Here is a 57671-nt window from a genome sequence, read left to right as displayed (position 1 = left end):
CCGGCGCCGACGACGGCCACCGGCGCGCCGTGGGGCAGTTCGCCGAGCGCGGTGGCCAGGCGCTTGGCTTCTTCGAGATCGGCGATGGGATAAGCGAATTCGTCGGCTCCGGGCACCGCCGGTCCGCCCGATCCGCTGCCCACGGCGTAGATCAGGTAGTCGTAGGGCAGTGCCTCCCCGGTGAACAGCTCGACGTGGCGTGCGCGGGTGTCGATCCGGGTGGCGGCATCGACGACCAGTTCGACACCGGGTGCGAGGATGTCGGCGAAGTCGACGACAGCGTCGTCGGATCCGGCCGCCAACTGGTGCAGGCGGATGCGTTCGACGAATTCCGCCCGCGGGTTGACCAGGGTGACTCGGACGCCGGGGCGCTGCCGCAGCCGGTTGGCTGCGATCACGCCGGCGTAGCCGCCGCCGATGACGACGACGCGAGTGGTGTGTTGAGCACCGTGTTGAGCGTTGTGTTCAGTCATGCCCTCGAGACACCGTGAAGGTCCTGACTGTGACTCTACGTGACCTAGATCACTCCGCTTGGTAGCGGGGGAACACTCCGGCCGGGGCGGGCAATGCCGTCCCCGGTGCGATCCGCACCCCCACGGCGGTGAAGTCGCGCTGCGATTCGGGCTGGCCGAGCAGGTCCAGCAGGGTGGCCGCCGACTCGGGTACCACCGGCTGCACCAGCAGTGCGGCGATCCGCACCACTTCCAGCGTCACGTACAGCACGGTGCGGAACCGCTCCTGGTCGGCCGCTGACTCCGACTTGCGCAACACCCACGGTTCCTGCGCCGAGAAGTACCGGTTGGCGGCGCCGAGCATCAGCCAGATGCTCTCCAGTGCGATGTGCATGGCCTGCTCGTCGAAGGCGGCCCGCACCTTGTCCAGCAGACCGTCGGCGATCGCCAGCAACTCGGCGTCCTCGGCGCTGAACTCGCCGGGAGTGGGCACCTGCGCGTCGAGGTTCTTGTTGACCATCGACAGCGAGCGCTGGGCCAGGTTGCCGAATTCGTTGGCCAGGTCGGCGTTGATCCGGCCGATGATGGCGTCCTCGCTGTAGCTGCCGTCCTGGCCGAACGGGATCTCGCGCAGGAAGAAGTAGCGCACCTGGTCCACGCCGAACTCGTCGGCCAGCGCGATCGGGTCGATCACGTTGCCCACCGACTTGCTCATCTTCTCGCCTTTGACGTTGATGAAGCCGTGGGCGTACACCCGCTTGGGCAATTCGATGCCGGCCGACATCAGGAATGCCGGCCAGTACACCGTGTGGAACCGGACGATGTCCTTGCCGATCACGTGCACGTCGGCTGGCCAGTAGCGCCGGAAGGCGGGGGAGTCGGTGTCGGGGAAGCCGACGCCGGTGAGGTAGTTGGTCAACGCGTCGACCCACACGTACATGACGTGTTCGGGATGTTCGGGCACCGGCACGCCCCAGTCGAAGGTGGTGCGCGAGATGGACAGGTCCCGCAGGCCGCCGGAGACGAAGCTGACCACCTCGTTGCGCCGGACGTCGGGCCCGATGAAATCGGGGTTGGCGTCGTAGTGGGCCAGTAGCCGCTCGGCGTAGGCCGACAGCTTGAAGAAGTAGGTCTGCTCCTCGGTCCAGGTGACCGGGGTTCCGGTCTCGACGGCGTAGCGCAGTCCGTCGTCGCGCACCTCGGTCTCGTCCTCGGTGAAGAAGCGTTCGTCGCGCACCGAGTACCAACCCTGGTAACTGCCCAGGTAGATGTCGCCGGCGTCGTTCATCCGCTGCCAGATGGCCTTGGAGGCCTCGTAGTGGTCGGCGTCGCTGGTCCGGATGAACCGGTCGAACGAGATGTTGAGCCGCTCCTGCATCTGCTGGAACACATCGGAGTTGCGCCGGGCCAGCTCCGCGGTCGGGATGCCCTGGGCGGCCGCTGTCTCGGCCATCTTCAGGCCGTGGACGTCGGTCCCGGTCAGGAAGCGGACGTCGAACCCGTCGAGGCGCTTGAAGCGCGCCAGGGCGTCGGTCGCGATCTTCTCGTAGGCATGCCCGATGTGGGGCGCACCGTTGGGGTAGTCGATCGCCGTGGTGATGTAGAACGGGGTCTGCTGGCTCATCTCGACATTCACCTTATTGTGTTGCGGTGGGTTCGAAGCGTCCGGCACCGCCGCTACCAGAGCCGTTGGCACCCCTGATCGACGCCCACACTCACCTGGATGCCTGCGGCGCCCGTGACGCGCAGGACGTGCACGCCGTCCTGGACCGTGCCGAGGCCGTCGGCGTGGAGGCTGTGGTGACGATCGCCGACGACCTCGACGCCGCCCGCTGGGCGGCACAGGCCGCCACCTGGGACCCGCGGGTCTATGCCGCGGTGGCGCTGCACCCGACCCGGGCCGGCGCGCTGACCGAGGCCGCCCGGGCCGAACTCGAGGAACTGGCCGCCCTGCCACGAGTGGTGGCGATCGGTGAGACCGGCATGGACCTCTACTGGCCGGGCAAGCTGGACGGCTGTGCCGAGCCCGCCGTCCAGCGCGAGGCGTTCGCCTGGCACATCGACCTGGCCAAGCGGACCGGCAAGCCGCTGATGATCCACAACCGGGACGCCGACGCCGAGGTGCTCGACGTGCTGCGTGCCGAGGGCGCCCCGGAGACGGTGATCTTCCACTGCTTCTCCTCGGGGCCGCAGATGGCGCGCACCTGCGTCGACGCCGGGTGGGTGCTCAGCCTGTCCGGCACGGTCAGCTTCAAGAACGCCCGTGAGTTGCGGGAGGCCGCGACGCTGATCCCGCCGGATCAGCTGCTGGTCGAGACCGACGCGCCGTTTCTGACCCCGCACCCCTACCGCGGGGCGCCCAACGAGCCGTACTGCCTGCCTTACACGGTGCGTGCGCTGGCCGACGTCGTCGACCGTCCCGCCGAGCTGCTCGCCGAGCAGTCCTGCGCCACCGCGCGGCGTGTCTACGGCTTTTAGGTGCGGGTCTCTAAGGGGTTGTTGAGACACCGGTGACCAAGTTGCCCGTTGCTCGCCCGATTCGTTACCGTCTTGTGATCGAAGGGGCTGCTTGTTAGGGCCCCTGTTTGTTTTGTAGCCGAGGCGGGATCGAAGACTTGTGAATGCGTTGACCAAGCTGCACCAGTCGCCGTCGCCCACGCTGCGTCTGGTCGTGGCAGCTCTGCTGCTGACGCTGGCCGGAGCCGGCATCTTCGCGGTGACCGCGCACAAGACCGTGACCCTCGAGGTCGACGGCACCCAGATGAAGGTCACCACGATGAAGTCGCGGGTGATCGACGTCGTCGAAGAGAACGGCTACTCGGTGGCCGATCGCGACGACCTCTTCCCGGCCGCCGGCCAGAGCGTGCACGACGCCGAAACCATCGTGCTGCGCCGCAGCCGCCCGCTGCAGATCTCCCTCGACGGCCAGAACGCCCAGCAGGTGTGGACCACCGCCTCGACCGTCGACGAGGCGCTGCATCAGCTGCAGATGACCGACACCGCGCCGGCTGCGGCCTCGCGCGGCAGCCGCCTGCCCCTGGAAGGTATGGCGCTGCCGGTGGTCAGCGCGAAGACCGTGCAGATCAACGATGGCGGGCAGGTCAGCACGGTGCACCTGGCGGCTCCGAACGTCGGTGCGCTGCTGGTGGCCGCCGGTGTCCCGCTGGAGCAGGCCGATACGGTCGTGCCCACGGCGTCCTCCCCGGTGATCGCCGGGATGCAGATCCAGGTCACCCGGATCCGGATCGAGAAGGTCACCCAGCAAGTACCGCTGGTGCCGCCGGCTACCCGCATCGAGGACCCGACGATGAATATGAGCCGTCAGGTTGTCGAAGACCCGGGAACGCCGGGTGTGCAAGACGTAACTTTTGCTGTCGCGACGGTCAATGGTGTGGAAACCGGACGGCTCCCCGTTGCCAACACGGTTATCGTGCCGGCCCGTGAATCCGTTGTCCGCGTTGGAGCAAAACCGGGAACAGAAGTTCCCCCGGTAACTAATGGCGCCATTTGGGATGCGATTTCTCGGTGCGAAGCCGGCGGCAACTGGGCGATCAACACTGGCAACGGGTACTACGGCGGTGTCCAGTTTGATCAAAACACCTGGGAAAGAAACGGTGGCCTGAGGTATGCTAGCCGAGCTGATCTGGCAACCAGAGAAGAACAAATAGCAATTGCTGAAGTTACTCGGGCACGACAAGGATGGGGAGCGTGGCCGGTGTGCGGTAGGGGAGCATCGTGACAATTCGTCTTCTGGGACGTACCGAGATCCGAAACTTGGCCAAAGAACTCGACTTTCGGCCACGTAAATCGCTCGGTCAGAATTTCGTCCATGACGCCAACACCGTGCGTCGGATCGTCTCCGCGTCGGGCATCAACAAGCACGACCATGTGCTCGAGGTCGGCCCCGGACTCGGCTCGCTGACCCTTGCCCTGCTCGACCGGGGTGCCACGGTGTCGGCCATCGAGATCGACCCGCTGCTGGCGGCGCGCCTGCCCAAGACGGTCGCCGAGCATTCGCACAGTGAGATCCACCGGTTGACCGTGCTTAACCAGGACATTCTCACGCTGGAGCGCTCTGATATGGCCGAGCTGCCCACCGCCGTGGTGGCCAACCTGCCGTACAACATCGCGGTTCCCGCGCTGCTGCACCTGCTGGCCGAGTTCCCGTCGATCCGCACCGTGATGGTGATGGTCCAGGCCGAGGTCGCCGAGCGGCTGGCCGCCGAGCCTGGTGGCAAGGATTACGGCGTGCCCAGCGTGAAGGTGCGGTTCTTCGGCAAGGTGCGCCGCTACGGCATGGTGTCGCCGACGGTGTTCTGGCCGATCCCGCGGGTGTACTCCGGTCTGGTCCGCATCGACCGGCACGAGGTGTCGCCCTGGCCCACCGAGGACGGTTTCCGCGAGAAGGTGTTCGAGCTGATCGACATCGCTTTCGCGCAGCGGCGCAAGACGGTCCGCAACGCCTTCCTGGAATGGGCCGGTTCGGGCAACGAATCCGCCGAGCGCCTGCTGGCCGCCAGCATCGACCCCGCACGCCGGGGCGAGACGTTGGGGGTGGCCGACTTCGTGCGGCTCTACCAGCGCTCCGCGAACTTCACCCCGAGTACCGAGACCCTCGACGAGGGCACCTCGCGGCCGGCCGAGGTCTACTGACCGCTGCGGCGCACAGCGTCACCGAGGTGGTCCATCATCTCGGCGCACGATTCGTAACGGCGGTCCGGGTCCTTGGCGATCGCCCGGGCCAGCACCAGATCGAACGAGCGGGACAGCCACGGCACTCGTCGGGACATCTCCGGTGGGGCGGTGTGCAGATGCTCATCGACGAGCGCCATCGCGTTGCCGCCGGCGAATGGGGTGAATCCGGTCAGGATCTCCAGTGCCGTGCACGCCAGGGCGTACTCGTCGGTGGCGGCCTGTGGTAACCGTCCCTGCAACAGTTCGGGTGCGGCGTAGGGCAATGAGGCAAGCACCTGTGGTGCCCGGTGCCAGACATCCTCGGCAAGCACATGTGCAACGCCGAAGTCGATGAGCATCGCTCCTCTTTGTGAAAAATCTTGGTGCACAAGGATATTCGTCGGCTTGACGTCGGTGTGGACGATGCCGTTGCGGTGCGCGTGGTCGAGCGCCGCGGCGATCTGGTCCAGTGCCCGCAACTTGCTCTGCAGGGTCGGCAGCCCGGCGGCGCTGCCGCCGTCGACGTAGTGCATCGTGATCCAGATCGGGCCGTGATCGAAGACCGGCACGATGTGCGGGTGCTGCAGGCTGGCGGCAATGCGGAACTCGCGGGCCAGCCGGGCGGTGCTCGCCGGGTCGCGGTGGAGTTCGTCGAGAACCTTCAGGGCGACGATCCGGTTGTGCTGGCGGGCCCGGTACACGTCCGCCTGACCGCCGTGGCCGATCACGGACTCGACGACGTAGCCCTCGAATCGCTGTCCGGGGTGCGTCACACCATCGACCCTAGATTCGGCTCTGTTCGGCGTCGGGCGATTGGGCTGGGCGCGATAGTCTCGTGCGGTGTCTCGGTCCAATGGCTCGATCGCTCCGGAATGGGTGCCGACCGGGTCGGTGACGGTGCGGGTACCGGGCAAGGTGAACCTCTACCTCGGCGTCGGTGACCGTCGCGACGACGGCTTCCACGAGCTCACCACCGTCTTCCATGCGGTGTCGCTGGTCGACGAGGTCACTGTGCGCAACGCCGACGTGCTCTCGTTGCAGACCGTCGGCGAGGGCGCCGATGAGCTACCCGCCGACGAACGCAATATCGCCTGGCAGGCCGCCGAGCTGATGGCCGACCACGTCGGACGCGCCCCGGATGTCGAGATCACCATCGAAAAGTCGATCCCGGTGGCCGGCGGGATGGCCGGCGGCAGCGCCGATGCCGCCGCGGTCCTGGTGGCCATGAACACGCTGTGGGAGCTGGGCGTACCGCGCCGGGACCTGCACGCGCTGGCCGCCGAACTGGGCAGTGACGTGCCGTTCGCCCTGCACGGTGGCACCGCGCTGGGCACCGGCCGCGGCGAGGAGCTGGCCACCGTGCTGGCCCGCAGCACCTTCCACTGGGTGCTGGCGTTCGGCGTCGGCGGACTGTCGACGGCTGCGGTCTACCACGAGATCGACCGGCTGCGCGAGACCGGGGCGCCGCCGCGCTTGGACGACCCCGAGCCGCTGCTGGGGGCGTTGGCCTCCGGTGATCCCCGTGAGCTGGCTCCGCTGCTGGGCAACGATCTGCAACCGGCCGCGCTGAGCTTGAATCCGGACCTGCGCCGTACCTTGCGGGCCGGTACCGATGCGGGCGCCCTGGCGGGCATCGTGTCCGGTTCCGGGCCGACGTGCGCGTTCCTGTGCGCGTCGTCGGCGGCGGCCGTCGACGTGGGGACCGAACTGGCCGGCGCGGGGGTGTGTCGCACCGTTCGGGTGGCCAGTGGCCCGGTGCACGGCGCTCGGGTGGTGGCAGGTCTGTCGCCGTAGTCACCCGGGCGTGGTTACCGGCTGTTGTGTGACTCAGCCCTCAATTGCTACGAAAACTTGGCGGTAACTTAAGGGAAGTTTAAGATGATCGGCGGTGATGACTAGCGGCCTGGCACTGGATGAGTGCGGATCGCCCACCCCGATCAGGGGCGGGCGGTGGCCTGGCGACGCCGACCCATCACCGTTTCGAGACCGAAAAGCTCCCGACTCGTACTGGCGTGCCTCCTATACGGCACGTTCTGGCAGGTGGAGCATGAAATTCCGGGCTTTTGCGCCGTGCACAGCGACGCAGGACGGCCAGCTCCGGATGCCGAGGAGGTCATCGTGAGCCGTTTCACCGACAAGATGTTCCACAGCGCCATGACCAGTTCCAAGGGGATGGTCACCGGTGAGCCCGCCGAACCGGTGCGGCACACCTGGCGTGAGGTGCACGAACGGGCCCGCCGCATCGCCGGCGGCCTGGCCGCCGCCGACATCGGTCTCGGTGACGCCATCGGCGTGCTCGCCGGTGCGCCGGTCGAGATCGCCCCGGTGGCCCAGGGTCTGTGGATGCGTGGCGCCAGCCTGACCATGCTGCACCAGCCCACCCCGCGCACCGATCTCGAGCAATGGGCCAAGGACACCGCGACCGTCATCGACATGATCGAGGCCAGGGCCGTCATCATCTCCGACCCGTTCCTGGTCGCGATCCCGGTTCTCCAGGAGGCCGGTGTCACCGTCCTCACGGTCGAGGACCTGCTGGCCGCCGAGCCGATCGACCCCATCGAGACCTCCGAAGACGACGTCGCCCTGATGCAGCTGACGTCCGGATCGACTGGTTCTCCGAAGGCCGTCGTCATCACCCATCGCAACATCCACTCCAATGCCGAGGCGATGTTCATCGGGGCCAAGTACGACATCGAGACCGACGTCATGGTCAGCTGGCTGCCCTGCTTCCACGACATGGGCATGGTGGGCTTCCTGACCATCCCGATGTACTTCGGGGCCGAGCTGGTCAAGGTCACCCCGATGGACTTCCTGCGCGACACCCTGCTGTGGGCCAAGCTCATCGACAAGTACAAGGGCACCATGACCGCCGCCCCGAACTTCGCCTATGCGCTGTTCGCCAAGCGGTTGCGCCGTCAGGCCAAGCCCGGCGAGTACGACCTGTCGACACTGCGGTTCGCGCTGTCCGGTGCCGAGCCGGTGGATCCCGCCGACGTCGAGGACCTGCTGGACGCCGGCAAGCCGTTCGGGCTGCGACCGGAAGCCATCCTGCCGGCGTACGGCATGGCCGAGACCACCCTGGCGGTGTCGTTCTCGGAGTGCGGCGCCGGCCTGGTGGTCGACGAGGTCGACGCCGACCTGCTGGCCGCGCTGCGCCGGGCCGTGCCCGCGAGCAAGGGCAACACCCGCCGGCTGGCCACGCTCGGCCCGCTGCTGAAGGACCTGGAAGCCCGCATCGTCGACGAGGACGGCAATGTGCTGCCCGCCCGCGGTGTCGGCATCATCGAGCTGCGCGGCGAGTCGCTGACCCCGGGCTACATCACGATGGGCGGCTTCGTGCCGGGCCAGGACGAGCACGGTTGGCTGGACACCGGCGACCTCGGCTACCTGACCGACGACGGCCACGTCGTGGTGTGCGGCCGCGTCAAGGACGTCATCATCATGGCCGGGCGCAACATCTACCCGACCGACATCGAGCGGGCCGCGGGCCGCGTCGAGGGCGTGCGCCCCGGCTGCGCAGTCGCGGTGCGCCTCGATGCCGGGCACTCGCGGGAGACTTTTGCGGTGGCCGTCGAATCCAACGCCTGGCAGGACCCGGCCGAGGTGCGTCGCATCGAGCACCAGGTGGCCCACGAGGTGGTCGCCGAGGTCGACGTCCGGCCGCGCAACGTCGTGGTGCTGGGCCCGGGCACGATCCCGAAGACGCCGTCGGGCAAGCTGCGCCGCGCCAACTCGGTCGCGCTGGTCACCTAAGTTCATCCTTGTCGACTGGCCACCTGCGTACGCAGGTGGCCAGTTTTCCGTGCCGTCGTTGGCCACTGGGGGTACTGAGCTGAGTATTATGTACCATACTCAGCATGGTGCAGCGACGACTCGATGACCACCCGACCGTGCAGGCGGTCCGCAACCGGGCCCGGCATGCTCCGCCGACGGTCATCGACGCCGCCTGGCTACGCGAGCTCTGCCTGGCCGCCGGAGCAGACGACGTGGCCTTCGCCAGCGTCGAGAACCCGGCACTGACCTCCGAACGCGAACACGTCGAGGCGGCCCTGCCGGGCGCGAGGAGCTTCATCTCGCTGGTGGTCAGGATGAACCGCGACAACGTGCGATCGGTCGCCCGTAGTGTGGCCAACCAGGAGTTCCACCGCAGCGGCGAGATCATCAACGAGGCCGCTCACCGCATCACCCGCGCTCTCGAGGACGCCGGCCACCGCGCGCTCAACCCGTCGGCCACCTTCCCGATGGAGATGGACCGCTACCCCGGGCGGATCTGGGTGGTGGCCCACAAACCCGTCGCGGTCGCCGCGGGCCTGGGCGTGATGGGCATCCACCGTAATGTCATCCACCCCAGATTCGGCAACTTCGTCCTGCTGGCCACTGTTCTCGTCGACGCCCAGATCAGCAGTTACGGTGCGCCGCTGGACTATTCGCCGTGCCTGGAGTGCAAGCTGTGTGTCGCCGCGTGCCCGGTCGGGGCGATCAAGAAGGACGGCGGGTTCGACTTCGTCGCCTGTTCGGTGCACAACTACCGGGAGTTCATGGGTGGCTTCACCGATTGGGCGCAGACGATCGCCGACAGCGACGATGCCGCCGACTTCCGTTCGCGGGTCACCGATTCGGAGAATGCGTCGATGTGGCAGAGCCTGTCGTTCAAGGCCAACTACAAGGCTGCCTACTGCCTGGCGGTGTGCCCGGCCGGTGAGGACGTGATCGAGCCCTACCTGGACGACCGCAAGGGTTTCATGGACCTGGTGTTGCGGCCGTTGCAGGAGAAGGTGGAAACCCTCTACGTGCTACCGAATTCCGAGGCCAAGGCGCACGCCGAGAAGCGCTACCCGCACAAGCCGGTCAAGGTCGTCGACTCGGGCGTGGACAGGCGCTGATCGAGGGCGTCGTACACCTGCCACCACCGGGCCTCGTGTTCGGCGGCCGAGATACGGCCCTCGTCCAGGGCCAGGTCGGCCAGGTCAAGGGCGTGCGCCATCGCCTTGAGTGTGCGGTAGCGCTGGTCCAGTTCATGGTGGCCATACCCGGCCATCGACGTCGCCCACAGGCTGCGGACCTGCCAGCGCACATCACCGGCAAGCGCGAAGGTCATTGCCCCGCAGGCGATCACGAACATGGTGCCACCGAAGAGCGCGGTCTCCGGCATCCCGATCATCGAGCCGCCGATCTGCAGGACCACCCAGAGGGCGGCTCCCCACAGCGGCCAGCCACGCCACAGCCGAAGAGCCCGCCGCTGGGGCTGGCTGATCCCGGGCGGGAACACCACCAACCGGTAGCGGGTCACGCCGAAGCGCGCCGGGTAGACGGTGAACGAGCCCCAGATGCCGGAAATATCCACCCCATGAGGTCTACGCCTGCCCGTCGGCCACCAGGGTGATCTATACGGAATCCTGACACCGGCAGCCGGGTTTTTGACGGCTCCCTGTCACCAGGCGTGCACCTGGTTCTGGGCGGCTTCCAGGCCCACGTCGATCAGCAGCTCACAGGCGTCGGCGGCCAGCTCGCACAGCGTGGGGACCTCGGTGCGTTCGGTCGCCGAGAAGTTCTCCAGCACGAACGCCGCCGGGTCCTTACGTCCGGGCGGGCGGCCGATGCCCACCCGGACGCGCTGGAAGTTCTTGGTACCCAGCGCGTTCGCGATGGAGCGCAACCCGTTGTGGCCACCCTCGCCACCGCCGAGCTTGAGCCGGATCTGACTGAACTCGATATCGAGCTCGTCGTGGATGACGATCAGGTCGGTGGGCAGCACCGAATAAAACTTGGCCAACGGGCCGACCTGGCGCCCGGATTCGTTCATGAACGTCCGCGGCTTGGCCAGCACAACGGGCCGGTGGCCGAGCCGTCCGGTGACGATCTCAGCACCGGAGCGCTTGTGCACCTTGAACGTCGCGCCCATCCGGGCGGCCAGTACATCGGCCACCATGAACCCAACGTTGTGCCGGGTCTTGGCGTACTGCGGTCCGGGGTTGCCCAGGCCGACGACCAGAAGAGGCTCGGCCATGCCCCGGGCTTACTCGGCCTCGGCCGACTCGCCCTCGGCGGCGGCCGGAGCCTCGGCGGCGGCCTCTTCACCGCTGCCCTCGGCCTCGAGGTCCTCGGCGGTCGGGGCGGACACGATGTTGACGACCAGCAGTTCAGGATCGCTGACCAGGGTCACACCGCTGGGCAGTTCGACCTGGCCGGCGGTGATCTGGGTGCCTTCTTCGGCGCCCTCGATCGACAGGGTGAGCTGCTGCGGGATCGACAGCGCGTCGGCCTCGATCTCGATGGTGGTGGCGTCCTGGGTCACCAGGGTGCCCGAATCGGCGTCGCCCTCGAGGACCACCGGGACCTCGACGGTGACCTTCTCGCCGCGGCGCACGACCAGCAGGTCGGCGTGCTGCAGGCTGCGGCGGATCGGGTGGATGGTGATGGACTTGGTCAGCGCCAGCTGCTCCTTGCCCTCGATGTCGAGGGTGAGCACCGCGTTGGTGCCGGCGTGGCGCAGCACGGCGGCGAAGTCGCGGGCGTTGAGCTCCAGGTGCTGCGGGTCGGTGCCGTGGCCGTAGAGCACGACGGGCACCAGGCCCTCGCGGCGGGCGCGCCGCGACGCGCCCTTACCGGTGGCGCTGCGCACGGTGACGGTGAGCTTGTTGACGGGGTTCTTGGCCATGATGGTGCTCCTGTGTTGCCTGTCGTGGGTCATCCGCACGGCAAAGGCAGGCACCAGATCGCTTCCGCGAAGCCTCGTCGATAACGGTGGCCGGACCACCCTCGCCGTGACGCGCTCCAAAGACTAGCCGACCGGGGCCTCAGAGCGGAAATTCGGTGCCCGTGAGCTGCTCGGACAGCTGCCAGAGACCCCGGGCCGTCGTGGCGTCCTTGGCCAGCGGGGTGCGCCACGTGGGGCCGGTGGGCCCGCGCATGACGAACCGCGGCCCGACGTAGGTGTTGCCGGGCAGCTGCTGGGATGCCGCGTAGAGCGTTTGGCGGGCGCCGAAGTCCGCGCTGGTGGCGAAGATGCTGTTGCCGGCGTCCCAGACCTGGGTGCCCAGCCGGTTGCCGGTGTTGCCCTGCAGGTTGGTCGCCGAGTAGCCGGGGTGGGCGGCATAGGACTGCACTGCGGAACCGGCCGCATCCAGGCGCTTCTGCAGCTCGCTGGTGAACAACAGGTTGGCCAGCTTGGACTGGCCGTAGGCCAGCCACGCCGAGTAGGGCCTGGCCTTCCAGTTCAGGTCCTTCAGGCTGATCTTGCCGAGGGTGTGCATGAACGACGAGACCGTCACCACCCGGTCGGTGACCTTGGGCAACAGCAGGTTCGTGAGCGCGAAGTGGCCGAGGTGGTTGGTGCCGATCTGGCTTTCGAAGCCGTCCTTGGTCAGCGCGTAGGGCACGGCCATGATGCCGGCGTTGTTGATCAGCACGTCGACCTGCTCGACGCCGTCGGCGAACTCGCGCACCGAGGCCAGGTTCTGCAGATCCAGGGCGCGGACCTCGACATTGCCGGTCATGGTGGCGGCGGCCTCGTCGCCTTTGGAGGTGGTGCGGCAGGCCAGGATGGTGTGGGCGCCGGCGCGGGCCAGTTCGCGGGCCGTCACCAGGCCCAGGCCGCTGTTGGCGCCGGTGACGATGACGGTGCGGCCGGCGAAGGAGGGCAGGTCTGCTGCGGTCCAACTCATGGCGACCACTCTAGGGGGGTGACTACTTCAGCGTGACCGAGAAGCCCTTGATGATGGCCTCGACGTCGTCGGCCTGCGCGGCGGCCTGGTTGGCCAGCGTCGTCACGGTGAACTGCACCAGGTAGCGCTGGAACTTCGGTGCGGGCGTCACCGGGATCACCACCCGGTTGTAGGAGTGCAGCCGAACGTTGTTCAGGTCGTAGCTGCCCTCGATCATGGCCGACGGGAACCCGTCGAAGTTGTCGGTCGAGGAGTTCAGCTTGGTGAAGTTCTTCGACATCTCGGCATCCACCGGGGCGTGCTTGAGCGCCTCGGCCACGTCGAAGTTGCCGGTCAGCTTGAGCACCACCACCATTGCCGTCGGGTAGGTGTTGTTCTTGGCGATGACGGCGGTGCCGGGGGAGAAGTTCGGGTTGTCGTACTTGGTCCAGCCCGGCGGGCGCGGCAGCGTGACCGAGATGTCGGTGAGCTTGTCCAGCGGGACCTGCTCGCCGGTTACGCCGAGTCCGTAGAGGTATTCCGAAAGTGCTTGCGGCTTATCGGAACTCGTCGTGGTAGTGGTGGTCGGGGATGAGGTCCACACCGAGGAGTAGTCCGGCGGGTCCGCCCCGCAGGCCGTCAGCATGGTGGCCAGTGCGAGCGAGGCAGCCGCCGCGCGTGCTCTCACAGAATCTCGTGGACCGCGTCGATCGGCCTGGCCAACCGGGTGCCTTTGGGGGTCACCACGAACGGGCGCTCGATGAGGATCGGGTTGGCGGCCATGGCATCGAGCAGTGCGGCGTCCTCAGCGTCGGCCAGGTTCAGTTCGCTGTACAGGGATTCGCGTTTGCGCACCGCCGTGCGCACGTCGATACCGGCGTCGGCGATCAGGGCGGCGATCTGTGCCCGCGACGGCGGAGTCTTCAGGTATTCGACGATCGTCGGCTCGATACCGTTGTCGCGCAACAACTCCAGCGTCTTACGCGAGGTGCTGCAGCGGGGGTTGTGATAGATGACGGCTTCGGTCATGCGTCGCCGTCGAAAAGTCCGGTGACCGAGCCGTTTTCGAACACCGCCCGGATGGTGCTGCCCAGCAGCGGGGCGATGGACAGCACGGTCAGCTGCGGGAAGCGCTTGGACTCTTCGATGGGCAGGGTGTTGGTGACGATCACCTCGCGGGCCCCGCTGTCGGCCAGCCGCTCGGCGGCAGGCTCGGACAGCACGCCGTGGGTGGCGGCGATGATGACGTCCTTGGCGCCGTCGTTGCGCAGCAGTTTGACCGCGCCGGCGATGGTGCCGCCGGTGTCGATCATGTCGTCGGTCAGAACGCAGGTCTTGCCTTCGACCTCACCGACCACGCGGTTGGACACCACCTGGTTGGGCACCCGCGGGTCGCGGGTCTTGTGGATGAAGGCCAGCGGTGTGCCGCCCAGCGCGTCGGCCCACTTCTCGGCGACCCGCACCCGGCCGGAGTCCGGCGAGACCACGACCACGTTCTCGCAGTTGTAGTTGTCCCGGATGTAGCCGGTCAGCAGCGGCTGGGCCCGCATGTGGTCCACCGGACCGTCGAAGAAGCCCTGGATCTGGTCGGTGTGCAGGTCCACCGAGACGATGCGGTCAGCGCCGGCGGTCTTGAGCAGGTCGGCGACCAGGCGGGCCGAGATGGGCTCGCGGCCGCGGTGCTTCTTGTCCTGGCGGGCGTAAGGGTAGAACGGCAGGATCGCGGTGATCCGCTTGGCGCTGCCGCGCTTGAGGGCGTCGATCATCAGCAGCTGTTCCATCAGCCACTTGTTCAGCGGCGCCGGATGGGACTGCAGGACGAACGCGTCACAGCCGCGCACCGATTCGTCGAAACGGACGAAGATCTCCCCGTTGGCGAAGTCTCGTGCGGTCTGCGCGGTGACCTGGATGTTGAGCTCTTTGGCTACCTGCTCGGCGAGTTCGGGGTGCGCCCGGCCCGAGAAAAGCATCAGGTTCTTGCGGTTGTCGGTCCAGTCCGTGCCCACTGTGTGCTGCCCTTGCCGGTCGGGGATCGATACGGGCCAATCGTACGGTGCCGGTGCGCCGGGTTACCAAAAAGGCAACATCTGGCGACGTGGATCACCCTTCGGCGGTGTCCTCGGCGGCGTGTTTGGCCTTGCGGGCGGCCTCGGCCGAGGCGCTGTTCGGCCGCTTGACCAGTACCCAGTCCGCGATGGTCCGCTGGGGCCCGGCCGACACGGCCAGGGCGCCGGGCGGGACGTCCTCGCGCAGGACGGTGCCCGCACCCGTGTACGCGCCGTCGCCGACGCTGACCGGGGCGACGAACATGGTGTCCGAGCCGGTCCGCACGTGCGAACCGATGGTGGTGCGGCTCTTGTTCTCGCCGTCGTAGTTGACGAAGACGCTGGAGGCGCCGATGTTGCTGTGCTCGCCGATGTCGGCGTCACCGACATACGTCAGGTGCGGCACCTTGGTGCCCCGCCCGATCACGGCGTTCTTGGTCTCGACGAAGGCGCCGAGCTTGCCGCCTGCGCCCAGCTCGGTGCCGGGGCGCAGGTAGCTGAACGGACCGACGGTCGCGCGCTCGCCGATCACCGAGAGCTCGCCGTGGGTGCGGATCACCGAGGCGCCGTCGCCGACTTCCATGGCGGTCAGCGTGGTGTCGGGCCCGATGGTGCACCCGGAGCCGATGGACGTCACGCCCAGCAGCTGGGTCCCGGGCGCGATGACGGTGTCCCGCCCGATCTCGACGTCGACGTCGATCCAGGTGGTGGCCGGATCGATGACGGTGACCCCGGCGCGCTGGTGGCGTTCGACGATCCGGCGGTTCAGCTCGCGGGCGAGATTGGCCAGCTGCACCCGGTCGTTCACCCCGGCCACCAGGGCGTGGTCGTCGACGTGGTTGGCGTGCACCACCTGGCCGTCGGCCCGCACGATCGAGATGAGGTCGGTCAGGTACAGCTCGTGCTGGGCGTTGTCGGACGACAGCCGGCTCAGCCCGGAGCGCAGCGCGGCGATGTCGAAGGCGTAGATGCCGGCGTTGACCTCGCGGATGGCGCGCTGCTGCGGGGTGGCGTCGGTCTCTTCGACGATGGCGATCACCTCGCCGTCCTGGGTGCGCAGGATGCGGCCGTAGCCGGTGGCGTCGGGAACGGTGGTGGTCAGCACGGTCACGGCCGCGCCTTCGCCGCGGTGGCTGTCGATCAGGGCTGCCAGGGTTTCGGCGTCGAGCAGCGGCACGTCACCGGCGGTGACGACCACGACGCCGTCGAAGTCGTCGGGGAGCGCGGACAGCCCGCACATGGCGGCGTGCCCGGTGCCCAGTTGCTGATCCTGGACGGCCACCTCGACCGCGCGGCCCAGGGCGGTGGCCAGGTCGCCGACCACCGGGGCGATCCGCTCGCGGTCCTTGCCCAGGACGACCACGACCTGTTCGGGGGCCAGCTTGGCGACCGCGTGCAACGCGTGGGCCAGCATGCTGCGCCCACCGAGGGTGTGCAGAACCTTGGGGGTGTCCGACCGCATCCGGGTGCCTGCGCCGGCCGCGAGGACCAGGACAGCTGCGCGGTGGTGTGTGGTCACCCAGACCTCCCAGTGTGCGGTTTCATACGCGCCACGCCGTCCACGCCGTATGAAACCGCACAGTCGCGCTCTAGTTGCACTCGGCCAAGGGTCGCTCGCCGAGAGCTCGCTCCGTCGCCAGGACTCGAACCTGAACTATCTGAACCAAAATCAGAGGTGCTGCCGATTACACCACGACGGACTGGCTGCAATGTTCGCCTGAGACTCTAGTGCAAACCGATAGGCTCACCCCTTGTGGCAGCACCCGAGAAGGAGCCGCGCGCACCTCGGGCGCGGATGACAGGCACCGAACGGCGTCGGCAGCTCATCGACATCGCCAGGACGCTGTTTGCCGAGCGCGGCTACGAGGGCACCTCGATCGAGGAGATCGCGCTGCGGGCCAATGTCTCCAAGCCGGTGGTCTACGAGCACTTCGGCGGCAAGGAGGGCCTGTATGCGGTGGTCGTCGACCGCGAGATGTCGGCGCTGCTGGACGGCATCACCTCCTCGCTGACCAACAACCGATCCCGGGTGCGGTTGGAGCGGGTGGCGCTGGCGCTGCTGACCTACGTCGAGGAGCGCACCGACGGCTTCCGGATCCTGATCCGCGACTCCCCGGCCGCGATCAGTACGGGGACCTACTCCAGCCTGCTCAACGACGCCGTCAACCAGGTGTCCTCGATCCTGGCCGGTGACTTCTCCCGCCGCGGCCTGGACCCCGAACTGGCACCGCTGTACGCCCAGGCCCTGGTCGGGTCGGTGTCGATGACCGCCCAGTGGTGGCTGGACACCCGCGAGCCGAAGAAGGAAGTGGTGGCCGCCCATCTGGTGAACCTGATGTGGAACGGCCTGACCCATCTCGAGCCCGATCCGCAGCTGGAAGCCGACTAGCGAATCAAGGCCCGCCGCAACGGCTTCGGTCCAAGCTGCCTAGAATGGTCACATCATGACCGCACCGGGGCACCAGTATGTCCAGACCCCGATCGCGGGTCTGGTCGAATTGGCGTTGCGCGCGCCCACGTTCGCCGAACTGGCGGACCGCGCGGCGCAGCGCCCCGCCGAGCTGGCTGTGGTCGGACCGTCGGCCGCCAAGCTCTACACCGCCTGTGCGCTGGCCCGCGGGGGGCCGCTTCTGGTGGTCACCGCAACGGGCCGGGAAGCCGACGACCTCACGGCCGAGCTGCGCGGGGTGTTCGGTCCCGCGGTCGCGCTGTTCCCGTCCTGGGAGACCCTGCCGCACGAACGGCTGTCGCCCGGTGTCGACACCGTCGGTGCTCGGCTGATGCTGCTGCGCCGGCTGGCCCACCCCGACGACGCCCGGCTGGGCCCGCCGCTGCGCGTGGTCGTGACCACGGTGCGGTCCCTGCTGCAGCCGATGGCGCCCGACGTCGCCGATATCGAGCCGGTGATCCTCGCGGCCGGAGCCGCCGGGCCGGCGACATCAGGCACAGCAGCCGAGCTGGACTTCGACGACCTGGTGGCCCGGCTGGTCGAGCTGGCCTACACCCGGGTCGACATGGTCGCCAAGCGCGGTGAGTTCGCGGTGCGCGGCGGCATCCTTGACCTGTTCCCGCCGACTGCCGAGCACCCGGTGCGCGTCGAGTTCTGGGGCGACGAGGTCAGCGAGATCCGGATGTTCTCGGTGGCCGATCAGCGCTCGATCCCGGAGATCGAGGTCGACACGGTGGTCGCCGTGCCGTGCCGCGAACTGCTGCTCACCGAGCAGGTGCGGGCGCGGGCGGCCCGGCTGGTCGCCGACCGTCCCAGCGGTGACGACAACCGGGTGACCGGCAGCGTCGGGGAGATGCTGGCCAAGCTGGCCGACGGTATCGCCGTCGACGGCATGGAGGCGCTGGCCCCGGTGCTGCGGCCCGACGAGCTCACCCTGCTCACCGATCACCTGCCGGCCGGCACGCCGGTGCTGGTGTGCGATCCGGAGAAGGTGCGCACCCGCGGGGCCGACCTGATCAAGACCGGGCGGGAGTTCCTGGAGGCGTCGTGGTCGGTGGCGGCCATCGGCGGTGACGCCCCGATCGATCTCGAGCAGCTGGGCGGTTCGGGCTTCCGTGAGCTCGCCGAGGTGCGCCAGGCCGCCGCGGCCGGCGGGCATCCGTGGTGGACGCTGAGCCAGCTCGCCGACGAGCAGGCGATCGAACTCGAGGTGCGCGCGTCGCCGACCGCTCGTGGCCAGCAGAGCAACGTCGACGAGATCTTCGCGATGTTGCGTGCCCACGTGCTGACCGGAGGTTTCGCCGCCGTCGTCGCCCCGGGCACCGGCACCGCGCACCGCGTCGTCGAACAACTCGCCGAGCGGGACACCCCGGCGGCCATGATCGAGGCGGGCGAGCCGCCCAACGCCGGCGTGGTGGGCGTGCTCAAGGGCCCGCTGCACGACGGCATCGTGGTTCCCGGCGCCAATCTGGTGGTGATCACCGAGACCGACCTGACCGGCAACCGGGTCACCGCGACCGACGGCAAGCGGCTGGCGGCCAAGCGCCGCAACACCGTTGACCCGCTGGCGCTGACCGCCGGTGACCTGGTGGTGCACGATCAGCACGGCATCGGCCGGTTCGTGGAGATGGTCGAACGCACCGTCGGCGGGGCCCGCCGCGAATACCTGGTGCTGGAGTACGCGTCGTCCAAGCGCGGCCAGGCCGCCGACCGGCTCTACGTGCCGATGGACTCACTGGATCAGCTGTCCCGCTACGTCGGCGGCCAGGAGCCCAGCCTGAGCAAGCTCGGCGGCAGCGACTGGACGAACACGAAAACCAAGGCGCGCAAGGCCGTTCGCGAGATCGCCAGCGAACTCGTGGCGCTCTACGCCAAGCGGCAGGCCGCCCCGGGGCATGCGTTCGGCCCGGACACCCCGTGGCAGGCCGAGATGGAGGATGCGTTCGGCTTCACCGAGACGATGGACCAGCTCACCGCTATCCAGGAGGTCAAGAGCGACATGGAGAAGCCGGTCCCGATGGACCGGGTGATCTGTGGTGACGTGGGCTACGGCAAGACCGAGATCGCGGTGCGGGCGGCCTTCAAGGCGGTGCAGGACGGTAAGCAGGTGGCGGTGCTGGTGCCCACCACGCTGCTGGCCGACCAGCACCTGCAGACGTTCACCGCGCGGATGGCGGGCTTTCCCGTGACGGTGAAAGGACTTTCGCGGTTCACCGATCCGGCCGAGTCGCGTGCCGTCATCGAGGGGATGGCCGACGGCAGTGTCGACATCGTGATCGGCACCCACCGGCTGCTGCAGACCGCGGTGCGCTGGAAGGACCTCGGTCTGGTGATCGTCGACGAGGAACAGCGTTTCGGTGTGGAGCACAAGGAACACATCAAGAGCCTGCGCACCCACGTCGACGTGCTGACCATGAGCGCCACGCCGATACCGCGCACCCTGGAGATGAGCCTGGCCGGGATCCGGGAGATGTCGACCATCCTCACCCCGCCCGAGGAGCGCTACCCGGTGCTCACCTACGTCGGCCCGCACGACGACAAGCAGGTGGCTGCCGCACTACGCCGTGAACTGCTGCGCGACGGGCAGGCCTTCTACATCCACAACCGGGTCAGCAGCATCGACGCCGCCGCCGCACGGGTCAAGGATCTGGTGCCCGAGGCGCGGGTGGTGGTGGCGCACGGCCAGATGCCCGAAGATCAGCTGGAGCGCACCGTCGAAGGGTTCTGGAACCGGGAGTTCGACATTCTGGTGTGTACCACCATCGTCGAGACCGGGCTGGACATCTCGAACGCCAACACCCTGATCGTCGAGCGCGCCGATACCTTCGGCCTGTCCCAGCTGCACCAGTTGCGGGGCCGGGTTGGCCGCAGCCGGGAGCGCGGCTACGCCTACTTCCTGTACCCCAAGGAGATGCCGCTCACCGAGACCGCCTTTGACCGGCTGGCCACTATCGCGCAGAACAACGAACTGGGTGCGGGTATGGCAGTTGCGTTGAAGGACTTGGAGATTCGCGGGGCGGGCAACGTGCTGGGCGTTGAACAGTCCGGCCACGTCGCCGGTGTGGGCTTCGACTTGTATGTGCGACTGGTTGGTGAGGCGGTCGAGGCCTACCGGGCGGCGGCCGACGGCAAGACGGTCACCACCGCCGAGGAGCCCAAGGACGTCCGTATCGACTTGCCGGTGGACGCCAACCTGCCGCCGGAGTACATCGCCAGTGACAGGCTGCGGCTGGAGGCCTACCGCAGGCTCGCCGCGGCCGGCGACGACGCCAGGGTGGCCGCGGTGGTCGAGGAACTGATCGACCGCTACGGCCCGCTGCCCGAGCCGGCCCAGCGACTGGTTGCCGTGGCGCGGTTGCGGCTGCTGTGCCGCCAGTACGGTGTCACCGAGGTTGCGGCCACCGGAACCGGTTCTCCGACAACGCTTCGGCTGTCGCCGCTGACCCTGCTGGACTCCGCGCAGCTGCGGCTGAAGCGGGTGTATCCGGGCGCGAGCTACCGGGCCACGACGTCGACGGTGCAGGTGCCGATCCCGCGCGCCGGTAGCGGCGTGGGTGCGCCGCGGATCCGGGACCTGGAGTTGGTGCAGATGATCGCCGACCTGCTGCTGGCCCTCGACGGGCGGCCGCAGGGCGAGGTCGACATCACGACGTTCGCTCCGGTGGCTGCGCCGTGACCGTCATCCTCGTCGACCCGCGCCGGCCCGCGCTCGTGCCGGTCGAAGCGGTCGAATTGCTCAGCGGGGACGTGCAATACACCGAGGAGATGCCGGTCCGGGTGCCGTGGTCGTTGCCGTCGGCGCGGCCGGTGCTCACCGGGCAGGACGCGGCGGTGCTGCTGTCCTCGGACCGCGAGCATCCCGCGGTGAAGGCCCGGCTGGCCGCCGGTGAGCGGCTGATCGCCGTACCCGATCCGCAGCCCGGCGAGCGTCTGCTCGACGCGGTGGCGGTGATGGACCGGCTGCGTACGGCGGGTCCGTGGGAGAGCGAGCAGACCCACGACTCGCTGCGCCGCTACCTGCTGGAGGAGACCTACGAGTTGTTCGACGCGGTGCGCGGCGGCAATCTGGAGGAACTGCGCGACGAGCTGGGCGACGTCCTGCTGCAGGTGCTGTTCCACGCCAGGATCGCCGAAGAGGCGTCGCAGCAAGCTTTTTCGATCGACGATGTGGCCGATGCGCTGGTCCGTAAGCTCGGCAATCGGGTGCCTGCGGTGCTGGCCGGTGAGTCGATCAGCCTGGAGGACCAGCTGGCCCAGTGGGAGCAACGCAAGGCGCTGGAGAAGGCTGCCCGTTCCTCCTGTGTCGATGACATCGCGACCGCGCAGCCTGCGCTGCTGCTGGCGCAGAAGGTGATCGCCCGGGTGGTCAATGCCGGCGTGCCCGCCGATCTGATCCCGAGTTCGATCACCACCGTCACGGTCAGCGCCGATTGCGATGCCGAGAATGAGCTGCGCACAAGGGTTCTGGAGTTCATGGACACCGTGCGCGCTGTCGAGAAGGCGATCGCGTCGGCCCGCGGCGAGATCGGCGGCCCAGCCGGTGCGCCCACCGAGCAGGACTGGCGGGCGCACTGGCCGTCGGCTCAACCCAGCAGCGTGGAGCCCCAGTAGTCGCTGTCGCCCAGTCCGGGCGGGCAGGCGAAGATCGCGCTGCCGGTGTGGGTGATGTACTCGTTGAGGGCGTCGTGGCGGGCCAGTTCGGTCTGCATCGGGATGAACTGCTTGGCCGGGTTGCGCATGAACGCGATGAAGAACAGTCCTGCGTCCAGATGCCCGTACCCGTCGCTGCCGTCGGTGAAGTTGTAGCCGCGCCGCAGAATCCGGATGCCACCGAGGTGCTGGTGTGAGGCCAGCCGGACGTGCGCGCCCATGTCGATCAGCGGGTTGCTCTTGTTGTCGACGAGGTCGAGGTTGAGTTCCTCGAACTCCTGGGTCAGCCCGTTGGGCGCCCCGCTGCCCTTCTGCCTGCCGATCACCCGCTCCTGCTCCAGCAGCGTGGTGCGGTCCCAGTTCTCGATGCGCATCCGGATCCGCCGGCTGATCAGATACGTGCCGCCCGTCATCCAGGCCGGCCCGTCACCGCCTGCCACCCACACCTGGTCGTCGAGGGTCGAGGTGTCCTCAGCCTTGATGTTGTTGGTTCCGTCCTTGAACCCGAACAGGTTTCGCGGGGTGGACTGTTCCCGGGTGGTCGACGAGGTGCGCCCGAACCCGAGCTGGGAGTAGCGCACCGCGACAGTGCCGAACCCGACCCTGGCCAGGTTGCGGATCGCGTGCACGGCGACCTGCGGGTCGTTGGCGCAGGCCTGCACCACGATGTCGCCGCCGCAGCGTGCCGGGTCCAGGGTCTCGTTGGGGAACTTCGGCAGGTTCTCCAGCAGCGCCGGCTTCTGGCCGCCGATCCCGAAGCGGTCCTTGCCGTCCTTGAGGAAGAAGCTCGGACCGAAGCCGATGGTCAGCGTCAGCTGCGAGGCGGGCAGCCCGAGCGCCTCGCCGGTATCGGCGGGCGGCGCATAGGGATTGAGTCCGATCGCACCGTCGTGCACGGCTTCGTGACCGGCGGTCATCCGCTCGGCCATGCCGGTCCATTCCTTGAGCATCGCCACGACGTCGGCCTTGGAGTCGGTGGTGATGTCGAAGGTGGCGAAATGCATCCGGTCCTGCGCCGGTGTCACGATGCCGGCCTGATGGGTGCCGCGGAACGGCACCGGCTTGTCCAGCCCGTGATCCATCGTGCTGGCCGCCGAGGCCCGTCCGGCCAGTGCGCCGGCGCCCGCGGCGCCGACGACGGCCGCGGTGACGCCGGCGGCGCCGAACAGCTTGCGCCGGGACAGCCCCGGGCGCGCCGGCTCGGCCGGCGTCACGTCAGTGTTATTGGGGAGCGATGACACCTTGGACCTGACTCACTTCCTTGCTCAGCGCGTCGATGGCGCGGGACAGTTCCTGACGCTGCGGTTCGGTAACGCTGTCGTAGGAGACGAAGCCGTCGCCCTTGCGGTACTTGGCCAGCAGCGCCTCGACGTCGGCGAAGCGCTTGTCGACCCGCTTGCCCAGGTCGGGGTCACGCTCGTCGAGGATCGGGCGGACCGAGGCGACGGCGGTCTGCGAGCCTTCGACGTTGGCTTCGAAGTCCCAGAGGTCGGTGTGGCTGAAGATGTCCTCTTCGCCGGTGATCTTGCTGCTGGCCACCTCGTCGAGCAGACCTTGTGCGCCGCCGGCGATCTGGGTCGAGTCGATGGTCCAGCCGGGTGCCTTGACGCCGTTGTCGAGTTCCTTGACGTCGGCGACCAGCTGGTCGGCGACGGCGTTGGTGTCGGGCTGCAGGCCGCTGACCCACAGGTCCTTCTCCAGGCGGTGGAACCCGGTCCACTTCTGGCCCGGCTCCAGGTCGGCCTCGCGCAGGTCGATGCGCGGGTCGAGGTTGTCCGGGAACGACTCGGCGACCGGCTCGATGCGCTCGTAGTAGGTGCGGGTGGTCGGGTACAGCGACTTGGCCTTGGCGATGTCGCCGGCCTTGATCGCCGCGGTGAAGGCCTCGGTGGCCGGGATGAGGGCGTCGGTCTGGCTGTTGACGTAGCGCTTGTAGCTGTCGGAGGCTTCCTTGAACTTGCCCTCGGTGTCGACGGCGATCGCATCACCGGTGACCACGAAGTCGCCGCGGATGCCGTCGCCGATCATCCCGGGCTTGCAGGCGGTCTGGTAGGTGCCGGGCTGGCCCAGCTGCACGATCAGCTTGCGCTGCAGGCCGGGGGAGATGTTCTCCACCTCGCCCATCACCCGCTCGCCCTCGCCGTAGACGTAGAACTCGGTGACTTTGGTGCCGTTGTTGGTGATCACGAACGTGCTCGGGCCGGTCTTGGCCGTGGTGCCCGACAGGGTGCAGGCGGTGTCGGAGGCGTCGACGGTGATCTGCTCGGCTTTGCTGCCCGGGTCGGCGGACTTGGTTTCCTTGGCCGTACATCCGGCCAGGGACACCCCGGCGAGGATCGCGGCCGCGGCGGCGGCACCGGATTTGAGGGAGGCGGGCAGGATCACGAAGCGGACCTTTCGGGTTGAGGGGTTTGCTCCGTGGTGGCGGAGCTGGTGGGGGTCTGGGCGGCTGGTGTGGCGGTCACCGGTCGCAGGAAGACGGTCAGGACGATCGCGAGATAGCCGAGCCAGGCGATCAGCTGCAGCACCGTCGGGGTGGGGGTGATGTTGAAGACGCCCTGGATGATCTCGCCGTACCAGGACGACCAGTTGAATCCCGCGCTGGCGTCGAAGGCCTTGGCGCCGAGGCCGGGCAGCCAGCCGACGGTCTGCAGGGCGCCGACGCCATAGGCCAGGATTCCGGCGGCGACCACGATCAGGAACGCCCCGGTGTATTTGAAGAACGTGGCCAGATTGATCCGGACCGCCCCGGCGTACATGCCCCAGGCGATCGCCGCGGCCGCTGCCACGCCGACGAGCAGACCGAGCAGCGGCCAGGCGGTCTCGGCCTCGGCGTAGCCGACCATGAACAGCGCGGTTTCGAAACCTTCGCGGCCCACCGCCAGGAAGGCCAGCATGAACACCGCGGTGGCGCCGGTTTCCAGGGCGCGGGACATCCCGGCGCGCAACTCGCCGGACAGTCCGGCCGAGGCCTTGCGCATCCACAGCACCATCGAGGTGACGATCGCGACGGCCACCAGGGAGGCCACGCCGGCGATCGCCTCGGCGGCCAGATCCTTGATCGTGTAGGTGCCGTACTGGATCACCAGGAACACGGTGACGGTCATCGCGACGGCGGCGGCCACCCCCAGCCACACCCATTTCAGGGCATCCCGGCGCTGCGCTTTGACCAGGAAGGCGACCAGGACCATGACGACGATGCCGGCCTCGAGGCCCTCGCGCAGACCGATGAGGCCGCTGCCGAAGAGCTGGGCGGGAACCGTTGGTCCCGCAGCGGCGAAAGACGTGGTCATCGGCAGTTCCTCACAGGCTTCTGGTTGGGCAGCTAAGGCTTACCAAATATAGGGTGGGCTTACCTTAGCAGGGGTGCGGTACGGAAGTTACCGGCCCGATCTTCGGCTTTGCTAGGGACTAACGGCCCTGAACCCGTGGGACGATGTAGAGACCGCAAGTTGGGTTCGAGGAGTTCCGTGTCGTCATCGCGTTGGGTGCGGGCCGGCGCCGTCATCGCGACAGCAGCGCTGCTGCTGGCCGCGAGTTGTTCGTGGCAGCTGGGCACGCCGATCCCCGAAGGCGTGCCACCGCCTGCGGGTGACCCGGTGCCCGCCGTGGACACCCACGCCAAGGGCCGGCCCGCCGACCAACTGCACCAGTGGGCGGCCGAACGCGCCGCGGCACTCGACATCCCGGTGACGGCGCTGGAGGCCTACGCCTACGCGGCACGGGTGGCCGAGGTGGAGAATCCCAACTGCCATCTGGCGTGGACGACGCTGGCCGGCATCGGGATGGTGGAAAGCCACCACGGCACGTACCGCGGGGCGATCGTCGCGCCCAACGGAGATGTCAGGCCGCCGATCCGCGGCGTCCACCTCGACGGCACCAACGGCAACCTCGAGATCATCGACTCCGATGCCTCCGACGACGGTGATCCGGTGTATGCCAGGGCGATGGGACCGATGCAGTTCATCCCCGAGACGTGGCGGCTCTACGGCGTCGACGCCAACAACGACGGCCAGATCAGTCCCGACAACATCGACGACGCTGCTCTGTCGGCCGCCGGGTACCTGTGCTTCCGCGGCAAAGACCTGGCCACCCCGCGTGGCTGGATGAACGCCCTGCACGCCTACAACCACTCTGACCAGTACGCCCGCACCGTGCGGGACTGGGCGACGGCCTACGCCCAGGGACACCCGCTCTAACAGCACTACCGCGCTGCCGACCATCTAGGCTATGACCCGTCAGCGGGCCCCGCGCCCGGAGCCGGACGAGGACGTTCGTCGCACACCACGACGCAAGGAGAAAGCCAGTGCCCATCATCGAGCAGGTTGCGGCCCGCGAGATTCTCGACTCACGCGGTAATCCGACCGTCGAGGTCGAGGTGGCCCTGATCGACGGCACCTTCGCGCGTGCCGCCGTCCCCTCGGGTGCTTCCACCGGCGAGCACGAGGCCGTCGAGCTGCGCGACGGCGCCGCCCGCTACGGCGGCAAGGGCGTCGAGAAGGCCGTCGAGGCCGTGCTCGACGAGATCGCCCCGGTCGTCATCGGCCTCAACGCCGACGACCAGCGACTGGTGGACCAGGCGTTGCTGGACCTCGACGGCACCCCGGACAAGTCCCGGCTGGGCGCCAACGCCATCCTCGGCGTCTCGCTGGCGGTGGCCAAGGCCGCAGCGGACAGCGCCGCGCTGCCGTTGTTCCGCTACCTCGGTGGCCCCAACGCCCACATCCTGCCGGTGCCGATGATGAACATCATCAACGGCGGCGCGCACGCCGACACCGGGGTGGACGTCCAGGAGTTCATGATCGCCCCGATCGGCGCGCCGAGCTTCAAGGAGGCGCTGCGCTGGGGTGCGGAGGTCTACCACTCGCTGAAGTCGGTGCTCAAGAAGCAGGGCCTGTCGACCGGTCTGGGCGACGAGGGCGGCTTCGCACCCGATCTCCCCGGCACCAAGGCCGCACTGGACCTCATCGGCTCGGCCATCGAGGGAGCCGGCCTCAAGCTGGGCACCGACGTGGCGCTGGCCCTCGATGTCGCGGCCACCGAGTTCTACACCGCCGGAACGGGATACAGCTTCGAGAAGGAGATCCGGACCGCCGAGCAGATGGGCCAGTTCTACGCCGAGCTGCTCGACTCCTACCCGCTGGTGTCCATCGAGGACCCGCTCTCCGAGGACGACTGGGAGGGTTGGGTACAGGTGACGACCGCGATCGGTGACCGCGTGCAGATCGTCGGCGACGACCTGTTCGTCACCAACCCCGAGCGTCTCGAAGAGGGCATCGAGCGTGGCGCGGCCAACGCGCTGCTGGTGAAGGTGAACCAGATCGGCACGCTCACCGAGACCCTCGACGCGGTGTCGCTGGCGCACAACAGCGGCTACCGCACGATGATGAGCCATCGCAGCGGTGAGACCGAGGACACCACGATCGCCGACCTCGCGGTGGCGGTCGGCAGCGGTCAGATCAAGACCGGTGCTCCGGCCCGTAGCGAGCGGGTGGCCAAGTACAACCAGCTGCTGCGCATCGAAGAAGCCCTCGGCGATGCCGCCCGCTACGCGGGCGACCTGGCCTTCCCGCGGTTCGTGGCAGGCGAGTAGCGCCCACTCAGGGACGTCATTGTGGCGGAAAGCAAGCGGCCTGACCCGAAGCGGCGCTCCCCGGCCTCCCGGCCGGGGGCGTCGAGTCGGAACCGCCCTCGCCCCACCCCCGCCGCCAAGCGTGAGTCGCGGCCGCAGGCCGAGCCGGCCGGGCACAGCGTCACCGAGCCCATCCGGCGGGCGATCGTCGCGTCGACCGAGCAGCGCAACGAACAGCGACTGGGCTTCACCGCCCGGCGGGCCGCCATCCTGGCCGCGGTGGTGTGCGTGCTGACGCTGACCATCGCCGGACCGGTGCGCACCTACTTCGCCCAGCGCACCGAGATGAAGCAACTCGCCGCCACCGAAGCCATGCTGCGCCAGCAGATCTCGGAGCTGGAATCCCAGAAACAGAAGCTGGCCGATCCGGTGTACATCGCAGCCCAGGCCCGGGAGCGACTCGGCTTCGTCATGCCCGGCGACATCCCGTATCAGGTGCAGTTGCCGGCCGGGGCGGTGCCCGCGCCGGGGGCGAGCCCGCAGACCGAGACCGCTCGCAGCAGCGATCCCTGGTACACCTCGTTGTGGCACACCATCGCCGATACGCCGCACGGTCCACCGCCGGCTCCGCAGCCCGTTGATCCCAACGCGCCGCAGCCGGTCGATCCCAACGCGCCGCCGCCTCCACCGGAGCCGGCGCCGGTGCAGCCCGGTGGTTGATCCGGCCGATCTCGCCGCGGTGGCCCAGCAGTTGGGGCGGGAGCCACGCGGTGTGCTCGAGATCGCCTACCGATGCCCCAATGGTGAACCGGCCGTGGTGAAGACGGCGCCGCGGCTGCCCGACGGCACCCCGTTCCCTACCCTGTTCTATCTGACCCATCCGGCGCTGACGGCGGCGGCGAGCCGGCTGGAGTCCGAGGGCCTGATGCGCTCGATGAGCGAGCGGTTGGCGGCCGACCCCGAGGTCGCCGACGCCTACCGGCGGGCGCACGAGTCCTATCTGGCCGAGCGGGATGCGATCGAATCGCTGGGCACCACGTTCTCCGGTGGCGGGATGCCGGACCGGGTGAAGTGCCTGCATGTGCTGATCGCACATTCGTTGGCAAAAGGCCGCGGCGTCAATCCTTTTGGTGATCAGGCGCTGGCGGTGCTGGCCGCCGAACCGGCGATGGCCGGAATTCTGGCGAAGGGGGAGTGGACGTGAACCGGGTGGCGGCGATCGACTGCGGCACCAACTCGATCCGGTTGCTGATCGCCGACCGCCTCGAAGGCCGGCTGCGCGATGTGCACCGGGAGATGCGGATCGTGCGCCTGGGTCAGGGCGTCGACGCCACTGGGCAATTCGCTCCCGACGCCCTGGAGCGGACCCGTGCGGCGCTCGTCGACTACGCCGCCCTGTTGGACCGGTTCGAGGTTCCCACAGTGCGGATGGTGGCGACGTCGGCCACCCGGGACGCCGCCAACCGCGACGTGTTCTTCGCGATGACGGCCGAGGTGCTGGGCCGCGTGGTGCCGGGTGCCGTGGCCGAGGTGATTACCGGGGCCGAGGAGGCCGAGCTGTCGTTCAACGGCGCGGTAGGTGAATTGAATTCTGATGCAGCACCTTTCGTCGTGGTCGACCTCGGTGGTGGGTCGACGGAGGTGGTGTTGGGCGGGCACGGTGGCGTGCAGGCGTCGTACTCGGCCGATATCGGATGTGTGCGGCTGACCGAACGCTGTCTGCATTCCGATCCGCCGACGGCTGTCGAGATCGCCGCGGCCCGCGAGGTGGTACGTGAGCGCCTCGGTGAGGCGCTGCGGGTGGTTCCGGTGGAGAAGGCCAAGACCTGGGTGGGGGTGGCCGGCACCTTCACCACCCTGGCGGCGTTGGCGCAGAACATGACGACCTATGACTCCGACGCGATCCACCTGTCGCAGGTGTCGTTCGGTCAGCTGCTGCCGGTATGCGATCAGCTGATCGGGATGACCCGTGCGCAGCGGGCGGCGCTGGGGCCGATGCACGAAGGCCGGGTGGACGTGATCGGCGGCGGTTCGATCGTCGTCGAGGAACTGGCCGATGCCCTGGGACAACGGGCCGGGATCGACCGGTTGATCGTCAGCGAGCACGACATCCTCGACGGTATCGCGCTGTCGATCAGCTGAGGCCGTCGTCCTCGGGAAGCAGGGGTTCTCCGCCGGCGCCGGTGGGCACCCTGGCGCCGGCCAGTGTGACGCCCAGCAGAACCATCACCACACCGATCGAGAAGTGCAGCCAGTTGTCGGCATCGCCGAGCGGGACGACGGCGGGGTCACCCAGCAGCCCGTAGAGCCACAGGCCCAGGAACATCAGCCCCCCGATGATCAGGTAGGCCCGGGCTCGGGCGTAGCTGGTGGCCAGTAGCAGCCCGGCCATTCCGGCCAGCAGGTGCACCAGGTTGTGCAGTACCGAGGTGTCGAACACCCCGAACAGTTGCGCGCGCGATTCCGGCCCCCACCACTGCAACTGGTCCAGCCGGGTGGTCAGGCCGGGGGTGAACCCGGCGATCGCGACAGCCAGGAAGGCCGCGGCGACGAGCACCGCGGCCCCCTGCACGGCGAGCAGCCCGACCTGGGGTCGTTGCAGCCTGCCGGATTTGGCGGTCCGCATGGGGCACGGGTACCCCTGCGGCACCGGCGTCAACCGCCGGTTACCCGGCGGCGGTCAGATCCCGGTGGGTGGCGGTGTGCAGTTGGTAGGGAACGCTGGTCACCATCACGTCCGGCTCGAAGAGCAAGCGGGCCTTGAGCCGCAGCGAGCTCTGGTTGTGCAGTAGGTTCTGCCACGACCGGCCGACGACGGTTTCGGGGATGTAGACGCACACCACGTCGCGGGGGCCCTGCCTGGCGCGCTTGAGGTACTGCAGCACCGGTCGGGTGATTTCGCGGTACGGCGACTCGACCACCTTCAGCGGCACGTCGACGTCCAGGTTCTCCCACTCGCGATGCAAGGCGCGGGTGTCGCTGTCGCTGATGTTCACCGTCAAGGCGGTCAAGGTGTGCGGTTTCGTGGCGCGGGCGAACAGGACAGCACGCTGGGTGGCCTTGTTCCATCCGGAGACCAGTACCACGGCGTGCACCCGGCTGGGCAGTGTGCCTTCGTCGTCGGCGTCGACCTGGAGTTCCTCGCGTACCGAGGCGTAGTGCCGATAAATGGATTGCATGACCACACACAGCACGGGTATCGCGATGACCACCAGGTAGGCGCCGTGGGTGAACTTCGTGATCATCACGACCACCAGGACCAGGCCGGTCAGGACCGCCCCGAATGCGTTGACAGCCCTGGCGCCCTTGATCTTTCGACGGTCAGCCGCGGTGTCGGCGTGGCGCAGCGCGGTATTCCAATGCCGCACCATGCCGGCCTGGCACAGCGTGAACGAGGTGAACACGCCCATGATGTAGAGCTGGATCAGCCGGGTCACCGAACCGTCGAAGGCGTAGATGAGGCCGCCGGCGACCACGGCCAGCAGGATGATGCCGTTGGAGTAGGCCAGCCGGTCGCCGCGGTTCTGCAGCTGCCGGGGCAGATATCTGTCCTGGGCCAGGATCGATGCCAGCAGCGGGAATCCGTTGTAGGCGGTGTTGGCTGCCAGGATCAGGATCAGCGCGGTGGCGGCCTGGATGAAGAAGAACAAGATGCTGTTGTTGCCGAACACCGCCGCGGCCAGTTGGGCGATGACGGTGCGTTGCGGCTCGGTAGTGCAGTCGCCCTGAAATCCGACCAGGTCGCAGGTGTTCTCCACCACGCGGGTCTTGGCGATCAGTGCCAGTGCGGTCACTCCGGCGAACATCGTGGTAGCCAGGATGCCCATCGCGGTCATCGTGCGAGCGGCATTGAGCGCCTTGGGCTTCCGGAAGGCGGGTACGCCGTTGGAGATGGCTTCGACACCGGTCAGTGCGGTGCATCCCGAGGAGAAGGCCCGGAGGATGAGCAGGACGAGCGCGAGTGTGGTGAGTCCGACCTGCTCGGCGCGCACACCGTAGTGGGCGCTTTCGGCCACCGGCGGATGCCCCAGGACGGCCCGGAACAGTCCCAGCGCCACCATGAGGTAGACACCGGCGATGAAGGCGTAGGTGGGAATGGCGAAGGCGCGTCCGGACTCCCGGACCCCGCGCAGGTTCATTGCGGTGAGTACGACGATGAACCCGACGTTGATGGCCACCCGGTAGGCGTTGAGTTCGGGAATTGCCGAGATGATGTTGTCCACTCCGGCGGCCACCGACACCGCGACGGTCATCACATAGTCGACCATCAGCGCCGCGGCCACCACCAGGCCCGCAAACGGGCCGAGGTTCTTGGACACCACTTCGTAGGAGCCGCCGCCGCTGGGGTAGGCCTTGACCACCTGCCGGTAGGACAGCACGACGACGGCCAGCAGCACCACCACGCCTGCGGCGATGTAGGGCGTCAGGTGCATGTAGGCCAGCCCGCCCAGGGTCAGGATGAGCAGGATCTCCTGGGTGGCATAGGCCACCGACGACAGCGGGTCGCTGGCGAACACGGGCAGCGCGATGCGCTTGGACAGCAGGGTGTGGCCGAGGCTGTCACTGCGAAACGGCCGACCGACGACGAGGCGTTTCATCAGTGAAGTCGGTGAAGACACGAGAGGCCAGCCTAGTTTTGCCGCAGGGCTGCCCGCGTTGCCTGACCCGTAGAGATTCCGTTAAGAATTCCCCCCGGCGCGCGGCGCTGGGTGAAAAACGATCAGAGCGCCGTCACGTGCCCGGCGCTCTGATCGCAGTAGTGCAGAAGATTACGGCTTGACGCGGCAGCCGCTGCCGATGTTGTGGCAGTGATGGCCACCGTCGCAGGCGTTACAGCGACAGGTGCAACCACCGGTGTGCTTGGTCTCGGAAACATTCATGTCGGATCATCTCCTTCGCGGCCCGTGGGGGCGGGCACTGCGGGTACGTATCAACATATGACGATGTCACGATAGTTGCCTGCGGACAGATGTGTCATCCGAACACGCGCGTGTGTCTGTGTGCCCGTCGCTCAGGCCTCGAAGCGGTACCCCATGCCGGCTTCGGTCAGCAGATGACGCGGATGCGACGGGTCGACCTCGAGCTTGCGGCGCAGCTGAGCCAGGTATACCCGCAGGTAGTGCGTCTCCTTGGCGTAGGCCGGCCCCCAGACCTCCCGCAGCAACTCCTCGCGCCCGACCAGCTTGCCGCGGTTGCGCACCAGCATCTCAAGCATGCCCCACTCGGTCGGGGTCAGGTGCACCTCGGCGCCGTTCTTGACGACCTTCTTGGCCGCCAGATCGACTGTGAACGAGGATGTTTCGATCACCGGCTCGTCGGTCTCGGATGCCACCGCGCCGCGGCGCACGGCGGCGCGCAGCCGGGCCAGGAATTCGTCCATCCCGAACGGCTTGGTCACGTAGTCGTCCGCGCCGGCGTCGAGCGCCTCGACCTTCTCGGTGGAGTCGGTGCGCGCCGACAGCACGATCACCGGTGCGGACAGCCACCCGCGCAGACCGCCGAGTACCTCGATCCCGTCCATATCGGGCAGACCGAGGTCGAGCACCACCACGTCCGGCCGGTGTTCGGCGGCGGCCTTCAACGCCGCCGCACCGGTCGCGGCGGTGATCACCTCGTAGCCGCGCACGCTGAGGTTGATCCGCAGGGCGCGCAGGATCTGTGGTTCGTCGTCGATCACCAGCACCTTGACCTTGGTCATGGCGCCCCCAGGTCGACGATGACGGTCAGGCCGCCGCCCGGCGTATCGGTGGCCGAGATGGTGCCACCCATCGCCTCGACGAACCCCTTGGCCACCGAAAGGCCAAGTCCGACACCGTGCTTGTTGTTGCGGTCACCAAGCCGCTGGAAGGCCTCGAACATCTGGTCCTCGGTGCCGCGCGGCACGCCCGGACCTTCGTCGACCACGTTGATCAGGATACGATCGCCGACCTGTCCGGCGTTGACCCGCACGATGCTGTCCGGGGCGTAGCGCAGCGAGTTGTCCAGCAGGTTGGCCAGCACCCGCTCCAGCAGACCGGCGTCGGCCATCGCCACCGCGTCGCCTACCTCGACCTTGATCCGGTCCAGCCCGCTGCGCCCGAATCCGGTGGCCCCGCGCCCGATCGACAGCAGGGCGCGCTGCACCACCTCTTCGAGGTACACCCGCTTGAGTTCGGGCCGTACCACCCCGGTCGCCAGCCTGGAGGAGTCCAGCAGGTTGTCGACGAGCGCGGTGAGCTGGTCCACCGACTCCTCGATGGTGGCCAGCAGTTCGGCGGTGTCCTCGGCGGAGAAGTCGATATCGTCGGACCGCAGGCTCGACACCGCGGCCTTGGCCCCGGCCAGCGGCGTGCGCAGGTCGTGGCTGACCGCCGAGAGCAGCGAGCGGCGCAGTTCGTCGGCCTTCTCGATGGCCGCGGCCTTACCGGCCTCCTCGGCGAGTTCGCGCTGGCGCACCAGCCCGGCGGCCTGTTTGGCCACCGAGGTCAACACCCGCCGATCGCGCGCGGGCAGTTGGCGTCCGGCCATCAGCATCCAGAACTCGTCGTCGCCGACCTCGATGGCGGTATCGGCGGAATCCACCGTCACGCAGGGACTCTCGCCCACACAGGCGACGATCTGTTCGTCCTCGCCCTGAACGCGCAGCACGCTCACGGCGCGCTGGGAGTAGGTCTCCCGGACCCGCTCCAGCAGGGCGCTCAGGTCGGCGCCGCGCAGCACCGAGCCGGAGAACAACGTCAGCAGTTCGGCCTCGCGGGAGGCCTGGCGGGCCTCACGCTGGCGGCTGGCGGCGCTGTCGACCAGGGCCGCCACCGCCACCGCCATGGCCAGCATGACGAACTGGGTGATGGCGGCGTCGGGCTCGGCGATGGTGAAGGTGTAGCGCGGTGCGGTCAGGAAATAGTTGAGCAACAGGCCGGACAGCACCGCCGAGACCATCGCGGGGACCACGCCACCCAGCAGTGCCACCAGCAGGATGCCGACGAAGAACAGTGCGCTCTCACCGGCGGTGTTGAGGTAGCGGTCCAGGAAGGCGACGTTGATCCCGCAGATCAGTGATGGCACCACCACCGCGGCCACCCACGACAGGGCCCGTCGTTCGCGCGGGGAGGCGGCGCGCATCGAGATCCGGCGCCTGGCCTCCTCGTGGGTGACCATGTGGACGTCGATCTTGCCGGACTCTTGCACGATCGCCGCGCCGATGCCCTCGTCGAAGATCCGCGCCCACCGCGAGCGCCGCGAGGTGCCGATCACCAACTGGGTGGCGTTCATCTCGCGGGCGAAGTCCAGCAACGCTTTTGGCACATCGTCGCCGACGACGGTGTGCACGGTGGCGCCCAGGCTGGCGGCCAGCTCACGGACCTTGCCCATCTGCGGCGCGCTCACCCCGGACAGGCCGTCGCCGCGGACCACGTGCACGATCATCAGCTCGGCGCTGGACTTGGAGGCGATCCGCGACGCCCGGCGCACCAGGGTCTCGGACTCCGGGCCGCCGGTCACCGCGACCACCAGCCGCTCGCGGGCCTCCCAGGTCGCGGTGATCTTGTTCTCCGCGCGGTATTTCGACAGCGCGGCGTCGACCTGGTCGGCCAGCCACAGCAGTGCGAGCTCGCGCAGCGCGGTGAGGTTGCCACGGCGGAAGTAGTTGGACAGCGCCGCGTCGACCTTCTCCGGCGCATACACGTTGCCGTGAGAAAGCCTGCGCCGCAACGCCTCCGGCGTGATGTCGACGAGTTCGATCTGGGCGGCGCCGCGCACGATCTCGTCGGGCACCGTCTCCTGCTGCTCGATACCGGTGATCTGGGCGACGACGTCGTTGAGGCTTTCCAGGTGCTGGACGTTGACGGTGGAGATCACCGAGATGCCGGCGTCGAGAAGTTCTTCGACGTCCATCCAGCGTTTCGGGTTCTTGCTGCCGGGGGTGTTGGTGTGAGCCAGCTCGTCGACGAGCACCACCTGCGGGTGACGGTCCAGGACCCCGGGCACGTCGAGCTCGGCGAACCGGCCGCCCCGGTAGTCGATGTAGCGCGGCGGGATCACCTCGATACCGTCGAACAGTTCGGCGGTCTTCTTGCGACCGTGCGTCTCGACCACCGCGGCCACCAGATCGGTGCCGCGCTCCAGGCGCCGGTGGGCCTCGCCGAGCATCGCGAAGGTCTTGCCCACGCCGGGGGCGGCGCCCAGGTAGATGCGCAGCTCGCCCCGCCGCGGCTTGTCGCCGGGCGAGGCGTTCTGCGCGCCGCTGCTGGTTACCCGCGGCGGCTGGACGGTATCCACATGATCATCATTCACGCGGATCAGCTCTTGAGCGGGAACTTCTGGTCCAGGGCGATATTGAGTTCCACCACATTGACCCTGGGTTCGCCAAAGATGCCCAGCGTGCGGCCGTCGGTGTACTCATCGACGAGGCTGCGCACCAGCTGTGGGCTGACTTTGCGGGTCTTGGCCACCAGGGCGATCTGCAGCTGTGCGTAGGCGGGCGAGATGTGCGGATCCAGGCCGCTGCCGCTGGCGGTGACGGCGTCGGCGGGCACCGCGGGATCGGCGGGTGCCGAGCCGCGGATCGGCACGATCTGGCCGGCCGAGTAGTCCTCGCCGGCCTTGGCGCACTGCACCCGCACACCTTCGTAGGTGTCCAGGAACGGCCGGGCCGTGCTGGCGCACGGTTCGTTGACGCTGATCACCTGGGTGGGGTTGACGACGACGCCGCGGGCGTCACGCGGGCCGATCACCGCCAGCACCGCACCCACACCGTCGCCGGTGCAGAACGGGCGGGCGCCGTCGACGCCGTCGAGCTCGCCGATGGCCTTGCTGCGGGTGCAGACCTGGCTCAGCAGGCTGGGCTTGTCGGGGCCGGCATCGACGATGTTCTCCGGGCCGAGGTTCGACGCGCCGGAGTTCAGCGGGTCGTATCCGTTGCCGGCGGCCGACGGGCGGCTCTGGAAGTACTGCGGCAGCGGGTTGCCCTTGGCGTCGGTGAAGGACTGTCCGATCAGGCTGGAGGCGACGGGCTTGCCGCCCAGCTCCACGATCGAGCCGTCGGCCTTGTCCTGCAGGCCGGGGATCTGGGCCACCAGCCAGATGAACAACGGATAGCCGATGCCGAGGATGACGGTGAGCACCAGCAGCGCGCGCAGCGCGGCCCAGTGTTGGCGGATCAGAAGGTTCATGTCACATTCCTGGGAAGAACTGGATGACGAGGTCGATGAGCTTGATCCCGATGAACGGCGCGATGATCCCGCCGAGACCGTAGATGTAGAGGTTGCGGCTCAACAGCTTTGACGCACTGCTCGGTGTGTAGCGCACACCGCGCAGCGACAGCGGGATCAGCGCGATGATGATGATCGCGTTGAAGATCACCGCCGACAGGATCGCCGACTGCGGGCTGTGCAACCGCATGATGTTCAGCAGGTCCAGGCCGGGGAACAGCGCCACGAACATCGCCGGGATGATCGCGAAGTACTTGGCGATGTCGTTGGCGATCGAGAACGTGGTGAGCGCGCCCCGGGTGATCAGCAACTGCTTGCCGATCTCGACGATCTCGATGAGCTTGGTCGGGTCGGAGTCGAGGTCCACCATGTTGCCGGCCTCTTTGGCCGCCGAGGTGCCGGTGTTCATCGCCACGCCCACGTCGGCCTGGGCCAGCGCCGGTGCGTCGTTGGTGCCGTCGCCGGTCATCGCGACCAGCTTGCCGCCGGCCTGCTCCTTCTTGATCAGCGCGAGCTTGTCTTCCGGGGTGGCTTCGGCCAGGAAGTCGTCGACACCGGCTTCGTCGGCGATCGCCTTGGCGGTCAACGGGTTGTCGCCGGTGATCATCACCGTGCGAATGCCCATCTTGCGCATCTCGTCGAACCGCTCGCGCATCCCCTGCTTGACGACGTCCTTGAGGTGGATGACGCCGAGCACCTCGGCTCTTCCGTCGGCCAGTCGCTGACCCACCACCAGTGGCGTACCGCCGCCGGCAGAGATGCCGTCGACCAGGGTGCCCAGTTCGACGGGCACGGTGCCGCCCTGATCGCGTACCCACTGGGCCACCGAATTGGCTGCGCCCTTGCGTAATTGGTGTCCGTTCTCCAGGTTCACACCCGACATCCGGGTGGTGGCCGAGAACTCCACCCACTCGGCGTTGAGCAGTTCACCGGGCGTGCGGGCGCGCAGGCCGAAGTTCTCCTTGGCGAACACCACGATGGAGCGGCCTTCGGGGGTCTCGTCGGACAGGCTGGACAGCTGCGCGGCGTCGGCGAGGTCCTCGGCGGTGACCGAGGGCAGCGGCACGAAATCGGAGGCCTGCCGATTGCCCAGCGTGATGGTGCCGGTCTTGTCCAGCAGCAGGGTGTTGACGTCACCGGCGGCCTCGACGGCGCGACCGGACATGGCCAGCACATTGCGCTGCACCAGGCGGTCCATGCCGGCGATGCCGATGGCCGAGAGCAGTGCGCCGATGGTGGTCGGGATCAGGCAGACCAGTAGTGAGACCATCACAATGCCGGTGACGCCGTTGCCGGTCAGGGCCAGCGAGTCCGGCACGCCGGGGTTGTTGGCCTTGGAGTAGATGGCCAGCGGCTGCAGGGTCGCGACGGCGAAGATGAAGATGATCGTCAGCGCGGCCAGCAGGATGTTGAGCGCGATCTCGTTGGGGGTTTTCTGCCGGTTGGCGCCCTCGACCAGTGAGATCATCCGGTCGATGAAGCTCTCGCCGGGCTTCTGGGTGATCTGCACGACGATGCGGTCCGAGAGCACGGTGGTGCCGCCGGTCACCGCCGAGCGGTCGCCGCCGGATTCCCGGATGACGGGGGCGGATTCGCCGGTGATGGCTGATTCGTCCACCGAGGCGATACCTTCGACCACGTCACCGTCACCGGGGATCACCTGTCCGGCTTCGACGACGACGATGTCGCCCTGACGCAGCAGGGGAGCGGCAACTTCTTCCTCGGTGCCGTGTGTGCCCGGCGCCCACCCGGTCAGCCGGCGGGCCATGGTGTCGGCCTTGGTCTTTCGCAGTGATTCGGCCTGTGCCTTGCCGCGGCCTTCGGCGACGGCCTCGGCCAGGTTGGCGAACACGACGGTCAGCCACAGCCAGAACACGATCAGCCAGGCGAACCAACTTGGCGTCAGGAACGCCAGGATGGTGCTCCATACCGCGCCGATCTCGACGATGAACATCACCGGATTGCGCCACAGCGTGCGGGGGTCGAGCTTACGCAGGGCGTCGGGCAGCGACGTCCAGAGCATCTTCGGGTCGAGCAGGCCGCCCTGGGCCTTCTTCTTGTCGGCGGCCTTGTGCGGCGCGTCGATGGTGGGGGTGCTCATCAGTGGATTCCTTCAGCGAGCGGCCCGAGTGCGAGTACGGGCAGGAACGTCAGGGCCACCAGGATGAGCGTCACTCCGGCGACCAGTCCGACGAATTGGGGACGGTGAGTGGGCAGGGTGCCGATCGATTCGGGGGTATGCCCCTGGCGGGCAAGCGAACCCGCCAGGCCGAGCACCACGACGATCGGCAGGAACCGGCCCAGGACCATGGCCAGCCCGAGCGCGGTGTTGTACCAGACGGTGTTGACGCTGATCCCGGCGAACGCCGAGCCGTTGTTGTTGGCCGCCGAGGTGAACGCGTAGAGCACCTCGGACAGGCCGTGTGCCCCGTCGTTGAGCATGCCGGCCCGTTGGCCGGGCATGGCCATGGCCACCGCGGTGCCGGTAAGCACCAGGATGGGGGTGACCAGGAAATAGCTTGCGGCGAGCTTGATTTCGCGCGGGGTGATCTTCTTGCCCAGGTACTCCGGGGTGCGCCCGACCATCAGGCCGGCGATGAAGACGGTGATCACCGCCAGGATCAGCATGCCGTACAGGCCCGAGCCGGTGCCGCCGGGGGCGACCTCACCGAGCTGCATGTTGAACAGCGTCATCATGCCGCCGAGACTGGTGTAGGAGTCGTGGAACGAGTCCACCGCGCCGGTCGACGTCAGTGTGGTCGCGTCGGCGAAGATCGCGGAATCGGCGACGCCGAAACGTTGTTCGACACCTTCCATCGCCGCGCCGACCGCGGTCGGCACGGTGCCGTGGTGCTGGACCTGGAACTGCAGCATCAGCGATGCGCTGATCACCGCGAGCACCCCCATCACCGCGACGATCGCGTAACCCTGCTTGACGTTGCCCACCATCCGGCCGAAGGTGCGCGGCAGCGAGAAGCTGATCACCAGCAGCAGGAAGATCTCGACCCAGTTGGTCCAGGTGGTCGGGTTCTCGAACGGGTGCGCGGAGTTGGCGTTGTAGAAGCCGCCGCCGTTGGTGCCGACCTCCTTGATGGCCTCCTGGCTGGCCACCGGACCGCCGGTGATGGTCTGCTGGGCGCCGGCCAGCGTGTTGACCACCTGGTCGTGCAGGTGGAAGTTCTGGATCACGCCACCGGCGATCAGAACGATCGCCGCCAGAACGGAGATGGGCAGCAGGATGCGCAGGCTGCCGCGCACCAGGTCCACCCAGAAGTTGCCCAGCTCCAAGGAGTTTCGGCGGGCGAAGCCGCGCACCAGGGCTACTGCCACCGCCATGCCGACCGCTGCCGAGACGAAGTTCTGTACCGACAGGCCGGCCATCTGCACCAGGTGGCCCTGGGTGGACTCACCGGAGTAGGCCTGCCAGTTGGTGTTGGTGACGAAGCTGACCGCGGTGTTCCACGCCAGCGCCGGGGTCATCGGGGTGGCCGGGTCATTGAGGTGCAGCGGCAGCTTGCCCTGCACCAGTTGGAACACGAACAGCACCACGATGCTGACCGCGGAGAAGGCCAACAGGCTGCGGGCGTAGCCGCCCCAGCTCTGCTCGGATCGCGGGTCGGCGCCGATGGCCCGGTAGACCAGGCGCTCGATCCGGGAGTCCTTCTCGGAGGTGTAGACGCGGTACATGTAGTCGCCCAGCGGCACGTGGACCGCGGCCAGGGCAGCAATGAGCAGGACGAGGAAGACGATCCCCGCCGAAGTGCTTGTCATGCGGGGTTACCTAGAACCTTTCGGGGAAGAGCAGCGCGGCGGTGACGAACAGCGCCAACAACACCGCAAGGACCAGGCCGACGACGTTCTCGTAGTTCACAGCCGCTCGACCAACCTCTGTACCAGGCCGAGCACGGCGAAGACCGCCAGCGTCAGCACCAGGAAAATGACGACTCCCATGTCTCTCCGTTCTGCGGGAACGAATGCGACGCTAGGACCCGGCTGAGGGGGCGGCGGCCGGCCTTGACGTTTTCTTAACGGCAGGGCCGCAGCGTCTTGACGAATTCCGAATGGCTAGCGGTCGACGTGCCACTGACGGGTGTCGACCGGGCCCACCGACGGATCGAGCCGGTGGATGCGCCGCACACCGTGGCGGACCTCGTCGGTCATCCAGCCCGGACGCTTGGGGCCGGGGACGCTGCTGGCATGACGGCGCTTGGCCAGCTTGCGGATCTCGCGGGCGTAGAGACGGTCCTGCAGGATCGTCCACAGCACCCGGAAGCCGTCCTTGAACGTGTTGAGGTTGGTGCTGCCGTGGTAGCGGTCGTGCTCGAAGCTGGGCACCTCGGTGATGGCCGCACCCGAGAGGGCGAACCGGCCGATGATCAGGGCTTCGATCTCGAAGCCGTCACCGCGCAGCATCTCGGGCGATTCGGTGGTGGTGTCGGGGAGATCGAGCATGTAGAGCTGGTCGGCCCAGAAGGCGTTGTAGCCGTAGCAGAGGTCGGTGAACCGGGTCTTGGTGAGCACGCTGGCCAGGATGTTGAGGCCCTTGTTGCCCAGCGAGCGGACCAGCGTGATGTCCTCGCTGCCGCCGCCGCGACAGAACCGGCTGCCCTTGGCCAGATCGGCGCCGTCGGTCAGCGCGTTGATGAATCGCGGGATCTCGTGCGGGTCGGCGGATCCGTCGATGTCGAACATCACGATGGCATCGCCGGTGACCTCGGCGAAGCCGCACGCCATGGCGTTGCCTTTGCCTTTACGGGTTTGGTACACCACCTTGGCGGTCGGCAGTGCTTCGGTCGCGGCCTGCGCCGACTCGTGGTCGCTCTCGCTGACGACGACGATGACCTCGTAGAACTCTTTGAGGTAGGGCAGGATCTCGCGGATGTTGGGCGCCTCGTTCTTGGCGGGCACCACGACGCTCACCCGCGGGTTGGCGGGGCGACGCTCGCTCTTGGGGCGACGGCGGTCGATGATCGGCTCACCGTCGGCACCGAGCATGGGCTGACCGTCGGCATCGAGGACGTATCGGACCGGGGGCTCATCGTCGAGATGGTCCCGGGCAGCGCTGACATCAGTCATCTCGACAACTCCTTCGCCACATTTCTCGGGCTTACGGATATACAGCCTCTGCATTATTTCCGCTCAGGTCGGGAAAAATAGCAGAAATATATTCATATTGTTGTGTGGTCAAGCAGTTGGATTTGCCACGCTCAGCGCCAAAGATAACGCGTGCTCGGCCGCCCTGTCCTGCCGTACTCGGTCTGCCGGATGACGGTGCCCTCGTCGGCCAATCGTTCCAGGTAGCGCCATGCGGTCACGCGAGACACCCCAACCTGTTTGGCGACGTCGTCGGAGGTGACGCCGGCGCCGGCCCGGTCACGAACGGTGCGGGCGATTTCATCATTCGTTGCTGGCGCGACACCTTTCGGTGCCACCGATTTGTCGGTGCTGCGTAATTCTGCGAGAGCGCGGTCGACTTCGGCTTGGCTGGCGGCTTCGGTGCCGGCCGGCAGAGCGTTGCGATAACGGCTATATCGTTCCAGTCGGTCACGAAATGCTGCAAAAGTGAAAGGCTTCAGCAGATACGCCAATGCGCCATGGGAAACCGCTGCACGCACCATTTCCAGGTCGCGTTCGGAAGTGATCGCGATGATGTCGGGCGCCGGACGAAGGCCCGACAGCGCCGAGGCCAGCGTGATGCCGCTGGTGTCGGGCAACCCCAGGTCCAGCAGCACCAGGTCGATCGGGATCGGGGTCGCCGAGGCGTCGGAGGCGATGCGCATGGCGTCACGAGCCGTTGCTGCCACTCCAGCCAGCGAAAAGCCCGGTAACCGCTCCAGATAGGTGCGGTGCGCCTCGGCGATCAGCGGTTCGTCCTCGACGATCAGCACGGTGATCATCGGCGCGCCCGTTCGCTCGCCTGCTCGCGCGCCTTCGTGATCGCCACGGTCACCACCGACGCGTAGGTGATGTCGGCGGTCAGGGTGCCGCCGTGGCGTGTCACGATCTGCGCGATCAACGCCAGCCCCAGGCCCTGGTGGCCGGCGGGCGTGTCGGCCCCGCTGTCGGCCCCCTTGTCGGCCTTGGTGGAGTATCCGCGCCGCATGGCTCGGTCGAAGGTGTCGGCGTCCATCCCGGGCCCGCTGTCGGCGACCGCGATCAGCAGCCGGTCTTCGTCCTGGGTGACGGTGACCTCGACCCAGGGGTCGTCGCGGTCGCAGGCGTCCATCGCGTTGTCGATCAGGTTGCCCAAGACGGTGACGAGTTCCTGCGGGCTGAGGATCAGGTCGTCGGCCCCGGCGGGCAGGTGGGTGTCCTCGGTGATGGTCAGGGCGATACCGCGCTCGTCGGCCTCGGCGGTCTTGCCGAGCAGCAGCGCCATCAGGGCGGGTTCGCCGACGGCCTGCGAGAGCCGGTCCACCAGTTGCTGGGACAGCGCAAGCTCTTTGGTGGCGAACTTGACCGCTTCTTCCGGGCGCCCCATCTCGACCAGCGTGATGACGGTGTGCAGCTTGTTGGCCGACTCGTGGGCCTGGGCGCGCAGCGAGTCGCTGAACATCTGCAGTGCGCTGAGTTCGCCCAGGGCGCCCTGCAGTTCGGTGCGGTCGCGGATCGTCACCACCTCGGAGTCCGACGCGCTGACCGCCGAGCGGTTGACCACCAGCACCCGGTCTTCGGTGACCCGGACTTCGTCACGCACACCGGGGTCGTTGCCGCGCAGGAACTCCGGCAGGTCGGCCCGCTGAATGGGTCCGGCCGGCAGGCTCAGCAGCCTGCGGGCCTCGTCGTTGACCAGGGCCACCCGGTCGTGGTCGAGCACGATCAGACCCTCGGAGACCGAGTGCAGGATCGCATCGTGGTGGTCGTACATGACCCGCAGTTCGTCGGGCGCCAGGCCATGGGTCTGGCGCAGGATACGGCGCCGGATCGCCCAGACGCCGACGAACGAAAGGGCAAGGGCGCCAACGCCCATCCCGACGATGGCCGGCCATTGGGCGCGCCAGCGGGCCGCCAGGCTCTGTTCGGTGATGCCGGCGGCGACCAGCCCGATGACCTGACCGCTGCCGTCGCGCACCGGGGCGACGGTGCGGATCGACGGGCCCAGGGTGCCGGTGTAGACCTCGGTGAACGTCGCACCGCGCATGGCGGGTTCGATGTTGCCGATGTACTTGCCGCCGATCATGGCGGGGTTGGTGTGGGTGAACCGGGTGCGGTCGGGCGCCATGATCGTGATGAAGGCGATGTTGGTGCCCTTGCGCACCGCTTCGGTCACCGGTTGCAAAACCTCTGTCGCGTTTCGGTTTTCGATGGCCTGGGCGGTGGACGGCGCGTCGGCCAGGGCAACGGCGATGGCGGTCACCTGTTCGCGGGCGGAGCGGTCGCCGTCGCGCTTGGCGTCGTAGAGGGCCAGCGCGCTGCCGGCCAGCACCACCAGCGCGATCACCGCGGCCTGCAGCGCGAAGGCTTGGCCTGCCAGCGAGCGGGGCAGTACCGCCATTGCACACCTCCGCCGCTGTACTTAATGAACTAAAGCGTGACCTGCCTCACGCGAGTTGTGACCATCCTTACAGACCACCGGATCGTGAACTGGAAGGAAACCGACTATGACGACGGTTTTGGATCGCCCCAGCGGCGACAAGCCGGCGCCCAAGAAGCGCCTTGACCGTACCCATTGGCTGTACCTGGCCGTCATCGTCGCCGTGATCGGTGGCGTGATCGTCGGCCTGGTCGCCCCGGAGTTCGGCAAGAACGTCGGCGTGCTGGGCACCATGTTCGTCAGCCTGATCAAGATGATGATCACACCGGTGATCTTCTGCACGATCGTGCTGGGCATCGGCTCGGTGCGCAAGGCCGCCACGGTCGGCAAGGTCGGCGGGCTGGCCTTCCTCTACTTCATGGCGATGTCCACCATTGCGCTGGCGATCGGACTGGTGGTCGGCAATCTGCTGCACCCCGGTGGCAGCCTGAAGCTCTCGGAGTCCGCGGCGGCCAAGGGCGCGCAGCTGGCCGAGAAGGCCCACGAGTCCGGTGGCCTGATGGACTTCATCCAGCACATCATCCCGACGTCCCTGTTCTCCTCGCTGACCGAAGGCAATGTGCTGCAGGCGTTGTTCGTGGCGCTGCTGGTCGGGTTCGCGTTGCAGGCCATGGGAGCCAAGGGTGAGCCGATCCTGCGCGGGGTGGAGCATGTGCAGCGGCTGGTGTTCAAGATCCTGGCGATGGTGTTGTGGCTGGCTCCGATCGGTGCCTTCGGTGCGATCGCCAACGTGGTGGGCCAGACCGGCTGGAGCGCGGTGACCAACCTGCTGACGCTGATGTTCGGGTTCTACCTGACCTGTGTGGTGTTCGTCTTCGGTGTGCTCGGTGCGCTGCTGCGCACGGTGTCCGGGGTGTCGATCTTCAAGCTGGTGCGCTACCTGGCCCGCGAGTACCTGCTGATCTTCGCGACATCGTCCTCGGAGTCCGCGCTGCCGCGGCTGATCGCCAAGATGGAGCACCTGGGCGTGCAGCAGAGCACCGTGGGAGTGGTTGTGCCGACCGGGTATTCGTTCAACCTCGACGGCACCGCGATCTACCTGACCATGGCCTCGCTGTTCATCGCCGACGCGCTGGGCGACCCGCTGTCGATCGGGCAGCAGATCAGCCTGCTGGTGTTCATGATCGTGGCGTCCAAGGGTGCGGCCGGCGTCAGCGGTGCCGGGCTGGCCACGCTGGCCGGCGGCCTGCAGGCGCACCGCCCGGAGTTGCTCGACGGGGTTGGCCTGATCGTCGGGATCGACCGGTTCATGTCCGAGGCGCGTGCGGTGACCAACTTCTCCGGTAATGCGGTGGCCACCCTGTTGGTCGGGTCGTGGACCAAGACGGTGGACATGAACAAGGTGAACGAGGTGCTGGCGGGCCGTGATCCGTTCGACGAGCTGACCATGCTCGATGATTCCGACGATGGTGCTGCGGTGGCGCAGAAGGAGGCGGTGGCCGCCTAGATCGCTGGCTCACGACACCCCGGGACGCTCATCCCCGGGGTGTCGTGCTGTGTGGCGCAGGTGAACAGATGGCGATTACGAAATACCGGACGGTCGGCTGTGGTTAACGTTTTCGCAGCATCACGCCGAGTGGCGTGAGCAGAATGAGGGGACGAGATGAGTGGCACCGGTTGGACCCGATTGATCACCGTCGTCGCAGGAGGTGCGACGTTGGTCGCCGTCGGTGGCGCTGCGGTGGGGTGCTCTTCGAACAAGGACAAGGAACCGGCTCCGTCGTCGACGAGCAGCTCGGCGCCGGCGGTGTCGCCCACCGAGAAGGGCGTCATCAACATGCCGCCGAAGGCGTTCAACCAGAACCAGAATGCCGCCGACGCCATGTTGGCGCTGCAGAGCCAGGGCTATCTGGTGCAGATCAACAACGGTGGCAACTACTCGGGCAACAGCGTGCTGTCGGCATGCCGGATCACCTCGGTGGACGGATACAAGGGTGCCAACCCGCCGCCCAGCACCACGGTGTTCCTGACGCTGTCCTGCCCGAACAGCAACAACTAATCGGTTTTCGGGTGGTTGGGCTGGGCCGGCGGGCTGGGGCTGAGGATGTGTGCCCGCCTCTGAGCGACTACTGGTCGATCAGGCGATGACGGCGGTGGCCTCGATCTCCACCAGGAGATCGGGTTCCGCCAAGGCGGCGACGCCGATACCGGTCAGCGGTGGAGTCGGGGCGGGGATGCCCATGGCTTCGAAAGCCCTTGTGGCGCCTTGCATGAACGGTTCCATCTTGTCCGGAGTCCAATCAACAAGGTAGACAGTCAGTTTCGCGACATCGTCGAACGTGGCGCCGGCGGCGGTCAATGCGGTGCCGAGGTTGAGGTAACACTGCTCGACCTGGGCCGCCAGATCGCCGTCGCCCACGGCGGCGCCGTCCGCGGTGCGCGCCACCTGGCCGGCGATGAACACCAGGCGCGTCCCGCTGGCCACCGCCACCTGTTGGTAGAGACCAGGCTGGGGAAGCCCATCGGGATCGATCAGTGTGACGGGCATGGTGCTCCTCGATGGGGCGGGTGATCAGTCCACGCTACCGGCGTCTGTGACGGTGTCGTCCGGGCATCGAATACCCTTTTGCCTGCGGCCCCCATAGCCCAATTGGCAGAGGCAGCGGACTTGTAATCCGCACAGTTTTGCGTTGGTCGGATTGAGAGTCGTTTGTTCGATCCGGAAATCTAGGCACTAGCTGGACATATGTGGACCTGAACGGTGGTCGGCGCATGATGGTCTTGATAGCACTGCGGTATGGACTGCGGTACAGAACGGACGTGTAGCGTGATGCGACGCCTAGAGAGGCTCGCAGCTGTGGTCTCCGGTCAACGCGACCGGCACGTATAGGACTCTGGTTCACGCCGGGCGCGGCTCAGCGGCATCGGGCCGAATTCGCTGCCGAGCAGGCACTGGTGACGGTCGGGCGGCACCTCGCCCGCCGCCTTGCTCAGCAGTCTCCGCATGAACTTGCCGTTAGTCCCCGCTCTAATCGCCAGCGAATCAGGGCCCCAATGCCGACATCTGTACTCAGTTACGAAAGCCCATTGGCACCCGACCGGCGTCGAGAACCCGCCCCTACAACGACCAAGTTACGTAGTGGGATTCGAATCGGCGCGCGGGTCAGCTTGCAGCAGCCCACACTCACAGGTTCGGGTACTGGCACGTGGCCGCGAAGATTCTGTACGCGTAAGCCTGTATCTCTTATGGTGGCACCGTCGGAGACACGCGACTTGACTTCTCTACACCCTGCTACTGGCAGCCTGGCAAGCTGACGGCCATGAGTGGCGTATCTGCTGACCATCAGAATGAATCGTCGGGCGCCCTATGGTGGCAGAATTGGAAAGGCTGGGAGGCTGGCGTGGAGATGCCGCCAGATGCGTTTGTCCATGCTGCGGAAGCGATGCTCTATTCGGATGCAAACTTCACCGGCAGCTTGATGATCGAGGACGTGGGCCCAAACAAAATCATCAATGTGATTTCCATGCGTGAGGGCGATATTGGCGAGGCGTTGGTGCTTCGCCACTCGCTGCATCTTCCGCCACAGGACTTCAACCGCCCGACACCGGCTCAATCAGAAACGGATGATTGGCTGGGTTTGACACTCGACGGCGAGTTCGCAGCTGTGTTGTCGCTATTCCTCGGCGTGCGAGTCTGGTCGGGTGGCCTCACCCGGGAGTTCAAGAATGGCGAGGACCCAGCCGGACGGCCAATTGGATGGGATCACGTTAGGCCCGCCTGGCAGCCATCAAGGCGCCCGGTACTTCCCGACAAAGCAAGGACACAGCGACTTCTTGCCACTATCGACGAGCCGATTCGGCGGCTGCCCCGACTGAGCGCTGAGGAGTCGATCGTACTGACACGTGCCGCACGCCAGTACCAACTCGCGCTGTGGGTAGCTGACACCGACCCGGAACTCGCCTGGCTGCAGTTGGTTTCTGCCGCGGAGGTAGCCGCCACCTACTGGCGGGGCCAAGAATCCGATCCTGTTGAGTCGCTACGCCGTATCTATCCAAAGATTGGGAAACTGCTCGCTGGACAACCGGACCTATTGGAGGGAATCGCGATCCAGCTCGCCAAACTCATTGGCAGCACCAGCAGGTTCGTGAACTTCATGACGACGTTCGACCCAGGACCGCCCGAGAACCGCTGCGAAGAACATTTCCAACTGGAGTGGGCCGAGCTCAAGGCACACCTGCAGCTCGTGTACAGCTACCGCTCTAGGCGCTTACACGGTGGTGAGCCATTTCCAAGCGTTATGAACCTGCCGCCGATGGTGTTGGAGACCTCAAACCGTCCGTGTGAAAAGCCGTTCGGGATAGCTTACTTTGCAAGCGGTGGAGCGTGGCCGAGTAGCGAATTGCCCATGTATCTTTGGGTTTTCGAGCACATCGTGCGAGGGGCGCTAATGCGTTGGTTTGAAGAAAGCCTCGGCGGCGAAACGTCGGACCTCCAGTCACAGGTTCAGGGTGGCGACTTATCGTGAGCCGACAGACGCACGGCCTGGCAAGTCCGCTGCCTCTGCCAATTGGGCTATGAGGGCCACAGGCAAGAGGCACACCCCAAGTCGTTGGTCGCCCTCGCCGACTGCGTGAGCCTGGTGCTGGACTCGGGTGGTTCGATCGCTACCGCGTCCGATACCGCTCCGAAGAACTTCTGCGGTCAGCTGCCCTTGATCACCGTTGTAACACGGTGCTTTTGGATAGTTCTGGGATCTAGGATAAGTCGCGTATCTTGCCCTACTTTGTCTGGTGCCGAACAGAACTCCGGGCCATAAAAGATCACGAAGTTCCTGCCGGTACTCTGGGCGCTGGGGAACACCAGACCGTCGATTCGCGCAGGAAATGCGTAACGTAGGTACTCGGTGAAGATCTGCGTGGGGACGTAATCGATATGCTCGCGCCCGTCGAGCACAACGGGCAATGTGAGATCGTCGACGAAGCTGCGTAAGAATGCGATGCGGTCGTAGCGCGTCCGAGCATCTTCTCCCGGTTCGAAGATACTTGGGAGGTCGGGAAGGTTTGATAGATCGACGACTCGGAGTTCTCGGGCTGCTCGGAACTCGCCGACTACAGCCCAGGAGTCTGTGCTGTGTGCGCCAATCTCCGCTATCGCCGTCTCGGCGTCGCTCGATCCGTAGAACATGGAAATACCCGCGGGGCTCATTCTATTCGCCCTTGAGAGCACCGCCGGGGCTGGTCCAAGCGTGGCGGCCGAATGCTCGTTAATATCGGGTTCGCTCGGGAACATTCTCCCCCGATACATTGGCCCATCGATAGAGGAAATCGCCTCCGGAAGTCCCACGAGCAGGCTTACAAGTGCCTCGAAGAACTCTAAGGGTGACATCTCGTCTGGATCGTACGGGTGACGCTTGGCCCAGCGGATGAATAGGAATCGCGTCTGATATTTGACCAGGTCTTTGAATGCATCCCAGTTATAAGAAAGCCGCTGGTCCTCTGACAGCGATTGCCAGTCTCCGCGAACCCATGCGTCGTTACACATTACAGCCTGGATGTCGTCGAGCAGTTCAGCATCGGCTTCATCGATGTAGTCGTTCAGCGCCATACCGAATATTTCTTCTGCTACCTCGTATGAATCGTAAGTCGTCGCGCCAATGTACTCGCCGTCCTCGAACGACACCGCCTCATCGTTCGCGCGTGCGAATCGATGGTGGACTCCAACCATGAAGCAATCCATGAAGTTGTCAAATATGGCCGCTATCGGGTTATCGTCTGTGCCAGTTTTATCGCAATAGCTGCACGTTGGTTCAGTCGCGTACTCGTTGACTCGTTTCTTAAGTACTGTGTCGTCGAGGTGATCTGGGCACACAGATTTAGCGGATCGTGAGTACCCGCGAAGCTGTGCTGCCTCGCCTTCTCTCGCTGCGAACCCCATAGCGACCAGACTAGTTGGCGCTGCTGTCCGAGATCCAAGAGTCGGGAATTAGCCGCACGCCCCTGAAATTATTGTCACCCACAGCTTCCTGGAACCAGTCCTCATCGAGGTTCGCGTGATCACAAACAATAACTTGGAAGTTAGGCGCAAGGTCCGAAACGACTTGCTGCATCAAGAGAAACAAGCGACGTACTGCCTGCCTATCGTCCTCTGCCTCGAACTTTCCCGCTTCCTGTTCGCGGTCAGACGGGTAATAAGCTTGTGTGGGTTGATCGAGCATCAGAAATCGTGGAACAGGCCGGGATTGTCCTACGAAATATCGATGTAGGGCCAGGTGGGCTATTAGGTGATAACCCACCCAGTTTTCAGCGCTGCCGACGCGGCTGAGAGGTACGGGCCCAGCTTCAGTGTCCGTCACCACAGTTAGCCGATTCAGATCGAGGCGTATCGGACGTGACGCATGTTCGAGGCCGAGATCGGTGGCCCATTGCGTCATATCCGAGCCGATAATGTTTAGGCGGGATATGAGCTCTTCGCGTTCGGAGTCTGGGTCCAACTGTGCTGCAAGATCGTCGACAATCCGTTGAGCTCGGCGAACGGCCATCTCCCTTTCGCTAACGGTCACTCCCGCTGGACGGAGCCTCGTCAATAAGGCGTCAATCCGGCCGCGTCGGAATGCCTGTTCCTCTGCTGAGCTTCTCAATTGCAGCGCGAGACGGTCACCAGCCGCGAGCTCGACGAGAGCCGCGTCGATCGCCCGGAGCCGCTGTCGCGCTGCGTCTGCGCGCTGGTTCAGTTCGCGAAGAGCCACTTCGCGCCGCGGGCGGGCTGATCGGACGCCGTCGAGTTGGATCTCCAACCGTGCAAGCGCGTCTCCCAGTTGCTCGACTGTTGCATCTGGTTCAGCAAGTTCGTTCCCACAGATCGGGCACTCATCGGAGTGGGCTGATCGGGTTCTTGCAGTAGGGACCAGTCGAACCGCTCGAAGGCGTGACATCTGACCTTCGACTGCATCCTCGTATCCTCGTTCGGAGCCGACCTGGTCCAAGAGAATCGCGCGCTGATCAGCTATGTCGCGCAATTCTTGCCGCAGAGGTAGTCGCGATACTTCTAAATCTCGGCGCCGGTCGGACAGGTTCTCGTCGGAACCGCTGCTGTTCAACGACTGATCGACGGCTGAACGGAGCAAGTCAATGGCTTCTTCGCGTGTGGAGACATCGCGAGTGTTAACTAGGCCGCTGGTGTAAGCCTCGTCTAGGAGAGCTTGCACCTGTGAGTCGATGGACTCTGAGTACCGACGGGCATTCGCGAGCTCTTCTTCGGCTCGACGGAGGTCACGTCTAGCATCCGCCAGTTCGACCCGGATAACCGCCTGATCGGCGGCGACCGCACCCAGGAAGTACGGCAGAGTGTCTTTAAGGGCCTGACTGACCCCCTCCTCATTCTGTCTGTGAAACAAGTAATTTGGGTTTGCAATCTCACCCTGCCCCTGGAAGCAGAGCAGGGCAGCCTGTCCAAGGCCGGCTTCTAGAGGATGCCGGAGTGACCCGGCAGCGGGCACGTGCCGATATTCATCAATTCCTATCAATCGGCCTAGCTGCTCGCGTAGCGCTCCGGTATCAGTGTTCTCGGCCAGGTCCGCTAACTCCATCGATTGCAATTCCGAACCCAATTCGAGCATCGCCCTCGATGTGCTGACGGCGCCAGCACGGAGTCTCGGACGGGCTACAAATGCGCGCGTCGAATCGAGTTGCAGGAGCACTGAATACCACTCTACAGAGTCACTTACCACTCCAGCAGGGATAGTCGGGTGATCCCGGCCGAGGCAGAACTCTACGATATGAAGTAGAGCACTCTTTCCGGAGGCTGAGATTCCAGTGACAACATTCAGCGCGCCCGGTCGAAAAGCAACTGTTCGACGCCTACCGTCAGCGTGATAGAGCACAACTTCGAGAATTTGCAATTTTCAAACCCCAACGCCAAGAAGGGCGAATACCGTTGAAGGTTCTTTGCTTTTCGCGATCCACCTGCCTACGAGCCGAGCGGCAGCGAGTAATTGAGTCAAAGTGGGATCGACGTCGTTGTTGGTTATGTTGCCGCTGAGTATGTTTCCGTCGTGTAGGCGAAACATACTGTGCCGAACTCCGAATCTCAATCCTTCAGACGTCATCTGAGCAAGTGACGCTGCCCGATAGGGAAAACCCGCGCGCAATACTGGCTCGCGACGTACCCAGGTTGACAAATGTGTTCTTGTGTTGCCGGGCAGAGCCTCGCGAGTCGGACGGTGAAGCACGAAGGGCAGCACCAGATACGACAGTGGCCAGATCATCGGCACGTGATCTCGCTGATGACCCGCTGCGGCCTCACTGATGACTGCAGCTGTGAATGCTGGATTGAGGTAGGCCGCCACAACGGGCGACCGGTCTGTCCAAGTAGTCACGACGCTCCGCGTAGGAGTAAGTCTGATATCCGATCTTCGAAGTCTGGATGCCATCCGACCTCGCCGACATCGGCCATCTCATGGTACTTCCCTCGGTGAAAGAACGGCTCGTCATAGCGTTCGCGGACTCTCACGGCGGTCTGGTTCAAGAGGGCGTGTAGCAGTTCACGGCCGAGAGACGCTCGCTGCGCCTCGTCGGCATTCCGTGGGAGGTCCGCTAAACGCCATGCCATCTCCCTTTCCCACTCGTCTTTCAATCGGAGCTCAAACTCCTCTAATTCATGCAATCCGATGAGGTCATCCTCCAGCCACAACCGAGTCTGAGTGACCGCGCGATAGTAGTCGACGATTGCCTTTTCCAGTATGCGCTGCGGCGCATTTACCCAACGCATCTGGTGAACGAATACGCGATCGGAATGAGCAGCTGTGAGCTCAGATTCTTCGTCCCCGCTTGGCGTCGGGACGAGCGTCGGCAGTCGGTCGCGGCTGAAATCATCTCTGAGGTCGCTTATTTTGGCTGTTACGTCGGTTGCCCTAACTGCTGTTCTGCGCCCTTGAAGCATGTCGAGGGCTACGGAGAACCACCAGGCCCAAAGAAGGTCAAGGAAAGTGTCTTCGTGGTCGTGTGGGAGGGCGAAAACCAGCTCTTGTCTGACGAGCAGGTCGACGTCTTCGATTCGTGGTGCGCCATCCAATACGTAGATGCTGTCAACTAAGCGATTCCGGTCCTCAGGGTCCAGAGCTATAAAGAGGTCTCGGCTTGCCTTGGTGCCCTGCGCTATTGAACCTTCCGCTGCTTGGAGCAGTCGCGTCTCGGCAATCTCGGAGTTGCGCTCAGATAGCCGTAGCGCCTCCAATCCAGAACCAACCGCAGCGGATTGTGTGGTGATCAAGTAGAGGTCCGGCACCTCCCCAGAGGCTAGATCTACCGAGTCCATCCACGCCCGCAACGTTCGCCAAACGTCGTCGCTCTTATCGCTGATCGATCCCGAAGAGGCTTCGTGGTGCTTGAGTTGTAGAAGTTCTCGGGGGAGTCCTCGCGCTTCCCAGGCGACGTCATCGAGCTTCTCAAGGCTTATCGCGTGGTCCGGCCTATCGTGAGCTCTCCGCAGCACCTCGAGTAAGGCCCACTTGACCTGGTAGAGGTAGCCGACCGCACTAGCGGCCGCTCCGTGGGGCGAGTCGGACATGCCCCTAGTCTGCCCGAGGTTAGGGCGGTGCCGAGTGGGAATTGGGACTAGTGCCACCTTGGCATCTCGTTCGCTCATCGCCCAGCTGCTAATTGGTATTGCTGAAAGGTGACACTCCGATTTCAGATCGTGGAGCGAACCCATATTCGCTCCACTCGTTGAGTTGGAAGCGTCTTCCGTGTTTGGGTGGCTGACCATGAATTGGAATTGGAAACCCTTGATCTCAATATGTCGGAGAGAGAGACGCTGATTTGCAGGAAGTGTCCACTGCCTACCCGAGTGTGGGGTCACCCCCAAGCAACGGTGCAACTTGACTTCATTGGCGAGCAATGCCTCAAGACACATCGTCTCGCACCGCTGAAAGTTATTCGAGCCTCGCGGCTCTCACGCTCATCGCGCTATCTCGGCAGGTATCGACTCCATGCGTCACTGAGGTCGTCGGCCGCGTACCCTTTAGCCGATTTGTTTTCTACCCATACATCTTTGGACCTGATACCGAAGGTCCGAAGTAGTTGATACAGATCAGTGGGATCGATTCCTCGTCCGTCGCGGTGGTACGCGGCCCATATAGACCCTTCCAACCCTGACAGCGCTGAGCAGATGTCGACGCTGCGCATCTTGGCCTTGATGCCGAACGCTGTTCGCATGTCGCGGAGGAGTTGGATACCGACACTCGCGTGCTCATCTCCAGATGTGAGCACGGTTGCCGCTGTGCGCGCGTAGGACGGCCAGCGACCCCCAGCCGCGTCGGCCACCATGACCAATGCTTCCCACACATCGGCTGCCCTATCCTCCACCGGCATGTGTGCGGGCCAGCGCATAGTCACGCTGGCCATCCAGTTCCCGAGTTCCGCGGCGATTGCTCTGGCCTCGTTCGCGTTTACCCGCTCGCGCCAAGGGGAGATTGATTCATCCGCCCTGCGCTTCTTCATTCTGATGATGACAGCGCGGTCTGCGATTGTTTCCGGCAGCGAACCCAGAACCGCAAGGGCCACAGCACAATACGCAGGGTAGTCCTGGCCCGTCAGTCCGTCCTCGCCCCACGAAACTCGCCCCGCCTATGACCAGCGTTAAGTACGGCTCGAAGGTCCTCGTTTCCTCTTGCCCTGGGCCCGTAGACGGTGTCGATCTCGTCGTAAAACAGCGTGGGCGGCGGTTCGTCGGAGATCCTCGCTAACACGTAGGCGGTTGTCGCTTGAGCGACGCGAACGCCCTGTGGCACCAGGTTTTGACTGACCTCAAGCGCGCGGGTCTTCCCACTGCCCTTCTCAGGAGACATAAAGGCCAGGCGGGGAGCGGAGTCCCACTCATCCATGCGCCAGGTATGCGCCAACCAAAGCGTATGAGCATGGCGCGCATGTTCGTTGGGGTATGCGATGAACCGTGACAGGAAGAGGTCAAGCGCATCCAGGATGGCGTCGCCCCGATAGTCCGTGAGGTCCGCGAGGGGCTCGGTGCAGTCGCCTGCGATGTCTTGTTGTGCGCTCATTCGTTAACACCGCCGCGCTGAGTGGTTACCTTTTGTGCTGCTATCCAAGAATCGAGGTCGGCGAGATCGTAGTAGCAGCGTCGACCGAGGCGGTAGCTGCACGGCCCGGTGCCGGCGTACCTCCAGTAGCGGAGAGTATCTTCGGGCACGCCTCCGAGGTACTCGGCGGCAGCTTTTGTTCTTAGGCGAGCAGGAGTAGCGGTCACGAGGTCCATCCTTTTATTTGGCTTGTCTAGCAAGCGAAGCCATACGTGGCACCTTCCTTCTGATCGTGTGTTCGTACAGTCTGCGGCATGGGCTTGAGTGTGGGACGGGCAATCGGCGCTGGGCGGTTGCTATTGCGTTCGATGAGCGTTTCATACCGACCGAAGTGACTGCAGGGAGCCGAGTCGGATCTGCTATACGGATACCTGCGGTACAGTCTCGGCCGTGACGATCAGGCATCAGAGGGCTGGGATCGACGACCGCTGGCATAAGCGCGTGAAGGGTGTAGACGGCAGAATGCGGCAGGAGCGTTCGGCGGTGTACGGCAACGTCAAGCGATGGCGTGTGCGCTGGGTGGACGAGTCCGGCAATGAGCGCACGAAGGTTTTTGAGCGCAAGCCCGACGCGCAGAACTTTCTCAATGGCTTGACTGCTGATGTGCAACGTGGTGAGTACATCGATCCGCGCAAGAGTTCAGAGTCATTTGATTCGGTTGCGGAGCAATGGTTCCTGACGAAGCAGGGGGCGCGGCGTAAGCCGAAGACGCTCGCAGGCTACCGGTCGTTGTTGGACACATTGGTGCTTCCGCGGTGGGGAGGGGTACCGCTCAAAAGTATTAATTACGAGCAATATTCGACGTGGTTGGCGAGTCTGGCGGTCGATGGATCGCAACGTGGAACGGGCTTGTCGGCAAGCCGCATCTCACAGGCGCACCAGCTTGTGGGAGCAGTGCTGAAATATGCGCAGCGAACGGGAAAGATCGCGAAGAACGTCGCGCTGGAAATCAAGCGGGACGAAGATTTGCCACAGCAGGCAGAGCGCGAACGCCGGTACCTGACCCACTTCGAGCTGCTATGTCTTGCCCGAGCGACCGACAAGTTCGAGACACTCACACTTGTGCTCGGCTACTGCGGGCTGAGATTTGGAGAAGCCGCTGCGTTACGGCGGAGGCATGTTGGCGACCGCGAACTCACAGTGAGGGCATCAGCAACTGCTGTCGCGGGCCAGGGGATAGTCGAGAGCGATACTAAAACGAAGCGATCGCGTCACGTCCCAATTCCACATCCAGTATGGGAACGGCTTCTGGCTGAGCTGCCCGACGATCCCAATGCGCTCGTCTTCCCGAGCCGTAAGGGAGGGCATCTACCGTCAGGTGAATATCGGTGGGCGTTCGACAATGCGTGCAAGACGGTCGGCATTGAGGGGTTGGTGCCGCACGGTCTCCGACATACCACCGCGTCGCTGGCCATTTCTGCAGGCGCTAACGTCAAGGTTGTGCAGAGGTTGCTTGGGCACGCCACCGCGGCGATGACACTGGATCGGTATGGGCATCTGCTCAGTGACGATCTGACTGCCGTCGCCGATGCCCTCAGCAAGGCGATCCAGAACACTGCGGTACCACTGCGGTATGAGAGGGCAGGTTCAGTGGGAGATGTCGTCCGATACGGGCCCTGAACTGCAAGAGCCCCCATAGCCCAATTGGCAGAGGCAGCGGACTTAAAATCCGCCAAGTGTCGGTTCGAGTCCGACTGGGGGCACTGTTCCTCTCGCCTCATCCCCCAACCACCTGCCAGCTGGCTCCCAGCTTGAGACGGGGCGTCCCGGTCACAATGAGGCGTGGCAGGCGGGGATCGGGTCGGCATCAGGCCCACAAAAGCGCGCGCGGCGGCCGGCAAGGTTCGCCGCAGCAAGCCCCACCACCGGATTACTCCCTTCGCCTGGCTCGGTGCCGGCGCCGTCACCCTGGGGCTGGGCGCCGCCATGGCCAGCGGAACGGGAGTCGCCCACGCTGACAGCGCGGGATCGACGGGCCACACCGGCAAGCCCGCGTCGTCGGCAGGAAGCGACTCAGCCAAGCGGTCGAGCAAGCCAACGAAAGCAGCGGAAGCCGCCGTCGCCCTCGGCGGGCAAACCGCATCTTCCGTGCACCCGGCCGCCAGCACCGGCGGCACCCGCAGCCCTGTCTCGGTACCCATCACCACCGAGGCGGCAACCCCTACGACATCGACGCCCAAGACTGCGACCGGAGGCTTCGGCCCCAGCTCCGCCGAGCTCATTCGGCCGACGCTGCCGGCGAGACCCGCCGCCACCCCCAACTCTCTCTTCGATGTGGTCACCGGTGTGCTCTCGGTGTTCGGGTTGAACGGCCCCACCGCACCCACCAATCCGCTGAGCGCGATCGCGTGGGTAGTGCTGCGCACCGTCGAGACCAGTGCCGGCCTGACCCCCGTCGCGGGAACACCGGTTGTCGGCACACCCAATCCCA

The 57671-nt window shown here is 66.2% G+C and carries 52 protein-coding genes and 2 tRNA genes (2 of these 54 running past the window's edge); 20 read left to right on the top strand and 34 right to left on the bottom strand.

Annotated features, from left to right (window positions below; genetic code table 11):
- Nucleotides 1-473: the beginning of an NAD(P)/FAD-dependent oxidoreductase gene (locus G6N35_RS14130; protein WP_163804823.1), read on the bottom strand. Its footprint begins 721 nt before the window's first position; only the first 473 of its 1194 coding nucleotides appear in the window; it begins with the start codon at nucleotides 471-473; its stop codon lies off the left edge, out of view.
- 49 nt (nucleotides 474-522) lie between these two features.
- A complete protein-coding gene (gene metG, locus G6N35_RS14125; protein ID WP_163804822.1) occupies nucleotides 523-2076 on the bottom strand; it encodes a methionine--tRNA ligase in 1554 nt (517 codons plus the stop codon).
- A 26-nt stretch (nucleotides 2077-2102) separates the two neighbouring features.
- On the opposite strand from metG, the gene G6N35_RS14120 reads away from it, so the two are divergent.
- The 3 genes from G6N35_RS14120 (at nucleotide 2103) to rsmA (ending at nucleotide 5105) form a co-directional block, all read left to right on the top strand.
- Nucleotides 2103-2930, top strand: coding sequence for a TatD family hydrolase (locus G6N35_RS14120; RefSeq protein ID WP_163804821.1), 828 nt, complete (start codon nucleotides 2103-2105; stop codon nucleotides 2928-2930).
- Between the two features lie 139 nt (nucleotides 2931-3069).
- Nucleotides 3070-4191 (top strand): resuscitation-promoting factor, encoded by a 1122-nt coding sequence (locus G6N35_RS14115; RefSeq protein ID WP_163804820.1) that lies wholly within the window; start codon nucleotides 3070-3072, stop codon nucleotides 4189-4191.
- Entirely contained in the window at nucleotides 4188-5105 is a 918-nt protein-coding gene (gene rsmA, locus G6N35_RS14110; protein ID WP_163804819.1) for a 16S rRNA (adenine(1518)-N(6)/adenine(1519)-N(6))-dimethyltransferase RsmA, read from the top strand. Before G6N35_RS14115 ends, rsmA begins: the two co-directional genes overlap by 4 nt.
- On the opposite strand, the gene G6N35_RS14105 is transcribed toward rsmA, so the two are convergent.
- A complete protein-coding gene (locus G6N35_RS14105; RefSeq protein ID WP_163804818.1) occupies nucleotides 5099-5899 on the bottom strand; it encodes a serine/threonine-protein kinase in 801 nt (266 codons plus the stop codon). The two genes, rsmA and G6N35_RS14105, sit on opposite strands and share 7 nt — an antisense overlap.
- A gap of 67 nt (nucleotides 5900-5966) precedes the next feature.
- On the opposite strand from G6N35_RS14105, the gene G6N35_RS14100 reads away from it, so the two are divergent.
- The 3 genes from G6N35_RS14100 (at nucleotide 5967) to G6N35_RS14090 (ending at nucleotide 10009) form a co-directional block, all read left to right on the top strand.
- Nucleotides 5967-6920: a 4-(cytidine 5'-diphospho)-2-C-methyl-D-erythritol kinase gene (locus G6N35_RS14100; RefSeq protein WP_163804817.1), complete on the top strand. Its 954-nt coding sequence runs from the start codon at nucleotides 5967-5969 to the stop codon at nucleotides 6918-6920.
- A 324-nt stretch (nucleotides 6921-7244) separates the two neighbouring features.
- Entirely contained in the window at nucleotides 7245-8879 is a 1635-nt protein-coding gene (locus G6N35_RS14095) for a fatty acyl-AMP ligase (protein ID WP_163804816.1), read from the top strand.
- A 104-nt stretch (nucleotides 8880-8983) separates the two neighbouring features.
- Nucleotides 8984-10009 (top strand): epoxyqueuosine reductase, encoded by a 1026-nt coding sequence (locus tag G6N35_RS14090; RefSeq protein ID WP_163804815.1) that lies wholly within the window; start codon nucleotides 8984-8986, stop codon nucleotides 10007-10009.
- Here G6N35_RS14090 and G6N35_RS14085 read toward each other — a convergent pair.
- The 9 genes from G6N35_RS14085 to G6N35_RS14045 all read right to left on the bottom strand — a co-directional run bounded on the left by G6N35_RS14085 (nucleotide 9958) and on the right by G6N35_RS14045 (nucleotide 16514).
- On the bottom strand, nucleotides 9958-10470 hold the full coding sequence (locus G6N35_RS14085; RefSeq protein WP_163804814.1) for a DUF6611 family protein: 513 nt from the start codon (nucleotides 10468-10470) through the stop codon (nucleotides 9958-9960). The genes G6N35_RS14090 and G6N35_RS14085 overlap by 52 nt on opposite strands.
- 87 nt (nucleotides 10471-10557) lie before the next feature.
- Nucleotides 10558-11133, bottom strand: coding sequence for an aminoacyl-tRNA hydrolase (gene pth, locus G6N35_RS14080; protein ID WP_163804813.1), 576 nt, complete (start codon nucleotides 11131-11133; stop codon nucleotides 10558-10560).
- 9 nt (nucleotides 11134-11142) lie between these two features.
- Nucleotides 11143-11784 carry a 50S ribosomal protein L25/general stress protein Ctc gene (locus G6N35_RS14075; protein WP_163804812.1) on the bottom strand — a complete coding sequence of 214 codons (642 nt, stop codon included), beginning with the start codon at nucleotides 11782-11784 and terminating at the stop codon, nucleotides 11143-11145.
- 139 nt (nucleotides 11785-11923) lie between these two features.
- Complete coding sequence (locus G6N35_RS14070) at nucleotides 11924-12790, bottom strand: oxidoreductase (protein ID WP_163804811.1); 867 nt, start codon at nucleotides 12788-12790, stop codon at nucleotides 11924-11926.
- A gap of 22 nt (nucleotides 12791-12812) precedes the next feature.
- The gene (locus G6N35_RS14065) at nucleotides 12813-13457 is read right to left on the bottom strand and encodes an LpqN/LpqT family lipoprotein (RefSeq protein ID WP_322790606.1); all 645 of its coding nucleotides are present in this window, start codon (nucleotides 13455-13457) and stop codon (nucleotides 12813-12815) included.
- Nucleotides 13454-13798, bottom strand: coding sequence for an arsenate reductase (glutaredoxin) (gene arsC, locus G6N35_RS14060; protein ID WP_163804810.1), 345 nt, complete (start codon nucleotides 13796-13798; stop codon nucleotides 13454-13456). Before arsC ends, G6N35_RS14065 begins: the two co-directional genes overlap by 4 nt.
- Nucleotides 13795-14775, bottom strand: coding sequence for a ribose-phosphate diphosphokinase (locus G6N35_RS14055; RefSeq protein WP_163804809.1), 981 nt, complete (start codon nucleotides 14773-14775; stop codon nucleotides 13795-13797). Before G6N35_RS14055 ends, arsC begins: the two co-directional genes overlap by 4 nt.
- A 94-nt stretch (nucleotides 14776-14869) precedes the next feature.
- Nucleotides 14870-16333 (bottom strand): bifunctional UDP-N-acetylglucosamine diphosphorylase/glucosamine-1-phosphate N-acetyltransferase GlmU, encoded by a 1464-nt coding sequence (gene glmU, locus G6N35_RS14050; protein ID WP_163804808.1) that lies wholly within the window; start codon nucleotides 16331-16333, stop codon nucleotides 14870-14872.
- Between the two features lie 109 nt (nucleotides 16334-16442).
- A tRNA-Gln gene (locus G6N35_RS14045) sits at nucleotides 16443-16514 on the bottom strand.
- Nucleotides 16515-16609: 95 nt separating this feature from the next.
- Here G6N35_RS14045 and G6N35_RS14040 point away from each other — a divergent pair.
- Genes G6N35_RS14040 through G6N35_RS14030 form a run of 3 tightly spaced genes read left to right on the top strand, consistent with a single transcriptional unit; the run spans nucleotide 16610 to nucleotide 21874 of the window.
- On the top strand, nucleotides 16610-17203 hold the full coding sequence (locus G6N35_RS14040) for a TetR/AcrR family transcriptional regulator (RefSeq protein ID WP_163807672.1): 594 nt from the start codon (nucleotides 16610-16612) through the stop codon (nucleotides 17201-17203).
- 55 nt (nucleotides 17204-17258) lie between these two features.
- Entirely contained in the window at nucleotides 17259-20939 is a 3681-nt protein-coding gene (gene mfd / locus G6N35_RS14035) for a transcription-repair coupling factor (RefSeq protein WP_163804807.1), read from the top strand.
- A complete protein-coding gene (locus G6N35_RS14030) occupies nucleotides 20936-21874 on the top strand; it encodes a nucleoside triphosphate pyrophosphohydrolase (protein WP_163804806.1) in 939 nt (312 codons plus the stop codon). The genes mfd and G6N35_RS14030 overlap by 4 nt, the downstream gene beginning before the upstream one ends.
- Here G6N35_RS14030 and efeB read toward each other — a convergent pair.
- Genes efeB through efeU form a run of 3 tightly spaced genes read right to left on the bottom strand, consistent with a single transcriptional unit; the run spans nucleotide 21847 to nucleotide 25206 of the window.
- Nucleotides 21847-23127 carry an iron uptake transporter deferrochelatase/peroxidase subunit gene (gene efeB / locus G6N35_RS14025; protein WP_163804805.1) on the bottom strand — a complete coding sequence of 427 codons (1281 nt, stop codon included), beginning with the start codon at nucleotides 23125-23127 and terminating at the stop codon, nucleotides 21847-21849. The two genes, G6N35_RS14030 and efeB, sit on opposite strands and share 28 nt — an antisense overlap.
- Nucleotides 23128-23134: 7 nt before the next feature.
- Nucleotides 23135-24298: an iron uptake system protein EfeO gene (gene efeO / locus G6N35_RS14020; RefSeq protein ID WP_163804804.1), complete on the bottom strand. Its 1164-nt coding sequence runs from the start codon at nucleotides 24296-24298 to the stop codon at nucleotides 23135-23137.
- Nucleotides 24295-25206: an iron uptake transporter permease EfeU gene (gene efeU, locus G6N35_RS14015; protein ID WP_163804803.1), complete on the bottom strand. Its 912-nt coding sequence runs from the start codon at nucleotides 25204-25206 to the stop codon at nucleotides 24295-24297. The genes efeO and efeU overlap by 4 nt, the downstream gene beginning before the upstream one ends.
- Nucleotides 25207-25383: 177 nt before the next feature.
- Here efeU and G6N35_RS14010 point away from each other — a divergent pair, with 177 nt between their 5' ends.
- From G6N35_RS14010 to G6N35_RS13990, 5 genes are all read left to right on the top strand, one after another.
- A complete protein-coding gene (locus G6N35_RS14010; protein ID WP_163804802.1) occupies nucleotides 25384-26112 on the top strand; it encodes a lytic transglycosylase domain-containing protein in 729 nt (242 codons plus the stop codon).
- Between the two features lie 107 nt (nucleotides 26113-26219).
- Nucleotides 26220-27506 carry a phosphopyruvate hydratase gene (gene eno / locus G6N35_RS14005; RefSeq protein WP_163804801.1) on the top strand — a complete coding sequence of 429 codons (1287 nt, stop codon included), beginning with the start codon at nucleotides 26220-26222 and terminating at the stop codon, nucleotides 27504-27506.
- Between the two features lie 21 nt (nucleotides 27507-27527).
- Nucleotides 27528-28205 (top strand): FtsB family cell division protein, encoded by a 678-nt coding sequence (locus tag G6N35_RS14000; protein WP_163804800.1) that lies wholly within the window; start codon nucleotides 27528-27530, stop codon nucleotides 28203-28205.
- Nucleotides 28198-28689 (top strand): DUF501 domain-containing protein, encoded by a 492-nt coding sequence (locus G6N35_RS13995; RefSeq protein WP_163804799.1) that lies wholly within the window; start codon nucleotides 28198-28200, stop codon nucleotides 28687-28689. The genes G6N35_RS14000 and G6N35_RS13995 overlap by 8 nt, the downstream gene beginning before the upstream one ends.
- Entirely contained in the window at nucleotides 28686-29627 is a 942-nt protein-coding gene (locus G6N35_RS13990; RefSeq protein WP_163804798.1) for a Ppx/GppA phosphatase family protein, read from the top strand. Before G6N35_RS13995 ends, G6N35_RS13990 begins: the two co-directional genes overlap by 4 nt.
- Here the strand turns inward: G6N35_RS13990 and G6N35_RS13985 are convergent.
- From G6N35_RS13985 to G6N35_RS13930, 11 genes are all read right to left on the bottom strand, one after another.
- Nucleotides 29620-30111 carry a DUF4383 domain-containing protein gene (locus G6N35_RS13985; RefSeq protein WP_163804797.1) on the bottom strand — a complete coding sequence of 164 codons (492 nt, stop codon included), beginning with the start codon at nucleotides 30109-30111 and terminating at the stop codon, nucleotides 29620-29622. The genes G6N35_RS13990 and G6N35_RS13985 overlap by 8 nt on opposite strands.
- A 40-nt stretch (nucleotides 30112-30151) precedes the next feature.
- Complete coding sequence (locus G6N35_RS13980; protein ID WP_163807671.1) at nucleotides 30152-32083, bottom strand: APC family permease; 1932 nt, start codon at nucleotides 32081-32083, stop codon at nucleotides 30152-30154.
- Between the two features lie 413 nt (nucleotides 32084-32496).
- Nucleotides 32497-33183, bottom strand: coding sequence for a response regulator (locus tag G6N35_RS13975; protein ID WP_163804796.1), 687 nt, complete (start codon nucleotides 33181-33183; stop codon nucleotides 32497-32499).
- The gene (locus G6N35_RS13970; protein WP_246224598.1) at nucleotides 33180-35660 is read right to left on the bottom strand and encodes a DUF4118 domain-containing protein; all 2481 of its coding nucleotides are present in this window, start codon (nucleotides 35658-35660) and stop codon (nucleotides 33180-33182) included. Before G6N35_RS13970 ends, G6N35_RS13975 begins: the two co-directional genes overlap by 4 nt.
- Before the next feature lie 101 nt (nucleotides 35661-35761).
- Nucleotides 35762-36634, bottom strand: coding sequence for a potassium-transporting ATPase subunit C (locus G6N35_RS13965; protein WP_163804795.1), 873 nt, complete (start codon nucleotides 36632-36634; stop codon nucleotides 35762-35764).
- A 1-nt stretch (nucleotide 36635) separates the two neighbouring features.
- Nucleotides 36636-38774, bottom strand: coding sequence for a potassium-transporting ATPase subunit KdpB (kdpB, locus tag G6N35_RS13960; RefSeq protein WP_163804794.1), 2139 nt, complete (start codon nucleotides 38772-38774; stop codon nucleotides 36636-36638).
- Nucleotides 38774-40444: a potassium-transporting ATPase subunit KdpA gene (gene kdpA, locus G6N35_RS13955; RefSeq protein ID WP_163804793.1), complete on the bottom strand. Its 1671-nt coding sequence runs from the start codon at nucleotides 40442-40444 to the stop codon at nucleotides 38774-38776. The genes kdpB and kdpA overlap by 1 nt, the downstream gene beginning before the upstream one ends.
- A gap of 10 nt (nucleotides 40445-40454) precedes the next feature.
- Complete coding sequence (locus tag G6N35_RS13950; protein WP_163804792.1) at nucleotides 40455-40544, bottom strand: potassium-transporting ATPase subunit F; 90 nt, start codon at nucleotides 40542-40544, stop codon at nucleotides 40455-40457.
- A gap of 194 nt (nucleotides 40545-40738) precedes the next feature.
- Nucleotides 40739-41749 (bottom strand): glycosyltransferase family 2 protein, encoded by a 1011-nt coding sequence (locus G6N35_RS13940; protein ID WP_197748427.1) that lies wholly within the window; start codon nucleotides 41747-41749, stop codon nucleotides 40739-40741.
- Between the two features lie 131 nt (nucleotides 41750-41880).
- Nucleotides 41881-42570: a response regulator gene (locus G6N35_RS13935; protein ID WP_163804791.1), complete on the bottom strand. Its 690-nt coding sequence runs from the start codon at nucleotides 42568-42570 to the stop codon at nucleotides 41881-41883.
- Nucleotides 42567-44168: a sensor histidine kinase gene (locus G6N35_RS13930; RefSeq protein WP_163804790.1), complete on the bottom strand. Its 1602-nt coding sequence runs from the start codon at nucleotides 44166-44168 to the stop codon at nucleotides 42567-42569. The genes G6N35_RS13935 and G6N35_RS13930 overlap by 4 nt, the downstream gene beginning before the upstream one ends.
- Nucleotides 44169-44274: 106 nt before the next feature.
- Between G6N35_RS13930 and G6N35_RS13925 the strand changes: the two genes are divergently transcribed.
- Both G6N35_RS13925 and G6N35_RS13920 read left to right on the top strand, forming a co-directional pair.
- Entirely contained in the window at nucleotides 44275-45654 is a 1380-nt protein-coding gene (locus G6N35_RS13925; RefSeq protein WP_163804789.1) for a cation:dicarboxylate symporter family transporter, read from the top strand.
- A 156-nt stretch (nucleotides 45655-45810) separates the two neighbouring features.
- Entirely contained in the window at nucleotides 45811-46206 is a 396-nt protein-coding gene (locus G6N35_RS13920; RefSeq protein WP_163804788.1) for a hypothetical protein, read from the top strand.
- Nucleotides 46207-46284: 78 nt separating this feature from the next.
- Here the strand turns inward: G6N35_RS13920 and G6N35_RS13915 are convergent, their stop codons facing one another.
- Complete coding sequence (locus G6N35_RS13915; RefSeq protein WP_163804787.1) at nucleotides 46285-46695, bottom strand: RidA family protein; 411 nt, start codon at nucleotides 46693-46695, stop codon at nucleotides 46285-46287.
- A gap of 772 nt (nucleotides 46696-47467) precedes the next feature.
- On the opposite strand from G6N35_RS13915, the gene G6N35_RS13910 reads away from it, so the two are divergent.
- Nucleotides 47468-48673: a hypothetical protein gene (locus G6N35_RS13910; protein ID WP_163804786.1), complete on the top strand. Its 1206-nt coding sequence runs from the start codon at nucleotides 47468-47470 to the stop codon at nucleotides 48671-48673.
- 176 nt (nucleotides 48674-48849) lie between these two features.
- Here the strand turns inward: G6N35_RS13910 and G6N35_RS13905 are convergent, their stop codons facing one another.
- From G6N35_RS13905 to G6N35_RS13880, 7 genes are all read right to left on the bottom strand, one after another.
- A complete protein-coding gene (locus tag G6N35_RS13905; protein ID WP_163804785.1) occupies nucleotides 48850-50082 on the bottom strand; it encodes a HEPN-associated N-terminal domain-containing protein in 1233 nt (410 codons plus the stop codon).
- A gap of 10 nt (nucleotides 50083-50092) precedes the next feature.
- Nucleotides 50093-51844, bottom strand: coding sequence for a DUF3732 domain-containing protein (locus G6N35_RS13900; protein ID WP_197748426.1), 1752 nt, complete (start codon nucleotides 51842-51844; stop codon nucleotides 50093-50095).
- Between the two features lie 204 nt (nucleotides 51845-52048).
- Entirely contained in the window at nucleotides 52049-52576 is a 528-nt protein-coding gene (locus G6N35_RS27760) for a three component ABC system middle component (protein ID WP_407664548.1), read from the bottom strand.
- The gene (locus G6N35_RS13895) at nucleotides 52519-53712 is read right to left on the bottom strand and encodes an ABC-three component system protein (protein ID WP_163804783.1); all 1194 of its coding nucleotides are present in this window, start codon (nucleotides 53710-53712) and stop codon (nucleotides 52519-52521) included. Before G6N35_RS13895 ends, G6N35_RS27760 begins: the two co-directional genes overlap by 58 nt.
- Nucleotides 53713-54110: 398 nt before the next feature.
- Entirely contained in the window at nucleotides 54111-54707 is a 597-nt protein-coding gene (locus G6N35_RS13890) for a DUF3631 domain-containing protein (RefSeq protein WP_163804782.1), read from the bottom strand.
- Nucleotides 54708-54736: 29 nt separating this feature from the next.
- Nucleotides 54737-55201 (bottom strand): hypothetical protein, encoded by a 465-nt coding sequence (locus G6N35_RS13885; protein ID WP_163804781.1) that lies wholly within the window; start codon nucleotides 55199-55201, stop codon nucleotides 54737-54739.
- A complete protein-coding gene (locus tag G6N35_RS13880; protein ID WP_163804780.1) occupies nucleotides 55198-55416 on the bottom strand; it encodes a helix-turn-helix transcriptional regulator in 219 nt (72 codons plus the stop codon). The genes G6N35_RS13885 and G6N35_RS13880 overlap by 4 nt, the downstream gene beginning before the upstream one ends.
- 214 nt (nucleotides 55417-55630) lie before the next feature.
- On the opposite strand from G6N35_RS13880, the gene G6N35_RS13875 reads away from it, so the two are divergent.
- The 3 genes from G6N35_RS13875 to G6N35_RS13865 form a co-directional block, all read left to right on the top strand.
- Nucleotides 55631-56860, top strand: coding sequence for a tyrosine-type recombinase/integrase (locus tag G6N35_RS13875; RefSeq protein WP_163804779.1), 1230 nt, complete (start codon nucleotides 55631-55633; stop codon nucleotides 56858-56860).
- 9 nt (nucleotides 56861-56869) lie between these two features.
- Nucleotides 56870-56943: transfer RNA gene (locus G6N35_RS13870), tRNA-Leu, on the top strand.
- Nucleotides 56944-57022: 79 nt separating this feature from the next.
- Nucleotides 57023-57671 carry the start of an NF038122 family metalloprotease gene (locus tag G6N35_RS13865; protein ID WP_163804778.1) on the top strand. Its footprint extends 1037 nt past the window's final position, so the window shows 649 of its 1686 coding nt (coding positions 1-649); its start codon is at nucleotides 57023-57025; its stop codon lies off the right edge, out of view.

The sequence above is a fragment of the Mycolicibacterium anyangense genome, assembly GCF_010731855.1.
GTDB classification, from domain to species: domain Bacteria; phylum Actinomycetota; class Actinomycetes; order Mycobacteriales; family Mycobacteriaceae; genus Mycobacterium; species Mycobacterium anyangense.
Note: the sequence above shows the minus strand (reverse complement) of the source record. Positions and strands in the feature narration are given on the sequence as shown.

Coding starts and splice junctions, on each gene's coding strand:
- metG (WP_163804822.1), bottom strand. CDS start 2,076: ATGAGCCAGCAGACCCCGTTCTACATCACCACGGCGATCGACTACCCC.
- G6N35_RS14090 (WP_163804815.1), top strand. CDS start 8,984: ATGGTGCAGCGACGACTCGATGACCACCCGACCGTGCAGGCGGTCCGC.
- pth (WP_163804813.1), bottom strand. CDS start 11,133: ATGGCCGAGCCTCTTCTGGTCGTCGGCCTGGGCAACCCCGGACCGCAG.
- G6N35_RS14075 (WP_163804812.1), bottom strand. CDS start 11,784: ATGGCCAAGAACCCCGTCAACAAGCTCACCGTCACCGTGCGCAGCGCC.
- G6N35_RS14070 (WP_163804811.1), bottom strand. CDS start 12,790: ATGAGTTGGACCGCAGCAGACCTGCCCTCCTTCGCCGGCCGCACCGTC.
- arsC (WP_163804810.1), bottom strand. CDS start 13,798: ATGACCGAAGCCGTCATCTATCACAACCCCCGCTGCAGCACCTCGCGT.
- G6N35_RS14040 (WP_163807672.1), top strand. CDS start 16,610: ATGACAGGCACCGAACGGCGTCGGCAGCTCATCGACATCGCCAGGACG.
- mfd (WP_163804807.1), top strand. CDS start 17,259: ATGACCGCACCGGGGCACCAGTATGTCCAGACCCCGATCGCGGGTCTG.
- efeU (WP_163804803.1), bottom strand. CDS start 25,206: ATGACCACGTCTTTCGCCGCTGCGGGACCAACGGTTCCCGCCCAGCTC.
- G6N35_RS13985 (WP_163804797.1), bottom strand. CDS start 30,111: ATGCGGACCGCCAAATCCGGCAGGCTGCAACGACCCCAGGTCGGGCTG.
- G6N35_RS13980 (WP_163807671.1), bottom strand. CDS start 32,083: ATGAAACGCCTCGTCGTCGGTCGGCCGTTTCGCAGTGACAGCCTCGGC.
- G6N35_RS13975 (WP_163804796.1), bottom strand. CDS start 33,183: ATGACCAAGGTCAAGGTGCTGGTGATCGACGACGAACCACAGATCCTG.
- G6N35_RS13965 (WP_163804795.1), bottom strand. CDS start 36,634: ATGAACCTTCTGATCCGCCAACACTGGGCCGCGCTGCGCGCGCTGCTG.
- kdpB (WP_163804794.1), bottom strand. CDS start 38,774: ATGAGCACCCCCACCATCGACGCGCCGCACAAGGCCGCCGACAAGAAG.
- kdpA (WP_163804793.1), bottom strand. CDS start 40,444: ATGACAAGCACTTCGGCGGGGATCGTCTTCCTCGTCCTGCTCATTGCT.
- G6N35_RS13940 (WP_197748427.1), bottom strand. CDS start 41,749: ATGACTGATGTCAGCGCTGCCCGGGACCATCTCGACGATGAGCCCCCG.
- G6N35_RS13935 (WP_163804791.1), bottom strand. CDS start 42,570: ATGATCACCGTGCTGATCGTCGAGGACGAACCGCTGATCGCCGAGGCG.
- G6N35_RS13930 (WP_163804790.1), bottom strand. CDS start 44,168: ATGGCGGTACTGCCCCGCTCGCTGGCAGGCCAAGCCTTCGCGCTGCAG.
- G6N35_RS13925 (WP_163804789.1), top strand. CDS start 44,275: ATGACGACGGTTTTGGATCGCCCCAGCGGCGACAAGCCGGCGCCCAAG.
- G6N35_RS13920 (WP_163804788.1), top strand. CDS start 45,811: ATGAGTGGCACCGGTTGGACCCGATTGATCACCGTCGTCGCAGGAGGT.
- G6N35_RS13915 (WP_163804787.1), bottom strand. CDS start 46,695: ATGCCCGTCACACTGATCGATCCCGATGGGCTTCCCCAGCCTGGTCTC.
- G6N35_RS13910 (WP_163804786.1), top strand. CDS start 47,468: ATGAGTGGCGTATCTGCTGACCATCAGAATGAATCGTCGGGCGCCCTA.
- G6N35_RS13905 (WP_163804785.1), bottom strand. CDS start 50,082: ATGGGGTTCGCAGCGAGAGAAGGCGAGGCAGCACAGCTTCGCGGGTAC.
- G6N35_RS27760 (WP_407664548.1), bottom strand. CDS start 52,576: ATGGCATCCAGACTTCGAAGATCGGATATCAGACTTACTCCTACGCGG.
- G6N35_RS13895 (WP_163804783.1), bottom strand. CDS start 53,712: ATGTCCGACTCGCCCCACGGAGCGGCCGCTAGTGCGGTCGGCTACCTC.
- G6N35_RS13885 (WP_163804781.1), bottom strand. CDS start 55,201: ATGAGCGCACAACAAGACATCGCAGGCGACTGCACCGAGCCCCTCGCG.
- G6N35_RS13880 (WP_163804780.1), bottom strand. CDS start 55,416: ATGGACCTCGTGACCGCTACTCCTGCTCGCCTAAGAACAAAAGCTGCC.